This window comes from Streptomyces sp. NPDC096136, from assembly GCF_044763325.1.
Lineage (GTDB): Bacteria > Actinomycetota > Actinomycetes > Streptomycetales > Streptomycetaceae > Streptomyces.
The window spans coordinates 56,186-111,904 of sequence record NZ_JBIWFZ010000016.1 but is presented as its reverse complement, the minus strand read 5'-3'; the positions used below and the strand labels follow the sequence as shown (position 1 = coordinate 111,904).

Here is a 55,719-nt window from a genome sequence, read left to right as displayed (position 1 = left end):
CGAAGACCACCGCGGCGATGCCCAGCGCGATCGCGAAGAAGCTGGTGATGCAGCCGGCGACCGCGAGGATGCCGAGGACCAGCGCGGTGACGCCGAAGCCGTTGCTGGGGCCCAGGCCGTACGGCTGGTAGCCGGTGTGGCCCGGGTAGCCGGGCGCGGGCGGGTAGCCGGGGTATCCCGGGGGGCCCTGGAGGCCCGGGCCCGGGTAGCCGTACACGGGCTGCGGGGGCTGGGGCGCGGCCGGGCCGGGCTGTCCGTAGCCGCCCGGGGCCGGGTAGCCGTACGCGGCGCCGGGCGCGGGAGCCGCCGGAGGCGCGGGCGTCGGTGCGGGACCGCCGGGTATCGGCGGGTGCGCGGCCACCGGCGGCGTCCCGTCGGGTCCCGGCATCCCCACGAACGTCGGCTGGTCGTGCACGGACGGCGCGCCCGGGGTACCGGGGGCCGGCTTCGGGCCGCCGCCCACCGGGGCCGCCGGCCTTTCGGGCGGCGCCCACGGGTCCCTCGGCTCAGGGCTCTGGTCGGTCATACGGCACCCCCCTCTCGTACAGCCATGCTAAGCGCTGCCACCGACAGCGCCGGGCCTGCCTACGATGAAGCAGACCTGCCCGCACCAGCGTCCCACCGGAGGCCCCCATGCCCGACCTGCACCCCTTCATCGCGGGGCTGCCCAAGGCCGAACTCCACGTCCACCACGTCGGTTCGGCGTCCCCCCGCATCGTGGCCGAACTCGCCTCCCGCCACCCGGACTCGAAGGTCCCCACCGACCCCGAGGCGCTGGCCGACTACTTCACCTTCACCGACTTCGCCCACTTCATCGAGGTCTACCTGTCGGTCGTCGACCTGGTCCGCACCCCCGACGACGTGCGCACGCTGACCTTCGAGGTCGCCCGCGACATGGCCCGGCAGAACATCCGCTACGCCGAACTGACCATCACCCCCTACTCGTCCACCCGCCGCGGCATCGACGAGCACGCCTTCATGGAGGCCATCGAGGAGGCCCGCAAGGCCGCCGAGTCCGAGCTCGGCGTCATCCTGCGCTGGTGCTTCGACATCCCGGGCGAGGCCGGCCTGGAGGCCGCCGCCGAGACCGCCCGCCTCGCCGTCGACCTGCGCCCCGAGGGACTGGTCTCCTTCGGTCTGGGCGGCCCGGAGATCGGCGTGCCGCGCCCGCAGTTCAAGCCGTACTTCGACCGGGCCCGGGCGGCCGGCCTGCACAGCGTGCCGCACGCGGGCGAGACGACGGGCCCGGAGACCGTCTGGGACGCCATCCGCGAACTGGGCGCCGAGCGCATCGGCCACGGCACCAGCTCCACGCAGGACCCTGAGCTGCTGGCCTACCTGGCCGAGCACCGCATCGCCCTGGAGGTCTGCCCGACCTCCAACATCGCGACCCGCGCCGTGACCGACCTCGACCGGCACCCGGTCAAGGAGATGGTGCGGGCGGGCGTGCTCGTCACCATCAACAGCGACGACCCGCCGATGTTCGGCTCCGACCTCAACAACGAGTACGCGGTGGCCGCCCGGCTCCTCGACCTCGACGAGCGCGGACTCGCGCAGCTGGCGAAGAACGCCGTCGAGGCCTCCTTCCTCGACCCGGCCGGCAAGGCGCGGCTGACCGAGGAGATCGACGCGTACACCGCCGAATGGCTCGCCCGCTGACTCCCCTTGATCGCTCCGGCCCCCGAGAATGGGGGCATGAGCACCCTGACTGCCGTCGGCCACCGCGGCGATCCCTACCGAATCCGTGAGAACACCCTCCCCTCCGTCGGCTCCGCGTTCGCGCGCGGGGCCGACGCGGTGGAGATCGACGTGCGGCTGACCCGCGACGGAGTGCCGGTCCTGCTCCACGACGAGACACTGGAGCGGCTGTGGGGCCACGACGTGCGCCTCGACGCCGTCACGGCACCGCAGTTGAAGGAGCTCTGCGGGGGCGGGGTCCCCACCCTGCGCGAGGCGCTGGCGGAGCCCGGGGACGGCCGGCTGATGATCGACCTGCCGGGGGCGGCTGCGGAGGCCGTACGGACCGTGGTCGACCTGGTGCGCGAGTGCGGGGCCCGCGACCGCACGTACTACTGCGGGGGCCCGAACACCATGCTGGCGGTCCGCGCCGCCGACCCGGGCGCCGAGATCGCGCTGACCTGGACCACGCTGTCGCCGCCGCGCCGGGTGCTGGTCGACGCGGTCTCGCCGCGCTGGCTGAACTACCGCTTCGGGCTGGTCACCCGGGAACTCACCGACGCCCTGCACCGGGACGGGCTGATGGTGTCCGCCTGGACGGCGGACACCAAGCGGTCGATGCGCGCCCTGCTGCGGGCCGGGGCGGACTCCGTCACCACGAACAGGCTGGACGCGCTGGCCGCCGTACGGGCCGAGCTCGGGCGGTGACGGGCGGGCTCGGCGAGCGGCTGCGCGGGCTCGTCCTGCGGGCGGGCCCGCGCCTGCAGGACGCGGGGCTGACGCTGCTGGTGCAGGTGGCGACGACGATCCCCTTCGTGGTGCCCCGGGACCCGGCGGACTCGCCGGCCACCTGGACGGCGTACCTGATGACGACGCTCGGCAACGTGCCGCTGGTGTGGCGGCGCCGGGCGCCCGTCACGGCGCTCCTCGGGGTGGTCGCGGCCGGTTCGGTGTACCAGCTGGGGCTGGACGGTCCCGGACAGCCGCTGCCGTACGCGGGGCTGGTCTGCGTCTACTCGATCGCCCTGCTGCGGCCGCAGCGGGTGCGGCTGGCCGTGGCGGCGGCCCTGGTCGTGGTGATCGCGGTGTCGGTCGGGCTCAACACCGGTACGGCCAGGGAGCTGCTGTTCGCGCTGTTCGTGTTCGCGGCGGCCTTCGTGCTCGGACGGCTCCAGGCCACGCGGCTGGCGTACACGGCGGCGGCCCTGGACCGGGCGGCGCAGCTGGAGCGGGCCAACCGGATCGAGGCGGAGCAGGCGGCGGCGCGCGAACGGGCGCGCATCGCACGGGAGATGCACGACATCCTCTCGCACGCCGTCAGCATCATGGTCGTCCAGGCGGAGGCCGGTCCGGTGGCGGTGCGCCGGGCCCCGGAGCGGGCGGAGGCGGCCTTCGAGGCGATCGCCGAGACGGGGCGGGACGCGATGGCGCAGCTGCGCACGATGCTGGGCGTGCTGCGGGAGCAGGAGCCGGCTCCGCGCGCTCCGCAGCCGGGGATCGGCGGACTGCCCGCGCTGGTGGACCGGGTGCGGGCGAGCGGGCTGGCGGTGTCGTACGCGCGGACGGGCGAGGTGCGCGAGCTGCCGGCCGCGCTGGAGGCGACGGTGCACCGGGTGGTGCAGGAGGCGCTGACCAACGTGGTGAAGCACGCGGGGGCCTCGGCGGTGGACGTCCGGCTGGAGTACGGGGCCCGGGAGCTGGCGGTACGGGTCACGGACGACGGCCGGGGGCCGTCCGGCGGCGCCGCGGGCGGGCACGGGCTGATCGGGATCCGGGAGCGGGCCGCGGCGCACGGCGGGACGGCGTGGACCGGTCCGGGTGCGGACGGGCGCGGCTTCACCGTGCTTGTAACCTCGCCGCTGGAGGTGGGGACGTGACGATCCGTGTGGTGGTGGCCGACGACCAGGAGCTGGTGCGCAGCGGGTTCGCGATGATCCTGGACGTCCAGGAGGACATCGAGGTCGTGGCCGAGGTCGGGGACGGTGCGGCGGCGGTGTCGGCGGTGGAGCGGCTCTCCCCGGACGTGGCGCTGCTGGACGTGCGGATGCCGGTGCTGGACGGGATCGAGGCCTGCCGGGCGATCTCGGCGCGCAGTGCGTGCCGGACGGTGATGCTGACGACCTTCGACTCGGACGAGTACGTGTACGAGGCGCTGCACGCGGGGGCGAGCGGGTTCCTGTTGAAGGACGTGCGGCGGGACGACCTGGTGCACGCGGTGCGGGTGGTGGCGGCGGGCGAGTCGCTGCTGGCGCCCTCGGTGGCGCGGCGGCTGATCGCGGAGTACACGGCGGCGACGGCCCGGCCGGCGTCCCCTCCCGCCCTGGCGGCCGAGCGGCTGGAGGTGCTGACGGCCCGGGAGCGGGAGACCCTGCTGCACCTGGGGCGGGGGCTGTCGAACGCGGAGATCGCGGCGGCGCTGGTGGTGAGCGAGCACACGGTGAAGTCGCACGTGGGGAACGTGCTCGCGAAGCTGGGGCTGCGGGACCGGATCCAGGCGGTGATCTGCGCGTACGAGACGGGGCTGATCGCGGCCGGCTCGGCGGACCCCTCTCGGGTACCTCCCTCCGGGGAGTGAGGGGGTGGGGGGTCGACTCCCCCGCGCGGGCGAGTTGTCGTACTGCTGAAGACCCCTCTCGATGGTGATCCGCGAGGACCCCTGCGACCTGCAGCATTGAGGTCATCGGGGGGCAGTCGGCCGCTCGGCTCGTACACAGGGGGAACCGTCATGAAGGCACGCACGCGCACGCTCGTCGCCGCCGCCGTGGTCCTGGGCATCGCCGCCGGTCCGGTGGCCGCCGCCCAGGCCGCTCCGGCGCAGGCGCCGGTTTCGGCGCGGGTCGCGGCGCCCGTCTTCACCACCGCGCCGGACGCGGCGGCGCTGCGGAAGGCGATCGAGGGGGTCGGACCGCAGAACAAGGACGCGACGGCCGCGCTGGTCCGGGTGGGCGGTACGAGCGGCAGCTGGCGCGGCAGCGCCGGTGTCGCGGACGTCCGCAGCGGGCGGGCGGCGATGGAGGACGCCCGCTTCCGGGCCGGGTCGGTGACCAAGACCTTCACGGCGGCGGTGGTGCTCCAGCTGGCCGCCGAGGGCCGGGTGGACCTGGAGCGGCCGGTGCAGGACTACCTGCCGGGGCTGCTGCCCGGCTTCGAGCCGGTGAAGGTGCGGCAGCTGCTGGACTACACGAGCGGCCTGCAGTCGGCCGACGGCCCGGGCGACGCCTTCGAGGACGAGTACGCCCACCGCTTCGACCTGGTCGACCCGCACGCGCTCATCGCCAACGCGGTGGCCAAGGGGCCGGAGTTCAGGCCCGGGGAGAAGCAGCGGTACAGCAACATCCACTACACGGTGCTGGGCGTGCTGATCGAGAAGCTGACGGGGACGACGTACGAGAAGGCCGTCGGGGACCGGATCGTCAAGCCGCTGGGCCTGCGCCACACCTCGTTCCCGTCCCGCACCCAGAACCGCATACCGGGCCCGTACAACCACGGCTACCAGGCGGTGCGGCAGCCGGACGGCAGCCGTTCGCTGGTCGACGTGTCGGACTGGAACTCCTCGTCCAACTGGGCGGCGGGGGACCTGCTGTCGACGACGGCGGACCTGGAGCGGTTCACGACGGCGCTGTTCGGCGGCCGGGTGGTGCCGAGGGCGCAGCTGGAGGAGATGTTCACCGTCCCCGACGTGCCGGACGCCGAGAGCACGACCGGCGGGCGCGCGGTTCAGACGGCCGGCCTGAAGGAGTTCGTCCTCCCGGACGGCACGAAGCTCTACGGCAAGACCGGTTCCCGCTACGGCTACAGCACGGTCATCGGCGGCACCCGCGATCTGTCGCGCACCCTGGTCTACTCGGTGAACTCCACCGACGCCAAGGGCCGGGACATGAACGCGGTGGCCTACGGGATCATCGGCGCGGCCTTCGCCAAGTAGCCAGGCCCGTCCGCTTCCTGGAGGGCCTCCAGCCGCTTGATCAGGCGGCGCAGCACGAGGAGGGGGAGGATCCCGAAGACGCCGAACGACATGTCGATCAGCGTCCACCCGAAGGGCAGTCCTCGGATCGGCCCGCAGATCAGGGCCAGCGGGAGGATGCCGGCACAGGCGACCATCCCGGCTTCGACGATCCAGAGGTTGCGGACCGGGTCGCGGTGGACCCCGTAGAAGAACACCGCGATCACCAGGTGGGCGAAGGCGAGCCAGTCGTTGCCGTAGAGGAGGAAGGGGTACTCGGCGTCGGCCCGGTCCAGACCGGCTCCCACCCGGCGCAGCCAGCCGTCGGACACCAGCGCGTTGAGCCAGTGGAGTTCGGTGACCAGGGGGAAGGCGGTGAGTCCGCTGAGGACCAGGCAGACCAGGAACAGCGCAAGCCAGGCACGGATCCGCCGCCGGAGGGCGTTTCTCTCGCTCATGGCAGGGAGCCTACCCGCAGAACTGAACACGTTCAGCAGATTTTCTGAACATGTTCAGCCCTGTCGCGAGATCGTGGTCACAGTCCGACGATGGAGTTCCAGCGCTGGGCGAAGGTGCGGCGTTCGGCCGAGGAGATGTCGCGGGCCACGACCAGGCGCTTGCGCATCCCCTCATCCGGGAAGATCAGCGGGTTCTCGGCCAGTTCGGCAGTGGCCTTGTCCGGGGAGGCGGCCAGGACCTCGCGGGCGGCGGGGACCGGGCAGACGTAGTTGACCGCCGCGGCCAGCTCCGCCGCCACCGCCGGGTCGTAGTAGTAGTCGACCAGCGCCTCCGCATTGGCCTTGTGGCGCGCGAGGTTGGGGATGAGCAGGCTCTCCGCCCACAGCTCGGCCCCCTCCTCGGGGACGACGAACTCGATGTCGGGGTTGTCGGCCTTCAGCTGGATGGCGTCGCCCGAGTAGGCCTGGCAGGCCAGGACGTCGCCCTTGCCGAGGTCGGAGGTGTAGTCGTTGCCGGTGAAGCGGCGGATGTGCTTCTTCTTCACCATGCTCTCGACCTGGTCGCACATCCGGTGGAAGTCGGATTCGGTCCAGCGGGTGGTGTCGGTGCCGTTGCCCTGCATCAGCAGCGCGAAGGACTCGTCGAGGCCGGAGAAGAGGGTGACCTTGCCCGCGAGGTCCGGGTGCCACAGGTCCTTCACGGACTTGATCTCCCGGCCCAGGGCCTTGCGGTTGTAGGCGATGCCGGTGATCCCGGACTGCCAGGGGACGGTGTGCAGCCGGCCCCGGTCGAAGGCGGGGGAACGCAGCTGCGGGTCGAGGTGCCGGGCCACGTTGGCCTGCGCCGGGCGGTCCATCTTCTGGGCCCAGCCCAGGTGGACGAAGCGGGCGGCCATCCAGTCGCTGACCACCACGAGGTCGTGGCCGGTCGCCTGGCGGTTCATCAGGGCCGGGCTGACCTTGCCGAAGAACTCGTCGTTGTCGTTGATCTCCTCGGTGTACCGGACCTCGATGCCGGTCTTCTTCGAGAAGGCCTCCAGCGTCGGCCGGCTCTCCTCGTCCTGGTCGTCGGTGTCGATGTACATCGGCCAGTTGGAGAAGGCGAGGCTCCGCTCCCGTTCCGAGAGGTCCTGGCCCTGCCTGCGGTCCTCCGGGACGTAGGCGGCGGGAACACCGCAGCCGGTGAGGGCGGCGAGCAGGCCCGCGGCGCCGAGGCCGCGCAGCGCCGCGCGGCGGGAGAAGGGGAGTTCTGGCATGGGCCCAGCCTCGGCCAACGCGGAAGGGGCGGGCAATAGACAACTTGTCTACCACCCGCCCCTTCGTTGGCCTGCGGTGATCAGTGCGCGGTGGAACCGCGTGCGCCGGTCAGCGGGCCGCCGGGCCGGTTCAGCCGTCGAGCGAGGTCATCACGTGCTTGATGCGGGTGTAGTCCTCGAAGCCGTAGGCGGAGAGGTCCTTGCCGTAGCCGGACTTCTTGAAGCCGCCGTGGGGCATCTCGGCGACGAGCGGGATGTGGGTGTTGATCCACACGCAGCCGAAGTCGAGGTTCTTGGACATCCGCATCGCGCGGCCGTGGTCCTTGGTCCACACGGAGGAGGCGAGGGCGAACTCGACGCCGTTCGCGTACTCCAGCGCCTGGGACTCGTCCGAGAAGGACTGGACGGTGATGACGGGGCCGAAGACCTCGTTCTGGATGATCTCGTCGTCCTGCTTCAGGCCCGAGACCACGGTCGGGGCGTAGAAGTAGCCCTTCTCGCCGACCTGGTGGCCGCCCGCCTCGACCTTGGCGTGGGCGGGGAGGCGCTCGATGAAGCCCGCGACCTGCTTGAGCTGGTTCGGGTTGTTGAGCGGGCCGTAGAGCACGTCCTCGTCGTCCGGCCGGCCGGTCTTGGTCTCCGCGGCGGCCTTGGCGAGCGCGGCCACGAACTCGTCGTGGATCGACTCGTGCACGAGCACGCGGGTGGCGGCGGTGCAGTCCTGGCCGGCGTTGAAGTAGCCGGCGACGGCGATGTCCTCGACGGCCTTGGCCAGGTCGGCGTCCTCGAATACCACGACCGGCGCCTTGCCGCCGAGCTCCAGGTGGACGCGCTTGACGTCCTTCGAGGCGCTCTCGGCGACCTGCATGCCGGCGCGCACCGAGCCGGTGATGGAGGCCATCGCCGGGGTGGAGTGCTCGACCATGGCCTTGCCGGTCTCGCGGTCGCCGCAGACGACGTTGAAGACGCCCTTGGGCAGGATCGAGTCGATGATCTCCGCCATCAGCACCGTGGAGGCCGGGGTGGTGTCGGAGGGCTTCAGGACGACCGTGTTGCCCGCGGCGATCGCCGGGGCGAACTTCCACACGGCCATCATCATCGGGTAGTTCCACGGCGCGACCTGGGCGCACACGCCGACCGGCTCACGGCGGATGATCGAGGTCATCCCGTCCATGTACTCGCCGGCCGAGCGGCCCTCGAGCAGGCGCGCGGCACCCGCGAAGAAGCGGATCTGGTCCACCATCGGGGGCAGCTCCTCGCTGGCCGTCAGGGCCAGGGGCTTGCCGGTGTTCTCCGACTCGGCGGCGACCAGCTCCTCCGCGCGCGCCTCGAAGGCGTCCGCGATCTTGAGGAGGGCCTTCTGACGCTCGGAGGGGGTGGTGTCGCGCCAGCCGGGGAAGGCGGCAGCGGCGGCGGCCATGGCGGCGTCCACATCGGCCTGGCCGGACAGCGGGGCGGTCGCGTAGACCTCGCCGGTGGCCGGGTTGACCACCTCGGTGGTGCGCCCGTCGGCGGCGTCCTTGAACTCCCCGCCGATGTAGTTGCGCAGACGACGCAGTTCGGTGGTCACTACAGCCACTCTCCTGATCACATGTCCAACGGTTGAGACAAGTCCCAAGAGTAGCCCCTCGGGCAACGCTTTCGACAGAGCCAGACCCGGCCAACTACGAAATCCGTTTCTTGGAAGACCTTCCACAACGGATTTCATCGATTACGGGTTGCGGAACGGACGACTCCTCGTGCACAGTGGCGTCGTGGTCAGTCGAAGCGCAGATTCCAGGAACAGACAACCGTCCCCTTCGGTCGATGCTGTGTCCCTGGCGATCATCGAGCAACTGCAGGAAGACGGCCGGCGCCCCTACGCGTCGATCGGCAAGGCCGTCGGCCTCTCCGAGGCGGCTGTGCGCCAACGCGTGCAGAAGCTGCTCGACCAGGGCGTCATGCAGATCGTCGCCGTCACCGACCCGCTCACCGTGGGTCTGCGGCGCCAGGCCATGGTCGGCATCAACGTCGAGGGAGACCTCGATCCGGTGGCCGACGCCCTGACCGCCATGGCCGAGTGCGAATACGTCGTGATGACCGCCGGGTCGTTCGACCTGATGGTGGAGATCGTCTGCGAGGACGACGACCACCTGCTCGAAACGATCAACAAGAAGATCCGCACGCTCCCCGGCGTGCGATCAACCGAGAGCTTCGTTTACCTGAAGCTCAAGAAGCAGACCTACATGTGGGGAACTCGATAGCCCGTGAGCCAGGACCTCTCCAAAACCGCGTACGACCACCTGTGGATGCACTTCACCCGCATGTCGTCGTACGAGAACGCGCCCGTCCCCACCATCGTGCGGGGTGAGGGCACCTACATCTTCGACGACAAGGGCAAGCGCTACCTGGACGGTCTCGCCGGACTGTTCGTGGTCAACGCCGGTCACGGCCGCAAGGAACTGGCCGAGGTCGCCTACAAGCAGGCCCAGGAGCTCGCGTTCTTCCCCGTGTGGTCGTACGCGCACCCCAAGGCCGTGGAGCTCGCCGAGCGCCTCGCCGGCTACGCCCCCGGCGACCTGAACAAGGTCTTCTTCACCACCGGCGGCGGCGAGGCGGTCGAGACCGCCTGGAAGCTCGCCAAGCAGTACTACAAGCTGCAGGGCAAGCACACCAAGTACAAGGTCATCTCGCGTGCGGTCGCCTACCACGGCACCCCGCAGGGCGCCCTGTCCATCACCGGCCTGCCGGCCCTGAAGGCCCCCTTCGAGCCGCTGGTCCCCGGCGCGCACAAGGTGCCGAACACCAACATCTACCGCGCCCCGATCCACGGCGACGACCCCGAGGCCTTCGGCCGCTGGTGCGCCGACCAGATCGAGCAGCAGATCCTCTTCGAGGGCCCCGACACCGTCGCGGCCGTCTTCCTGGAGCCCGTGCAGAACGCCGGCGGCTGCTTCCCGCCCCCGCCCGGGTACTTCCAGCGGGTGCGCGAGATCTGCGACACCTACGACGTGCTGCTCGTCTCCGACGAGACGATCTGCGCCTTCGGCCGCCTCGGCACGATGTTCGCCTGTGACAAGTTCGGCTACGTGCCGGACATGATCACCTGCGCCAAGGGCATGACCTCGGGCTACTCCCCGATCGGCGCCTGCATCGTCTCGGACCGCATCGCGGAGCCCTTCTACAAGGGCGACAACACCTTCCTGCACGGCTACACCTTCGGCGGACACCCCGTGTCCTCCGCGGTGGCCCTCGCCAACCTCGACATCTTCGACAAGGAAGGCCTGAACCAGCACGTGCTGGACCAGGAGGGCAACTTCTTCAGCACCCTGCAGAAGCTGCACGACCTCCCGATCGTCGGCGACGTGCGCGGCAACGGCTTCTTCTACGGCATCGAGCTCGTCAAGGACAAGGTCACCAAGGAGTCCTTCACGGACGAGGAGACCGAGCGCGTGCTCTACGGCTTCCTCTCCAAGGCGCTCTTCGACAACGGCCTGTACTGCCGGGCCGACGACCGCGGCGACCCGGTCATCCAGCTGGCGCCGCCGCTGATCGCGGACCAGGGCACCTTCGACGAGATCGAGGGCATCCTGCGCAACGTGCTCACCGAGGCCTGGACCAAGCTGTAACCAGGCAGGTGCCGCGCTAGTCCGAACCACACGGCCCGGATCCCCTGTTCGAGTGAGAACACGGGGGTCCGGGCCGTGTGCTGTCGCCGTCCGGGGGGTTCGTCACCTTCCATCTCAGTGCGGGCCAGTGACCGAAGCGGCTCCGCTTCGTTCCCCCGGACGGAGGTGTACGCCATGGTGGCTCCACCGGACAGTGCCCCGCCAGACGACGACGTCCTCTGGGCGCGGTCCCTTCACTACTCCCACAGCGGGTCCCCCGGCCTGATCGGCGTCGGCGCCGGAGTCCGGCGGGGCGAGATCGTCGCCGTGACCGGCCCGCGCGGCAGCGGCAAGACGACCCTGCTGCGCTGTCTGGCCGGACGGCTGGTGCCCGACCAGGGCGAGGTCTGGTTCGACGGCGCCCCCGTGCACACCCTCGGCGCCCCGGCCCGGGAACGGCTGTTCCGCGCCCGGTTCGCCTGGATCGGGCCGGAGCCGCAGCTGCTGCCCGAGCTCAAGGTCTGGGAGAACGCGGCCCTGCCCCTGCTGATCACCGGCGCCCCGCACCGGGCCGCCCGGGCCGCCGCCCACGAATGGCTGGAGCGCCTCGACATCGGCGCCTTCGCCGGCAAGCGCCCCGGCGCCCTCAACCGCGCCGAGTCCCAGCGGGTCGCCCTCGCCCGCGCGCTGGTCGGGGAGCCCGACGTGCTCTTCGCCGACGAGCCGACGGCCCCGCTGCACCTCGCCGAGCGCGCGCAGCTGCTGCGTACGCTCACCACCGCCGCGCGCTCGCACGCGATCACGGTGGTGCTCGCCACCCACGACGAGGAGTCCGCGGCCGCGGCCGACCGGGGCCTGGCCCTGGTCGACGGCCGCCCGGCCGCCGCAGCCGCGGCCGCCGCCTCCCCCGGGACCACGGAGGACCAGGCCGCGTGCTCTCTCTCCGCCTAGCCCGCGGCTCCCGGCCCCTGGTCCAGCTGCGCAGGCTGCTGGTCGCGGCCGCCTGCGCCGCCAGCGGCTTCCTGCTGCTGTACGTCCTCGCGGACGCCGAGGCCCGGGCCGAGGGTTCGCTGCCCCGGCTGCTGTGGGCGCTGGTGCCGCTGGCCGCCACCGTCCAGTTCGCCGTCGCCGTGGCCCGGACCGACCCGGCCACCCGGCCCCGCGAGGGGCTCGACGCCGTCGGGCTGGGACCCGTACGGCTGGCGCTGGCCGCCGCCGTCTCCACCGCCCTCGCCTGCTCCCTGGGCGGCGCCCTCGCCCTCGCCGCGTTCCTGCACCTGCGGGGCGACCTCACCGGGCTGCCCTTCGACGGGGCCGGGGCCCGGCTGCTGCACGCCGGCCGGCCGCTGCCGGTGGCCGCCGCGCTCACCCTGCTGGCCCTGCTCCCCCTGACGGCCTCCGCCGCGACCGCCCTGGCCCTGCGCCCCCGGCGCTCCGGGCCGGCCCCCCAGTCGGGCGTGCCCTGGGGGGTGGCGCTCGCCGCGTGCGGGCTCGCGCTCCTGGCGTACGCCCGTCCGGACGGCCCGGCGACCCCGGCCGCCGCGGCGCTGATCGCGCTCGGCCTCGCCCTGGCCGGACCCGGCCTGGCCTACGCCTGCGGGACCCTGGTCCAGGCCGTCCGCCCGGGCGCGCTGCGGCTGCTCGCCGGACGGACCCTCCAGGAGGAGGCCTCCCGGCTGGGCCGGCCGCTCGGGGTGCTGTGCGCCGTCGGCGCGGCCGCCCTCACCTTCCTCGCCCCGAACCGTCCCGGCGCGGCCGCGCCCCCGCTGGGGCCGCTGACCGTCCCGGCCGCCGTGCTCGTCGCCCTGTGCGCGGCCGCCTCGCTGCTCACCGCCGCGGTCGAGTCCCGGCAGGCCCGCGGTGCGGCACGGGCGGCGCTGCTCGACCTGGGCACCCCGGGCACGGTGCTCCGTACGGCCGTCGGCCTGCGGGCCGCCGCGCTGCTCGCCGGGTGCGTACCGCTCGTCTGGGGCGTGGCGCAGCTGACGTCGCTGGCCCTGGCCCGCTGAGGGGGTCCGGGGCGGCCCCGTCGCCCCGGACCGCCGGGCACGGGCACGGGCAAAGAACCGGTCAACGAACTCTCTTGCACAGGCAACTCCGCGGCCCGTTCCGACGTCTGGCAGAGGTACCGCCTTACCTGCCAGACGTTGAACGGAGCCCTCTGTGCTCATAGGCCTGCTGACCGCTGTCGCGGCGTCCATCTGCTACGGGACGGGCTCCGTCCTGCAAGCCGTCGGCTCGCGCCGTGCCGCGCGGACGTCGCCGGCCGCCGCCGGGGTGACCGCGCGCGGCGGACCGAACCTGACCTCCACCGCCAAGGCGGCGATGACCTGGGAGTTCATCGTCGGCACGATCCTGGACTTCGTGGGCTTCGGACTGGGCGCGCTGGCGGCCCGCCTGCTGCCCCTGTTCCTGTCGCAGACGGTGATCAGCGCCAACCTGGTGATCACCGCCGTGCTGAGCGTGAAGATGCTGGGGATCCGCCTCTCCCGCAAGGAGTGGACCTCGATCGGGGTCGTCTGCGCGGCGCTGGTGCTGCTCGCGACCGCCGCGGGCCACGAGGGCGACCACCACGCGCCGACGGCCACCCACTGGTGGCTGCTGGCGGTGACCCTGCTGATCATCGTCGGCGGCACGGCGGCCGTCCGGTTCCTGGGCGCGCGGGCCGCGATCCTGGCGGGCCTGCTGTCGGGCCTGGCCTTCGGCGCGCTGGGCGTGGGCGTGCGCATCCTGGACGGCGTCGACCCCTTCGACCTGGGCGCGCTGCTCACCGACCCCGCGCTGTACGCGATCCTCGTGGCCGGCGTCGGCGGCATGTACCTGCACACCGTCGCCCTCCAGATCGGCTCGGTGAACGGCGCCACCGCCGCCCTGGTCGTCGGCGAGACGGTGCTGCCGGGCGCGATCGGCGTCCTGTGGCTCGGTGACGCCTCCCGGCCGGGGCTGGCCTGGCTGGCCGTCGCCGGCTTCGTGCTGGCGGTGGCCGGCGCGGTCGCGGTGGCCTGGTACGGCAACCACGACGGGGCCGCGGCGCCGGAGGAGGAGCCGGTCCCCGAGCCCGTCGGCTGAGCCGGCCCGGCCGCGGCGCCGGTTCACCCCCACGGGTCCCCGGGGTGGCGGCGCCCCGGCGGCCGGTGCCTGCTGAAGGCATGGACTCCCCCACCACGCGGATGCGCACGCCCCGCGCCGCCGGGACGGCCGGTGTCGTCTTCTCCCTGCTGCTCGGGGCCGCGATCGTGCTCATGCGGATCGCCATCCCCTCGGGGAACCCGGCCGAGGCCGCGGTCGCCCCGGACCTGCGCTGGGCGGTCCGCCTGGCGCTGGAGATCGTCCCGTTCGCCGGGATCTTCTTCCTGTGGTTCATGGGGGCGCTGCGCGCGCACGCCGGCGAGGGCGAGGACCGGTTCGTCGCCACCGTCTTCCTGGGCAGCGGGTACGTCTTCATCGCCACGCTCTTCGTGGCCGCCGCGGCCGCCGGGACCGTGCTCCAGGAAGCCGGGTCGCCGACCGCCTTCGGCCGGCCCTTCGCGTACACCGTGCTGAGCACCTACGCGATGCGCATGGCGGCCGTGTTCGCCTTCTCGACCTCGACCATCGCCCGCCGGCTCGGGGTCTTCCCCCGCCCGCTGGTCCTGCTCGGCTTCGCCGCCGGGCTGGTCCTGCTGGTCACCGGGTCGGGGCTGCCGTGGATCGAGCTGGTCTTCCCGCTCTGGGTGCTGGCCGTCAGCCTCCACGTCCTCCGCGTCAACCTCCGCCGACCGCACTGACCTGCCCGTTCGCCGCCGCTGCGGTCCGGCAGGCGGCGGAGGCGTTCCTCACGCATGCTGGAGGGGTGGCGGGGGCCTCGGGGGAGTGGGGGTCATCAGGGCACGGAAAGGCTGATGCCTCATGAGGCTCGTCGTCGACCTGAACCGCTGTCAGGGGTACGCGCAGTGCGCGTTCCTCGCGCCCGACGTCTTCGCCATGCACGGCGACGAGGCGCTGCTCTACAACCCGCAGGCCCCCGACGACCAGCACGACAACGTCGTGCGCGCCGCCCACGCCTGCCCGGTCCGGGCCATCCTCCTGGACGCGGTCAACGGATCCCTCAACACTCCGGAGGCCGACGGTGAACGGTGACGGAGGCCTGGAGCAGCTCAAGCGCGAGGGCCGCATCGTGGTCGTGGGCGCTTCCCTGGCCGGCCTGCGGGCCGCCGAGACCATGCGCGAGAAGGGCTTCGCCGGTTCGCTGACGATGATCGGCGACGAGCCCCACGAGCCGTACGACCGCCCTCCCCTGTCCAAGCAGGTCCTGCTGGGCATGGCCACCGCCGACGGGACGGCCCTGCCCCGCCGCCGGGACATCGACGCGAAGTGGCGCCTCGGGGTGCCCGCCGCCGGCCTGGACATGGCGGCCCAACGGGTCCGGCTGGCCGACGGGGACGAGGTGGAGTACGACCGGCTGCTGATCGCCACCGGTGTGCGGGCCCGGCCCTGGCCCAAGCCCGACGAGGCCGCCCTCGACGGGGTCTTCGTCCTGCGCACCCGGGGCGACGCGGCCGCCCTGGAGCGCGCCCTCGCGGCCGGGCCGGGCCGGGTGCTGGTGATCGGGGCCGGGTTCACGGGCTCCGAGATCGCCTCCGCGTGCCGGGAGCGCGGGCTCGCCGTCACCGTGGCCGAACGCGGCGACGCGCCACTGGTCGGCGCGCTCGGCGGGGTGGTCGGAGCGGTCGCGGCCGACATGCACCGCGAGAACGGCGTCGACCTGCGCACCGGGATCATGGTCACGGGCCTGGAGGGCGACTCCTCCGGCCGGGTCCGGTCCGCACACCTCTCCGACGGCACCACGCTGGAGGCGGAGGTGGTGGTCGTCTCCCTCGGCGCCCAGCGCAACACCGAGTGGCTCGCCGGGTCCGGACTCGGCGCGGGTCCGCGCGGCATCGCCTGCGACGCGGGCTGCCGGGCCTTCGACGTCCGGGGCATCGTCACCGACGACATCTACGTGGCCGGCGACGTCGCCCGCTCCCCGCACGCCCTCTTCGGCTACCAGTTCCTGTCGCTGGAGCACTGGGGCAACGCCGTGGCCCAGGCGGAGACCGCCGCGCACAACATGCTCAGCAGGAGCGCCGACCGCCGGCCCCACATGTGGGTCCCGGCGTTCTGGTCCTCCCAGTTCGGCGTCAGCATCAAGTCGGTCGGGGTCCCCTCGATGGGGACCGAGATCGTGATCACCCAGGGATCGCGCGCCGAGCGCCGCTTCGTCGGCGTCTACGGGTACCAGGGCCGCGTCATCGGGGCCGTCACCTTCGACCAGTGCCGCTGGCTGGACTTCTACGAGCAGCAGATCGAACAGACCGCGCCGTTCCCGCCGCCCTTCCCGACGGTGGACCGCAGGCCCGAGGGCGAACGTCCCATCCCCGCGGACTTCCCCGACCCCTCGGTGCCCACGCACGGCCCGACCATCACCCTGAGCGGCTACTCCCCGGCCGACCGGCGCATGACCTTCACACCGGCGCACAACTGAGCACGAGGACCTCTCATGACCCAAGGCATCCTGCGGCAGATCCTCGACTACTCCAGCCGTGCCAACCCGTACCCGCTGTACGAGGAGCTCCGCAAGAACCCGGTGTTCCACGACGGGGAAGGCCCGTACGTCGTCAGCACCTACCACGAGATCAAGGGCCTCCTGCACGACCCGCGGATCAGCTCCGACGCCCGCAACCTGGCGACGACGGCCGGCGACCCGCTGAACGAGGCCGACGAGGACGAGGGAGGGGTGCTGCCGCCGTCCTTCCTGAAGCTGGACCCGCCCGACCACGACCGGCTGCGCCGGATGACCAACCGCCCCTTCGGACCGCCGCACTCCCCGCGCCGGGTCGAGCAGATGCGCGGCGAGCTGGGCGGCATCGTGACCGGGCTGATCGACACGATCGCCGAGAAGGGCGACCCGGGCCGGATCGACCTGGTCGAGGAGTTCTCCTACCCCTTCCCCGTGACGGTGATCTGCCGGCTGCTGGGCGTGCCGCCCGAGGACGAGGCCCGCTTCCACGTCTGGGCCGACACCCTCGCCGCGAGCCTGGACCCCGATCCGGACGCGGACCCCGCCGAACGGATGAAGAAGACGCAGGACTCCCGGATGGAGCTCGGCATGTACCTGGCCGGGCTGATCGAGGAGCGGCGCAAGAACCCGACCGGGGACATGCTCTCGGAGCTGGCGACCGGGCAGGGACCGGACGGCACCATGAGCACGATGGAGGTGCTCAGCACGGCGGCCCTGCTGCTGATCGCCGGGCACGAGACCACCGTCAACCTGATCACGAACGGGATGCTCACCCTCCTGCGCCAGCCGGAGCACCTGGACCGGCTGCGCTCCGAACCGAACCTGGCCGTGCCGATGGTGGAGGAGCTGCTGCGCTACGAGCCCCCGGTGCAGCTGCTGCCGCAGCGCAGCACGCTGGCCGACATCGAGGTGGCGGGGGTGACCATCCCCAAGGGCTCCTCGCTCTGGCTGGTCCTCGCCTCGGGGAACCGCGACCCGAAGCGGTTCGAGGACCCGGACCGCTTCGACCCCGACCGCAAGGACGTCCAGCACCTGGGCCTGGGCAGCGGCATCCACAGCTGCTTCGGGGCGCCGCTGGCCCGGCTGGAGGCCGCGCTGGCCCTGAGCGAGCTGGCCCGCAGGCTGGAGAACCCGCGGCTGCTGGAGGACCCCCCGCCCTACCGGCAGAACGCGGTCCTGCGCGGCCCGCGCCACCTGCCGATCGCCTGCGACGGCATCCGCGCCGCCTAGGCCTCCCCGCGCGGGGGCGTCCCTAGGCCGAGGGGAGGACGACCACCTCGGAGGGCGTGAAGGCCACCGCGACCCGGTCCCCCGCGGCCGGCGCGGTGGCGAGGGCGCACTCCGCCTCCAGTGCGGGGCCCGACGCGGGCCGGAGCAGCAGCGCCACGTGCGTGCCCCGGAAGGTACGGGACTCCACCACGCAGTCCAGCCCGGCCGCGGCCGGCACCACCCCGGCCGGCCGGACCAGCAGCCGGTGCTCGCCCTCGGGCGAGCCGGCCGGTACGGGGACCTTCCCCCACGGGGTCGCGGCCGCGCCCCCGCAGACGGTGGCCGGGACCACGTTCTCGAAGCCGAGGAACCGTGCCACGAACTCCGAGGCCGGCCGCTGCCACACCTCCAGCGGGGTGCCCGCCTGGGCGATCCGGCCGTCCCGCATCACCACCACCCGGTCGGCCAGCGCGAAGGCCTCGCCCTGGTCGTGGGTGACGGCCAGCACGGTGGTCCCCAGCCGGGAGAACAGCCCCTGGAGCTCCACCACCAGCCGCTCGCGCAGCCCCCGGTCGAGCTGGCCCAGCGGCTCGTCCAGCATGAGCAGCCTCGGCGAGGGGGCCAGCGCCCGGGCCAGGGCCACGCGCTGCTGCTCACCGCCCGACAGCGAGGCCACGGCCCGGCCCTGGGCCCCGGGGAGCCCGACCAGGTCCAGCAGCCGCGCGACCCGCTCGCCCCGCTCCGCCCTCGCGGAGCCCCGCACGCGCAGGCCGAAGGCGACGTTCGCGCCGACGTCCCGGTGCGGGAAGAGCTGGTGGTCCTGGAACATCAGGCCGACCCCCCTCCGGTGCACCGGCACCCCGGCCTGGTCGGCGCCGTCGAGCAGCACGCGCCCGGCGGAGGGCGGCTGGAGCCCGGCCACCACCCGCAGCAGGGTGGACTTGCCGCTGCCGCTGGGCCCGAGCACGCAGACGGTCTCGTGCTCGGCGACCTCCAGGTCCACCGCGTCCACGACCGCGCGGTCGCCGAAGCGCACCGTCACCCCTTCGAGGCGCAGCAGGGTCATCAGAACTCTCCCGAGGTCTTGTCGGGTCGCAGTCGCTCCAGCACCAGCAGGGACACCGCGCACACCAGCATCAGAATCGTGCTCAGGGCCATGGCCTGCCCGTAGTTCATCCCGCCGGCCCGCCCCAGCAGCCGGGCCACGGCCACCGGCAGCGTCGGACGGTCCGGCCGGGCGATGAACACCGTCGCGCCGAACTCGCCCAGCGAGACCGCGAAGGCGAAGCCCGCCGCGATCAGGACCGCCCGCCGCACCAGCGGCAGGTCCACCTCGCGCCACACCCGCAGCGGCGACGCTCCGAGCACGGCCGCCGCCTCCCGCAGCCTGCCGTCGACCGCGCGCAGCACCGGCAGCATGGTCCGCACGACGAACGGCACCCCGACCAGGGCCTGGGCCAGCGGCACCAGGATCCAGGAGGTGCGCAGGTCCAGCGGCGGCTCGTCCAGGGTGATCAGGAACCCGAAGCCCACCGTCACGGCGGACACGCCGAGGGGCAGCATCAGCAGCGCGTCGAAGCCCCGGACGAAGCGGCCGGCACGCCGGGCCAGCGCCGCGGCCGCGAGACCGCCGACGGCCAGGGCGATGGCCGTGGCGGCGAGCGCGTACTGGAGGGAGTTCCAGATGGCCTCCAGCGGCGGCACCAGAAACGTTCCGCCCCCGGAACCGCTCTCCTGGAGCGCCCGGTAGAACCCGAACCCGTACCCGCCGGGCGCGTCCAGGGACCGCTCCACCAGCACGGCGAGCGGGGCCACGATCAGCAGCGCCACCGTCAGCAGCACCCCGCCCAGCAGCCCGCGCTGCGCCCAGCCGCGCGGCGGGTGCGCGGTGCGCGACGGGTCGACGAGCCGCAGCGCCGTCTCCCGCCGGCGCACGGTCCAGGCGTGCACGCCGAGGATGATCCCGACGGCGGCGAACTGGACCAGCGTCAGCACCGCGGCCGTCGACAGGTCCAGCAGCTGCGCCGTCTGCCGGTAGACCTCGACCTCCAGCGTGGCGTACGAGGGGCCGCCCAGGATCTGGACGACGCCGAAGGAGCTGAAGGTGAACAGGAACACCATCAGCGCGGCGGCGGCCACCGACGGCGCGAGCGCGGGCAGGGTCACCCGCCGCCAGGCCGTGAACCGCCCGGCGCCCAGCACCCGGGCGGCCTCCTCCTGGCGCGGGTCCAGCTGGGCCCACAGCCCGCCGACCGTCCGGACGACGACGGCGTAGTTGAAGAAGACGTGCGCGAGCAGGATCGCCCAGACGGTGGTGTCCAGCCGGACGCCCCACATCTCGTCGAGCAGCCCGTTGCGACCGACCAGTGCCAGGAAGGCCGTGCCGACGACCACGGTCGGCAGCACGAAGGGGACCGTGACCAGGGCGCGCAGCAGCTGTTTGCCGGGGAAGGAGAAGCGTGCGAACACGTACGCGCCCGGGAGCGCGACGAGCAGGGTGAGCACGGTCGAGGCGAGCGCCTGCCAGGTGGTGAACCAGAGCACGCCGGCGATGTCGGGCTGGGAGAGCACCTCGCCGATCCGGCCGAACTCCCAGCCCGCGTCCGTCCTGAACCCGCGGCCGACGATCGCGGCGACGGGGTACGCGAAGAACAGCCCGAAGAAGGCGAGCGGCACGGCCATCAGGGCCAGCCTGACGGCGGTGGCCCGCCCGCCCTCCTTCGGGGAGCCGTCGCGGACTACTTCACGACGATCGAGGACCATGCCTTGACCCACTGGTCACGGTTCTTCGCGATGGTCTCGGGGGCCACGTTCTCCGGCTTCTCGACCACCACGCCGTGCTTGGTGAACACCTCCGGCAGCTTCGCGTCCTTGACCACCGGGTTCACGAACATCTGGAGCGGCATGTCCTCCTGGAACTTCTTGCCGATCAGGAAGTCGATGAGGGCCTTGCCGCCCTCCTCGTTCTTCGCGCCCTTCAACAGGCCCGCGAACTCGACCTGGCGGAAGCAGGTGCCGGTGGCCACGCCCGTGGGGGCCTCGGCCGGCTGGGGGTCGCCGTAGAGGACCTCGACCGGCGGGCTGGAGGCGTAGGAGACGACCAGCGGGCGGTCGCCCTTGGCCTTCTTGCCGCCCGCGGAGCCGGAGAACCGCTCGTTGTAGGCCTGCTCCCAGCCGTCGACGACCTCGACGCCGTTGGCCTTGAGCTTGCTCCAGTAGTCCTTCCAGCCGTCCTCGCCGTACTTGCCGACGGAGGCGAGCAGGAAGCCGAGGCCGGGCGAGGAGGTCGCGGCGTTCTCGGTGACGAGCAGGTTCTTGTACTCCGGCTTGAGCAGGTCGTCCAGCGTCTGCGGCGGGGCGATCTTCTTGTCGGCGAAGTAGGCCTTGTCGTAGTTGACGCAGATGTCGCCGGAGTCGACCGGCGTGACCCGGTGCTGCGGGTCGAGGAGGTACTCGGGCTTGACCCCGGCCAGGCCCTTGGCCTCGTACGGGGTGAAGATCCCGTTGTCGAGGGCGCGGGAGAGGAGCGTGTTGTCGACGCCGAAGAAGACGTCGCCGCGCGGGGAGCCCTTGGTGAGGATCTCCTGGTTGAGGGCGGCGCCGGCGTCACCGGACTTCAGCACCTTGACGGTGTAGCCGCTCTGCTGCTCGAACTCCTTGAGGACCGGTTCGGACACGACGAAGGAGTCGTGGGAGACGAGCGTGATCGTCTTGGACTTCGGGGCCCCGCTCGCGGCGGCCCCCTCCTCGTTCTTGGCGCCCCCGCCGCACGCGGCGAGCGTGCCGACACCGAGGGCCGCGGCCAGCGCCGCACCCGCGATCTTCTTGGTGGTGCTCACGGTTCATTCCTCCTGGGTATGACCAGGAGAAGACGCGGCCCCGCCCGGGCGCTCGGATGGAGCGGGCGCCCGGGCAGGGCGCAACAGCTTGAGGTGGTGACCGAACTTCCTACCCAGAATGACCTGGGCGAGGTTCAGAGGGTCTGCGGCCACGGTGCTCGATCCGAAAACGTGTTGCCGCACTCTCAGCGCTGTGGCGCTCCCCTGTCGGAATATGCAGATGTACGCGGGCCAGACTACCGCTCGCTCGCCGCGAGCTGCCCGCACGCTCCGTCGATCTCCTGGCCACGGGTGTCCCGGACGGTCACGGGCACGCCGTGGCGGGCGATGGCCTCGACGAAGGCCTTCTCGTCCTCGGGGCGCGAGGCGGTCCACTTCGAGCCGGGCGTCGGGTTCAGCGGGATCAGGTTGACGTGCACGCGCTTGCCCTTGAGCAGGCGGCCGAGGAGGTCGCCGCGCCAGGCCTGGTCGTTGATGTCGCGGATCAGGGCGTACTCGATGGAGACCCGGCGGCCGGACTTCTCGGCGTACTCCCAGGCCGCGTCGAGGACCTCGCGGACCTTCCAGCGGGTGTTCACGGGGACGAGGGTGTCGCGCAGCTCGTCGTCCGGGGCGTGCAGGGAGACCGCGAGGCGGCACTTGAAGCCCTCGTCGGCGAACCGCAGCATGGCCGGGACCAGGCCGACGGTGGAGACGGTGATGCCGCGCTGCGACAGGCCCAGGCCGTCGGGCTCCGGGTCGGTGAGGCGGCGGATGGCGCCGACGACGCGGTTGTAGTTGGCGAGCGGCTCGCCCATGCCCATGAAGACGATGTTGGACAGGCGGGCGGGGCCGCCGGGGACCTCGCCGTCGCGCAGGGCGCGCATGCCGTCGACGATCTGGTGCACGATCTCGGCGGTGGACAGGTTGCGGTCGAGGCCGGCCTGGCCGGTGGCGCAGAACGGGCAGTTCATGCCGCAGCCCGCCTGCGAGGAGATGCACATGGTGACCCGGTCGGGGTAGCGCATCAGGACGGACTCGACGAGGGTGCCGTCGTGCAGCTTCCACAGGGTCTTGCGGGTGGTGTCGTCGTCGCAGCTGATGTGCCGGATGACGTTCATCAGCTCGGGCAGCAGCTCCTGCTGGAGCTTCTCGCGCGAGGCCGCCGGGATGTCGGTCCACTCCGCCGGGTCGTGGGCGTAGCGGGCGAAGTAGTGCTGGGAGAGCTGCTTGGCCCGGAACGGCTTCTCGCCGATCGCGGCCACCGCCTCGCGGCGCTCGGCCGGGGTGAGGTCGGCGAGGTGCCGGGGCGGCTTCTTGGCCCCTCGCGGGGCGACGAAGGTGAGCTCACCCGGAGCGGGACGGGGGGCCATGCGGTACTCCTCGGTACGACGGGGTGGGGGTCACCCCGCGCATGCAGGGCCGGTCCGCGGCGTCGGCCGCCGGACGGAAAGGGCGCGCCGCGTGGAACACGGCGCGCCCTCCAGGATAACCCGGCCCGGAACCGTCAGCCGGTGCCGACGAAGGCGGCCAGCAGCAGCCAGACGACCGGGGCCGTCGGCAGCAGGGAGTCGAGGCGGTCCATGATGCCCCCGTGGCCCGGGAGCAGCGTGCCCATGTCCTTGATCCCCAGGTCGCGCTTGATCATCGACTCGCCGAGGTCGCCCAGGGTCGCGCTGACGGCGACGGCCAGGCCCAGGAGCAGGCCCTGCCACCAGGAGCCCCCGTCGATCAGGAACTCCATGCACAGCGCGCCGGCCACCATGGCGAAGGCCACCGCTCCGAGGAGTCCCTCGCGGGTCTTCCCGGGGCTGATGCGCGGCGCGAGCTTGTGCTTGCCGAAGCGCCAGCCGACGGCGTACGCCCCGGTGTCGCTGACGACGGTCAGCAGCAGGAAGGTCACCACCCGCTGCGGGCCGTCCTCGGCCGTGAGCAGCATCGCGACGAACGTCGCCAGGAAGGGCACGTAGAACGCCGCGAAGACGCCCGCGGTGACGTCCTTGAGGTAGTCCTCGGGCGGTTCCGTCATCCGCCAGACGAGCACCGCCAGCGCGGTCAGCGCCATGGCGACCCAGGCGCCCTCGGCCCCGCGGACGTAGCCGGCGATGACCATCGCCGCGCCGCCGACCGCGAGCGGGACCAGCGGCGCCTTGATGCCCTTCTTCTCCTGGAGCCGGGAGGTGAGCTCCCACAGGCCGACCACGACCGCGACGACGACCACGCCGACGAAGACGGCCTTGACGATGAACAGCGAAGCGAAGATCACCGCGCCGAGGCCGACGCCGACCCCTATCGCGGCACGCAGATCCCGCCCGGCACGCTTCTTCTGCGGCGGGGGCGAGGCGTCCTGCGGTGCCTGGGAAGGCGGTGGCGGGGGGCTGGGCATGGGCTCCTGCAACGGCATCTCGGTACGGAGCGGGGGGCCGCCGGCGAAGGCGGCCCCCCGATCGCGTGCTTCCCGGTCGTCGAACGCACGGCCGGCGGCATCGGGCACGATGGGCATGGGCGCAGTCTGCGGGCCCACCAGCGCATCGTATGCGGGACCCGCCGGTACCGGCTCAGCGGCCCAGGGAGAGTCGTTCATCAGACCTCGAGGAGCTCGGCTTCCTTGTGCTTGAGGAGCTCGTCCACCTGCGCGACGTACTTCGCGGTGGTGTCGTCGAGCTCCTTCTCGGCGCGGCGCACCTCGTCCTCGCCGGCCTCCTTGTCCTTGACCAGCTTGTCGAGGGCGTCCTTGGCCTTGCGGCGCACGGCGCGGATGGAGACGCGGGAGTCCTCGGCCTTGTTCTTGGCGACCTTGATGTACTCCTTGCGGCGGTCCTGCGTCAGCTCGGGGAAGGTCACCCGGATGATATTGCCGTCGTTGCTGGGGTTGACGCCCAGGTCGGAGTCGCGGATCGCCTGCTCGATGTTGCGCAGGGCGCTCTTGTCGAAGGGGGTCACGACGGCCATGCGCGGCTCGGGCACCGAGAAGGAGGCGAGCTGGTTGATGGGCGTGATGGCGCCGTAGTAGTCCGCCACGATCTTGTTGAACATCGCCGGGTGCGCACGGCCCGTGCGAATCGCGGCGAAGTCCTCCTTGGCGACGACGACGGCCTTCTCCATCTTCTCCTCGGCCTCGAGGAGGATTTCTTCGATCACCACGTGCTCCTGCATGTCTTGAATGGATGGTTCGGGCGGGCGGGGCGGTACGGGCCGCCCGGACCGGGCCCGTGAAGGGCCCGGTGCGACGGGCTCAAGCCCGGGTGCCCTGGTCGCTCACGAGCGTGCCGATCTTCTCACCCTTGACGGCACGGGCGATATTGCCTTCGGCGAGCAGTTCGAAGACGAGGATCGGCAGCTGGTTGTCGCGGCACAGCGTGATGGCCGTGGCGTCGGCGACCTTGAGGTCCCGGGACAGCACCTCGTTGTACTCCAGCGCGTCGAACTTCACCGCGTCCGGGTTGGTCTTCGGGTCGGAGTCGTAGACCCCGTCGACGCCGTTCTTGCCCATGAGGAGGGCCTCGGCGTCGATCTCCAGGGCGCGCTGGGCGGCCGTGGTGTCGGTGGAGAAGTACGGCATGCCCATGCCGGCGCCGAAGATGACGACGCGGCCCTTCTCCAGGTGCCGGACGGCGCGCAGCGGGATGTACGGCTCCGCGACCTGGCCCATGGTGATGGCGGTCTGGACGCGGCTGTCGATGCCCTCCTTCTCCAGGAAGTCCTGGAGGGCGAGGCAGTTCATGACGGTGCCGAGCATGCCCATGTAGTCGGACCGGGCCCGGTCCATGCCGCGCTGCTGAAGCTCCGCGCCGCGGAAGAAGTTGCCGCCGCCGATGACGACCGCGATCTCGGCGCCGTCTCGGACCACGGCCGCGATCTCGCGGGCGATGGCGTGCACGACGTCAGGGTCGACACCCAGCCCGCCGCCGCCGGAGAAGGCTTCGCCGGACAGCTTCAGCATGAAGCGGCGACCCTTCTTCTCGTGGTCGCTCTTGTCGTGGGATGCGGTGTGGGGGTCCACGCCCTGGTTCATGGAGATCTCCTCGTGCACATACGAAGAAGGCCATTGCCGTTGGGTCCTCTCGGTTCCCTCTGCGGCAATGGCCTCCTCGTCAGATCTGCGGTCGTCCGGCGCAAGCGCGGACGACTGCCTCAGACCCTATCGGGGTCCGGTGTCCGTCGCGTACGGACGGACTCAGATGCCGACCTTGATGCGGGCGAAGCGCTTCAGGGTGACACCGGCCTCGTCCAGAACCTTCTGGACGGACTTCTTGTTGTCCAGCGCGTACGGCTGGCCGAGCAGCGTGGCGTCCTTGAAGAAGCCGTTCACGCGACCCTCGACGATCTTGGCGATCGCGGCCTCGGGCTTGCCCTCGGCGCGGGTGGTCTCCTCGGCGACGCGGCGCTCGGACTCGACGATCTCGGCCGGGACGTCCTCGGCGGTGAGGTACTTCGGCGCGAAGGCGGCGATGTGCTGGGCGATGCCCTTGGCCAGGTCGGCGTCGGCCTTGTCCAGCTCGACCAGGACACCGATCTGCGGGGGCAGGTCGGGCATGGTGCGGTGCATGTAGGAGGCCACGAAGGCACCCTCGTACGCCGCGAAGCGGTCCAGGACGATCTTCTCGCCGAGGTTGGCGTTGGCCTCGTCCACGAACGCCTGGACGGTCTTGCCGGCCTCGATCTCGGACGCGAGCAGCGCCTCGATGTCGGCGGGCTTGGTGGCGGCCACGTGGGCGGCGAGCTGGTCGGCGACGGCCAGGAACTTCGGGCTCTTGGCCACGAAGTCGGTCTCGCACTTGAGCTCGACGAGCACACCGGAGGTGGCGTCGCCGGAGATCAGGGAGGTGACGGCACCGTTCTCGGCAGAACGGCCCTCGCGCTTGGCGACACCCTTCAGGCCCTTGACGCGCAGGATCTCGTTGGCCTTGGTGACGTCGCCGTCGGCCTCGACGAGCGCGTTCTTGCAGTCCAGCATGCCGGCGCCGGTGAGCTCGCGGAGCTTCTTGACGTCAGCGGCGGTGTAGTTCGCCATGAGTCTGTGATTCTCTCTCGAAGTCGTAGATCTACGGGTGAACGGCGGAGGAGCGCGCTCGTGGCGCGGCTCCCCCGCCGTCATCGTCCGTGCTGCGAGTGCCCGGCGGATGAACGCCGGGCGCTCTCAGTGGGTCAGGCCTGCTCGGCGGCCGGAGCCTCGGCAGCCGGAGCCTCGGCAGCCGGGGCCTCAGCCGCGGGGGCCTCGGCGTCAGCCTTCTTCTCGCCCTCGAGCAGGTCGCGCTCCCACTCGGCGAGCGGCTCGGCGGCGGCCTTCTCGCCCGGCTTCGAGTCGCCGGTCGCAGCGCCGGAGCGGGCGATGAGGCCCTCGGCGACGGCGTCGGCGATCACGCGGGTGAGCAGGGTGACGGAGCGGATGGCGTCGTCGTTGCCCGGGATCTTGTAGTCGACCTCGTCGGGGTCGCAGTTGGTGTCGAGGATCGCGACGACCGGGATGTGCAGCTTGCGCGCCTCACCGACGGCGATGTGCTCCTTCTTGGTGTCGACGATCCAGACGGCGCTGGGAACCTTCGACATCTCGCGGATACCACCGAGGGTCTTCTCCAGCTTGGCCTTCTCGCGGGAGAGGACCAGGAGCTCCTTCTTGGTGAGACCCGAGGCGGCGACGTCCTCGAAGTCGATCGCCTCAAGCTCCTTCAGACGCTGAAGGCGCTTGTAGACGGTGGAGAAGTTGGTGAGCATGCCACCCAGCCAGCGCTGGTTGACGTACGGCATGCCGACGCGGGTCGCCTGCTCGGCGATGGCCTCCTGCGCCTGCTTCTTCGTACCGACGAACATGATGGAACCGCCGTGCGCGACGGTCTCCTTCACGAACTCGTAGGCGCGGTCGATGTACGACAGCGACTGGAGCAGGTCGATGATGTAGATGCCGTTGCGCTCGGTGAAGATGAAGCGCTTCATCTTCGGGTTCCAGCGACGGGTCTGGTGACCGAAGTGGACGCCGCTCTCCAGCAGCTCCCGCATCGTTACGACGGCCATGGCCATCTCCTTGGTTTCTCGGTTTTTGGTTCCTGACGCCCCGCCGCGCCCTGCCCCTGGAGGGACCGAGAGACGCTTTCATCCGACCGGAACCGGTCGGCGCTGGGGCGTGCGAAGTCGACCCGGTGACCCGGATCGCCACAAGAAGTGTACGGGACCCGGCGGTATGCCGGGTGACGCCCTTGTCCACACCCTTTCGGCCGTCCACAGGCACGGGCGGGCCGGGGCGCCCGCGCGGGACGCTGGGCGCATGACGACGACCCTGCTGCTCAGCCTGCTGTTCGCCCTGTCCCGGGCCCTGGTGCCGGGCCCCGCGGCCGCCCCCGCCGAGGGGGCCTTCACGGCGGTCCGGCCCCTGCCGGCGCCGCTCGCCGTGGCCCGGTGGTGGGACCCGCCCCCGACCCCGTACGCGGCGGGGCACCGCGGGGTGGACCTGTCGGCCCCGGCGGGGGCGGAGGTACGGGCCGTCGGGCCGGGACGGGTCCACTACGCGGGGCCGGTCGCGGGGAGGGGCGTGCTGTCGCTCACCCTCCCGGGCGGGCTGCGGACCACGTACGAGCCGGTGCGGCCGCTGGTCGCGCAAGGGGAGGCGGTCGCGGCGGGCCAGGTGGTGGCGGTGCTCACGGAGGGCGCCCACTGCCCGGGACCCTGCCTGCACTGGGGCCTCCTGGCGGGCGAGGACGCCTACCTCGACCCGCTGGCACTGCTCCCCGCGCCCACGCCCCGGCTGCTGCCCTCCGCCCCGGACCCGGACCGGCCGGGCTGAGCCCGCCCCCTGCGGATCAGGCCGGGCCGTTGATGCCGTGCAGGGCCATGCCGACGGCGGTGGCGGTGATCACGGCCGGGTCCTCGGCGGCGCCGAGCTCGATCCGGCGGGCCGCCGCGTCCACGACCCCCTGGAGCAGCAGGGCGGCCAGGCGGGGCTCCGGCTGCCCGAGGGCCTCCAGCGCCTCGCCGATCATCGCGACCAGGCCGCCGTGCGCGGCGCGGATCTTCTCCCGCGCGCCCGCGTCCAGCTCGCCGGCGGAGATGGCCACCACCGCCCGGTGGCGCCGGTCGCCCACCAGGTCCAGCTGGCTGCGCACGTACGCCTCGATCTTGGCCGCGGGAGTCGGCGCGGCCTCCATCGCCGCCTCGATCTCGGCGGCCCAGACGGGGAAGTCGACCGCGCACAGCTCTTCGACGACGGCCGCGCGCGACTTGAAGTACTCGTACACGGAGGACCGGGCGAGGCCGGTCCGCTCCGCGAGGGCGGGGAAGGTCAGGGCCTCGGTCCCGCCTTCCGACAGCAGGGAGCGCGCCGCGTCCAACAGGGCGCCGCGCTGCATCGACCGGTGCTCGGCCACGGAGGCCGCTCGAATCCTGGGCACGTCACCACTGTACGGAGCGTGCGCAAGCTCCACCGGCCGCTGCCGCGGGAGGGGGGTCAGCGGCCGACGTCCGCGAGTTTGGCGCGCAGCTGGAGCACGGACTTGGTGTGGATCTGGCTGACCCGGCTCTCGGTGACGCCCAGGACGTTGCCGATCTCGGCGAGGGTGAGGCCCTCGTAGTAGTACAGGGTCACGACGGTCTTCTCCCGCTCCGGGAGGGTGTTGATGGCCCGGGCGAGCAGCCGGCGCAGCTCCCGGTCCTCGGCCACCTCCACCGGGTCGTCGGCGGCGGTGTCCTCCAGGGTGTCCATCAGGGACAGGCGGTCGCCGCCCTCGCCGCCGACGTGCAGCAGCTCCTCCAGGGCGACCACGTTGGCCAGGGACAACTGGCTGAAGACGGTGTGGAGTTCCTCGACCCCGATGCCCATCTCCCCCGCGACCTCGCCCTCGGTCGGGGTGCGCCGCAGCTGCGCCTCCAGGGTGGCGTAGGCGCGCTCCACGGCGCGGGCCTTCTGGCGGACGGAGCGCGGGATCCAGTCCAGCGCCCGCAGCTCGTCGATCATCGCGCCGCGGATCCGGGTGATCGCGTACGTCTCGAACTTGATGGACCGCTCGATGTCGAACTTCTCGATCGCGTCGATCAGCCCGAAGACCCCCGAGGAGACGAAGTCGGCCTGCTCCACGTTGGGCGGGAGGCCGACGCTGACCCGGCCCGCCACGTACTTGACCAGCGGCGAGTAGTGCAGGATCAGCTGCTCCCGCAGCCTCTCGTCACCCGAGTCCTTGTATGAGCGCCAGAGCAGCTCCAGGGACGAGGGCTCGGCGGACCGCACGCTGCCACGGGCAGCGGGTGGCACCGAAGCGCGGTCGGACCCTGAGGTGTGCTGGGGCATGCTTCGCCTTTGCCGGAGCGGGATTCCTTGGGAGCGTAGCGTGACGGAAGTGTCGCGGTGCGCGAAGAGTACGGGATGGCGCAGGGCCGCAGGGGCGCCCGGACTCGCGCGGGCGGCCCGGTACCGGCGCCTCGCGCACGGCCCGGGCGGCCGCCTCGGGGAAGACCGCGTCTCTCATCGCCTTCACTCTTTCACCGGAACGCCCCAGGTCAACGACCGCCTCGCCGGGCGGCTCCGGATTCCCCCTCCCCCTCGGGCCGGCGGCGGGTCAACCGCCAGGCGTCGCCCTGCCGTTCGACGAACCCCAGAGAGTGAAGTTCGTACAGTCTGCCGATGACTTCATCGGTACCGGTGCCCGCGGCGAGGGAGATCTCGTCCACGTCGGCGGGCCGGGCGGCGGGGAGCGCTTCGAGGATCCGGGCGGCCCCCGGGTCCAGCAGGTCGCGCGGGAGGACGGGTCCGCGCCGGGCGGGCGCCAGCTCGCCCATGGCGCCGACCAGCTCGACGACCTCGGCGGCGTCGGTGACCAGGAACGCCTCGCCCCGCAGCAGCTCGTGCACCCCGGCGGAGAGGCCGCTGGTGGCGGGGCCGGGGACGCCCATGGTGAGGCGGCCCAGCTGCTGGGCCCGGCGGGCGGTGACGAGGGAGCCGCTGCGCTGCGCGGCCTCCACGACGACGGTGCCCCGGGTGAGGGCGGCGATGACCCGGTTGCGCAGGACGAACCGGCTGGGCGTGGGATGGCTGCCGGGCGGGAGTTCGCCCAGCACCAGTCCCTGGCGGGTGATCCGGCCGAGCAGTCCGGCGTGGCCGCGCGGGTAGGCCGTGTCCACCCCGCAGGCCAGGACCGCGGCCGTGGCGCCGCCGGAGGCGAGGGCCCCGCGGTGCGCGGCGCCGTCGATCCCGTACGCCGCCCCGGAGACCACCACCCAGCCCCGCTCGGCGAGCCCGGCGGCCAGGGTCTGCGCCATGTGGGCCCCGTACGGGGTGCAGGCGCGGGCGCCGACGACGGCGACGGAGCGCAGGGCCCAGGTCCGCAGGTTCGGCCGGCCGCGCAGCCAGAGCCCGACGGGCCGGGCGTCGCCGAGGTCGTCGAGCTGGGTCGGCCACTCGGCCGATCCCGGGCAGACGAACCGGACGTCCTCCGCGGCCGCCCGGTCCAGGTCCTGCCGGGGCTCCGCCAGCGCCGCCCGTCGGCGGTACCCGGCGAGCCGCTCGGGGCCCACCCCCGTCAGCGGGCCGGCCTCCGCGTCGGCGGCCCCGGTCAGGAGCCGCATCAGCGCGACGGGGCCGAACTCCCGCAGCCAGCGCCCGCCGTGCTCGTCCCCGGGCTCCAGGACCCGCGTGAGTGCCGCCCGGGCCAGGAACTCCGGATCCGGCCGCGCGTCGGCGCTCACGACCCGGCCCCCAGGGCCGACGCCGCCCCGCGGGCGATCCCGGTGCGCAGTTCCAGCGCGACGGCCGCGTCCAGCGCCTCGGGGCGGTCGCGGCCGCGCAGGTCGGCCACGGTCCAGGCGACCCGCAGCACCCGGTCCAGCCCCCGGGCCGTGAGCAGCCCGCGCTCCATCTCCCGCTCGGCCTGTGCCAGGGCTCCGGGGCCGGCCGGCCACCGGGTGCGCAGCTCATGGCCGGGCACCTCGGCGTTGAGCCGCCAGGGGGTGCCCGCGTACCGGGCGGCGGCCCTCTCCCGGGCTTCCCGCACCCGGTCGGCGACGGCCCGCGTGGTCTCTCCGCGGCCGCCCCGGCCGAGCAGGTCGGAACGGGTGACCGGTTCCACCTCCACCCTCAGGTCGACCCGGTCGAGCAGCGGGCCCGACAGCCGGGCCTGGTAGCGCCGGATCACCGGGGAGGGGCATTCGCATCCGGACCCGGTCAGGGTGTGCCGTCCGCAGGGGCAGGGGTTGGCCGCGAGGACCATCAGGAAGCGGGCGGGCAGCCGTACCACTCCGGCGGCCCGGGCGATGACCACGTGTCCGGCTTCCAGGGGCTGGCGCAGGGCGTCCAGCACCTTCCCGCTGAACTCCGCGGCCTCGTCCAGGAAGAGCACGCCCTTGTGAGCCAGGGAGACCGCCCCGGGCCTGGGGACCCCGGCCCCGCCGCCCACCAGTGACTGCATGGTCGCCGAGTGGTGCGGGGCGCAGTACGGGGGCCGGGAGACCAGCGGTTCGCCGGGCGGGAGGATTCCCGCGACCGAGTGGACGGCCGTCACCTCCAGGGAGTCCTGTCGGGTGAGGGGCGGCAGGATCCAGGGCAGCCGCTCGGCGAGCATGGTCTTGCCGGCGCCCGGGGGCCCGTTGAGGAAGAGGTGGTGGCCCCCGGAGGCGGCCACCTCCAGGGCCCGGCGGGCGCCGTGCTGCCCGGCGACGTCGGCGAGGTCGGGGACCTCCGGGGCCTCCTCCCCGCCCCGGGCCAGGCCCGTACCGAGTCCGGCGCCCGGCAGGAGCAGTCCGGCCAGCATCGCGTCCGGGCGCCCCTCCCCGTCCGGCGGATCCTCCTCGGGGACCGGGGCGTCGGTCAGGACGGCGATCAGCTGCCGCAGGCTGCGCACGCCGAGCACCGCCACGTCCGGGACCAGGGAGGCCTCGGCGGCGCACTGCTGCGGCACCACCACCTGCCGGTACCCCGCCTCGGCGGCGGCGAGCACGGCCGGCAGGATCCCGCGGACCGGGCGCACCCGGCCGTCCAGCCCCAGCTCCCCGATGAGCACCAGGTCGGCGATCGCCCCGGGGTCGACGACCTCGGCGGCCCCCAGGACGGCCGCCGCGACGGCCAGGTCGAAATGGGCGCCGGACTTCGGCACGGAGGCCGGGCTGAGTCCGACCGTGAGCTTCTTCTGCGGCCAGGGGGCGCCGGAGTTCACCACCGCCGCCCGTACCCGGTCCCGGCTCTCGACCAGGGTCTTGTCGGGGAGGCCCACCAGGGTGAAGGCCGCCACCCCCGGCTCCAGGTCGGCCTGGACCTCCACCACGACGCCCTCGACGCCCACCAGGGCCACCGAGCAGGCCCGCGCGAACCCCATCACGCCACCCCCCGGACGTGCTCGACGAGGGGCGCGCCGCGCCGGGGCAGCAGGACCCCGACCAGGTCGATCCGCACCCCGCCCGGGGGCGGTCCCCCGTGGTCGGCGAGCCAGCGCCCGGCCAGCCGGCGCAGCCGGTCGGCCTTCGCGGCCCGGACCGCGGCCATGGGGTGTTCGAAGTCCCCCGTGCGGCGCGTCTTGACCTCGCACACGACGAGGGCGTCCCCGTCCCGCGCGACGATGTCGATCTCCCCGCCCCGGCACCGCCAGTTCCGGGCGATCACCGTCATCCCCGACTCGGTGAGCCGCCGCACGGCGAGCCCCTCGCCGTACCGGCCCAGCGCCTGTCGTGCCACGCCCTTCGCGTCCATCCGGCACCACCTCCGGCACCGACGATCCCGCGCGCCGGCCCATCGAGTGGATCTTGGTGGACAACCCGGGCGCTGTGGACAGCCGCCTCACCCGTGCGGGTGAGGCGGGGAGCCGGGGCGCGTACCCGGGGGAGCTCGGCCGGATCAGCCGCCCGGGAGTTCGAGGTCGCTCTTGTTGAGCTCCTCGATGTTCACGTCCTTGAAGGTCAGCACCCGCACCTGCTTGACGAAGCGGGCGGGCCGGTACATGTCCCAGACCCAGGCGTCGGCCATCGTGACCTCGAAGAACACCTCCCCCTGGACCGAGTGCACCTGCATCTCGTAGTCGTTGGTGAGGTAGAAACGGCGTTCGGTCTCGATCACGTACTTGAACAGCCCGACGACGTCGCGGTACTCCCGATAGAGCTTCAGCTCCATCTCGGTCTCGTACTTCTCGAGGTCCTCGGCGCTCATGGCATGTTCCCCTTCAGCCGTGCGTCCCCCTATTGTGCGCCAGCGCCGTGCGCCCCTAAACGATTTCCGGGGGCAGGACCACCGGAGCGTCCGGGGGACCGTTGTCGAGCAGCGTCCTCAGCAGCCCTGCGAGCTTGGTCGGGTACACCGTCTCACGGGCCGCGAGCAGTTCCTCGGAGGTCCACCATCTCGCCCCCGTGACGCTGCGCCGCTCCAGCGGGGTCAGCCCGTCCATCGCGGTCTCGGTCTGCGTGGTCCGGGCCAGGAAGTACCACTCGTCCTGCTCCCAGCGCAGGCCGTCGAAGGGGAAGGAGCAGTAGCGGTGCCACAGCACCGGCCCCAGCTCCACCTCGGTGATGCCCGTCTCCTCCGCGAGTTCCCGCAGCGCGGCCTGTGCGCGGGTCTCGTCGCCCTCCAGCCCGCCGCCGGGGGTGAACCACCAGTGGTCGGCGGGGTCGTCCGGCTCGAAGCCGTGCAGCAGCAGGATCCGGTCCGCCGGGTCCAGCAGGACCACCCGGGACACCTTCCGGGGCCGTGGCGCGCGCGGTTCCCCGGCCCGCCGCTCAGCGTCCACCGGTGCGCCCCCGCGCCCGTCCGCGCCCCAGGACACGGGCGACCGGCCCGTAGGCGGCCCCCAGCACGACCAGGGCGGCTCCGCCCAGCACCGCGGCCACCTGGAGCCGCAGCGGCCCGGGCTGCGAGATCCCGCCGGGGAGGGCCGCGAACACCCGGGGGCGCTCCAGCATCCCCGTGTTCGGCCAGGCCAGCGCGTCGACGCGGGCCACGACGGCCGAGCGCGGGACCGTGCCCTGGCCGGCGTCCTGGAGGTGCGCCCGCGAGTCGAGGGAGCCGGAGCGGCGGTCGCCCATGAGGAAGAGGTTGCCCTCGGGGACGGTCACCTCGAAGGAGGTCGTCCCCGCGGCCAGCGCGTCGCGCCCGGCCTGGTCCACGTAGGGCTCTTCGAGCGGTTTCCCGTTCACGGTCAGCCTTCCGCCCTGGCCGCAGCAGGCGACGGTGTCGCCGCCGACGGCCACGACGCGCTTGACCATGGGCGAGTCGCTCCACTGGGCGTCCTTGAAGACGACCACGTCGCCGCGCCGCACCTCGGCGCCGCCGATCCGCTGCGCCAGCACCCGGTCGCCCGGCTGCACGGTGGGGACCATGGAGTTGGTCGGCACCGTGTAGGGCTGGTACACCAGCGCCCCCCAGACGAAGCCGCCGAGGAAGAGCGCGAAGCCGATGGCCACGGCGATGCCCGACAACGTGTTGCCGAGGCCGCCGCGGCCATCTCTCGCGCTCGCGCGTATTGCCTGTGTTCCGCCCATCGGTGCGCCCCCATACCCGGAGATGGCCGCCACCCGGCGGTGTCCGGCCTGGGCGGCACCCTACCGGGCGGTACGCCCCTTGGTCAGCCTCCGCCGGCGCCACAGGACGAGGGGCACGGCGCCCACGAGCCCCAGGGCCGCCGAGTTGACGTCGGCCACGCCGGGACCGGCGGCCTGCGGCGAGTGCAGGGGCGCCGGGAGCTGCTTGTCGATGCCCTTCTGGTCGAAGGTGTCCGGGACCGGCAGGGTGGCCCAGCGGGTGATCGGCCAGGCGACGACCACGGCGCGTCCGACGACGTCGCTGACCGGCACGAAGCCCTGGGTGGAGTCCTGCATGTGGTAGCGGGAGTCCTGGGAGTTCTGGCGGTGGTCGCCCATCACCCAGATCTTGCCCTTGGGCACGGTGATCGGCCCGAACGGCGCGTCGTCGCAGGGGGTGTTGCCGGGGTAGATGTACGGCTCGTCCAGCGCCTTGCCGTTGACGACGACCGGGCCGCCCCGCTTGCACTCCACGGTGTCCCCGCCGATGGCGATGGTCCGCTTGATCAGGTCCTTCTCCTCGGCGGACGGCATCAGGCCGATCCAGCTGAGGACCTTCTGCACGACGTTGGGCTCGGGGGTGGGCTCCCCCTCCAGCCAGTGCGCCGGGTCGTGGAACACGACGACCTCGCCGCGCTCGGGCTCCGAGCCGAACCACGGGGTCAGCTTGTCCACGAGCACCCGGTCACCGCGCTGCAGGGTGTTCTGCATCGAGTCGGAGGGGATCGAGAACGCCTGGACCAGGAAGGTCTTGATCAGCAGGGCGAGCACCAGGGCGATGCCGATGAGGAGCGGGAGCTCCTTCCAGAAGGAGCGGGGCTGCTTCGCCTCCGCACCCGCCTCGTCGGTCTCGTGCGTGACGGCATCGTCCGGCCGCTCCTCGCCCTCATCGCGTCCGGATCGAGCGCCTACCGCCACATCCCCCACATCCACTCCTCACTCGGAAACCACCGCCCGCACCGGAACAGGAGCGGGCCCTCCCCTCCCTTAACGAGCGGGAGTTCCCTAAGGCGCGGGAGACCGGGAACACACTATGCGAACGCGGTGCCCCGACGGCGCCCGCCGGGCCGTCGGCGCCGACCGGCACGGACCGGATCCGGAACGTCGAGGAAGGTCGCGGGCTGCTCCAGCCGGCGCCAGTGGTCGAACGGCCAGGCGATCACCACGGCCTGTCCCACCACGCCCTTCTCGTCGATGGTGCCGTCGAACGCCTCGTCGAGGTGGTAGCGGGAATCGGCCGAGTTGGCGCGGTGGTCGCCCATCACGAAGAGCCGCCCGGCGGGTACGTGCACCTCGAAGGGGATGTCGGAAGGGGAGTTCCCGGGTGACACGTAGGGCTCATCGAGCGGCCTGCCGTTGACGGTCACCCGTCCCCGGTTGTCGCAGCACGCCACGGTGTCGCCGCCGATGCCGATGACCCGCTTGATCAGATCCTGCTCGTCGGCCGAGGGCAGCAGGCCGATGAAGGTCAGGGTCTGCTTGATCTGCTTCAGGCCGGCCGGGTCCTGGGCCGGCCGGGCCGCCTCGCCCTTGAGCCAGCCTCCGGGGTCCTTGAAGACGACGACGTCCCCCCGCTCGACCTTGGAGCCGAACCAGGGGGTCAGCTTGTCCACCAGCACCCGGTCGCCGATCCGGATCGTCTGCTCCATCGAACCGGACGGGATGAAGAACGCCTGGACGAGGAAGGTCTTGAGGACCAGGGCTATGCACAGGGCCACCGCCACCAGCAGCGGCAGCTCGCCCACCCGCCGGGTGCGCCGGCGCCTGCGCACCTTGCGCGCCATCCGGCGCCGCTGGGCCCGCCCGCCGCCCTCGGCCGGATCCGCCGCCGGCTCGGCCCCGGCCGGGGAACCGGGCGCGGGACCGGGATCGGGCCGGGCACCCGGATCGGGCCGGGCACCTGCACCGGACCGGGAACCCGGCTGCGGGCGCGCCGCCGCCCCGGACCCGCGCGCGGGCCCCGGCTCAGGGCGCTGCTCCCGCTCCCGGCCGCCCCGCGGCCGCCCCCGGCTACCCATGCGGGCCGCCGGCCGGCGCCGCCGCGTGCAGGCCGTCCCAGCGGGACGGCGGCCAGCCGATCCAGTCGGCCCGCCCGATCACCTTCTCCACCGGCACCATCCCCCCGCCCGGCTCCCCCAGGTGGTCCCGCGAGTCCCGGGACTGGGAGCGGTGGTCGCCCATGACCCACAGGGTCCCCAGCGGGACGACGATCCGGAAGGGCACCTTCGAGGGAGTGTCGCCGGGGTACAGGTACGGCTCGTCCACGGCGACCCCGTTGACCCGGATCCGGCCGCCCGCGTCACAGCACACCACGTCGTCCCCTCCGACGCCCACGACCCGCTTCACGAAGTCGGTGTCCGAGGGCTCCGCCAGCCCCAGCGCCGAGACCACGCCGTGCACGGCGTCGCCGACCGGGTTGCCGCGGGCGGGCTCCCGCACGAAGGACCCGGTGCCGTCGAAGACCACCACGTCCCCCCGCTTCGGCGTCGAGCCGAAACGGTACGCCAGCTTGTTCACCAGGAGCCGGTCGCCGACCCGCAGGGTCGGCTCCATGGACCGGCTGGGGATCAGGAAGGGCTGGACCACGAAATTGCTGACCAGCAGCAGGAAGACCGTGCAGACCACGCCCAGCACCCCGGCCCGCCGCCAGGGGCCGGAGGCGCCGCGCGTTCTGAAAAACGCGAAGCGCGGCCGCCCCTCCCCCTGCTCGGGGGAGGAGTGGCCGCGCTGTGTGAGCTCTGCTTCGGTGTCCATCGGGGGCGAGCCTATCCGGCCGTCCCCGGGACCCGGAGAGGAGATCAGCGGTCGCGCTTCTCCTTGATCTTCGCGGCCTTGCCGCGGAGCTCACGGAGGAAGTACAGCTTGGCGCGACGCACGTCACCGCGGGTGACGAGCTCGATCTTCTCGAAGATCGGGGAGTGGACCGGGAAGGTACGCTCCACGCCGACGCTGAAGGAGACCTTGCGGACCGTGAAGGTCTCCGAGACGCCGGAGCCCTGGCGGCGGATGACAACACCCTTGAACTGCTGGATACGGGAGCGGTTGCCCTCGATCACGCGGACGTGCACGTTGATCGTGTCACCCGGGCGGAAGGCCGGGACGTCCGTACGCAGGGAGGCGGCGTTGACGCCATCGAGCAGGTGAGACATGAGTTCGTCTGCTTTCTTCGCACGACGCCACAGGTCGCCGGTGCGGGTTTCCGTAGAGAATTCGAGAGCCGTGTCACCCGTCGGACGACGATCCCCCTGTGGCAGGGGCGCACGCGAGCACACAGCAGCCGCCTATTCTTCCACGGCCTCCGGCCTGCGCCAAAATCGGCCGTCTTCGGAAGGTTTCCAGCCCAGGATGCTCAGGATCTCCCGGTCCTTCTTGTCGAAGGCGGAGGCCTCGCAGCGCTCGATCAGGTCGGGGCGGTTCCGCGCGGTGCGGCGGAAGGCCTCGTCCCGGCGCCAGCGGGCGATCTTCCCGTGGTGGCCGCTGAGCAGCACCTCGGGGATCTCCCGCCCGCGCCACTGCGGGGGCTTGGTGTAGACGGGGCCCTCCAGCAGGTTGGCCATCTCGCCGGGGGCGAAGGAGTCGTCGCGGTGCGATTCGGCGTTGCCGAGCACCCCGGGCAGCAGCCGGGCGACGGCCTCGGTGACGACCAGGACGGCGGCCTCGCCGCCTGCCAGCACGTAGTCGCCGATGGAGACCTCGTACACCGGCATGCGCGTGGCGTACTCGTCCATGACGCGGCGGTCGATGCCCTCGTACCGGGCGGGGGTGAAGACCAGCCACGGGCGCTCGGAGAGCTCGACGGCCAGTTCCTGGGTGAAGGGCCGGCCGCTGGGGGTGGGCACGACCATGACCGGGCCGTGCGCGCCGGACTCGTAGCCGTCCGCCAGGGCCGCGTCCAGGGCCTCGCCCCACGGCTCGGTCTTCATCACCATGCCGGGGCCGCCGCCGTACGGGGTGTCGTCGACCGTGTTGTGCCGGTCGTACGTCCACTCCCGCAGGTCGTGCACGTGGACGTCGAGCTGCCCGCGGGCCCGCGCCTTGCCGACGAGGGAGACGTTCAGGGGCTCCAGGTACTCGGGGAAGATCGTGACGACGTCGAGCCGCATCAGGCGTCGTCCCCGGACTGCGCGGCCTCGGCGGACTCCGCGGCCCCGGCGGCCCCGGCGTCGCGGGCGGAGGCGATCTCGGCGCGGTCGTCGATCAGCCCCGGCGGCGGGGTGATGACGCAGCGCTGCTCCTCCAGGTCGATCTCGGCGACGATCTCCTCGACGAAGGGGATCATCACCTCGGAGCCGTCCGGCCGCTCGACGATGAACAGGTCCTGGGAGGGGAGGTGGGAGATCTCGGTGATCCGGCCGATCTCGGTGCCGTCCTCCAGCACCACGTCCAGGTCCATCAGCTGGTGGTCGTAGTACTCGTCCTCCTCCTCCGGCAGCTCCGCGGGGTCCACGTCCGCGATGAGGAGGGTGTTGCGCAGCGCCTCGGCGGCGGTGCGGTCCTTGACCCCCGCGAAGCGCAGCAGGAGCCGGCCGCTGTGCACCCGGCCCGCCTCGATGGTCAGCGGGCCCGCCGATGCCGGGTCGGTGCGGAGCACGGCACCGGGGCTGAGCCGCAGCTCGGGCTCGTCCGTGCGCACCTCGACGGTGATCTCACCCTTGATGCCGTGGGCGCGGCCGATCCGCGCGACTACCAGCTCCACTGTGTTTGTGCCTCTCCTGTTCAGACGACGACGGGCCGGGGCGGGCACGTATGCCCTCCCCGGCCCGTGCCGGTGATTCAACTGCTCAGCGGACCTGGTCCACGTCGACGAGGTCGACGCGGATCCCCCGCCCGCCGATGGCGCCCACGACGGTACGCAGCGCACGTGCGGTGCGGCCGTTGCGGCCGATCACCTTCCCGAGGTCCTCGGGGTGCACCCGGACCTCGAGCACCTGCCCGCGGCGCAGGTTGCGCGAGGCGACCTGCACGTCGTCGGGGTTGTCCACAATGCCCTTTACGAGGTGCTCAAGAGCCTCCTCGAGCATGATCAGGCCTCGGTCGACTCGGCGGCGGCCTCAGCCTCGTCCGCCTTCTTGTCGGCCTTCTTCTTCTGCGTGATGGCCTCGCCCTTGGCCTCGCCGATGCCCTCGAGGGCCTTGGCGAACTCGTCGAAGGAGCGACGCTTGTCTTCCTTCGTCGCCGGCTGCAGCAGCGGCGCGGGGGCCGGGAGGCCCTTGTGCGCCTGCCAGTCACCGGTGAGCTTCAGGATGGCGAGAACGGCGTCGGTGGGCTGGGCGCCCACGGAGAGCCAGTACTGCGCGCGCTCGGCGTTGACCTCGATGCGCGAGGGGTTGTACGTCGGCTGGTAGATGCCGATCTCCTCGATCGCGCGGCCGTCCCGGCGGGTGCGGGCGTCGGCGACGACGATGCGGTAGTGCGGGGAGCGGATCTTACCGAGGCGCTTGAGCTTGATCTTGACTGCCACTGGAGTGGTGTCTCCTGAACTTGACGTGGTTGGGCACTTGAGATGCCACGTGGGGTTGCGGTACTCGGGTGCCCGATGGACGCGTCAGCCGGAGGAGAGAGGGGTCCTGTGCGGCTGTCGAGTACAGCTGCCCATTGTGCCACATGCCCGCGGCGCCTCCGAGCGGGGAGGATCACCACACCGCCCGCCGGGGGCGCCGCGTCAGGACGCCGCCGCGGTGGCGACCTCGGGGATCCGGAACGGCTTCATGCAGCCGCCGCACACGATCGGCGCCTGGGCCAGCACGGAGGGGACGACCCGCACGTTGCGCCCGCAGTCGCAGACCGCCTTGACCCGCACGCCGCCGCCCGAGGAGCCGTGCCGGGCGGCCGGACCGCGGAAGCTGCGCTTGGTGTCGGCGGCCGTGGCGACCGTGTGCGCCTTGAGGGCGCGCTGGAGGCGCTCGATCGTGGGCCGGTAGCGCTTCTTGGCCTCGGGATTGAGGAAGACCAGGGAGAAACCGCTGCTGGCGTGCGGCTCCTCGGAGTGGTCCAGCCCCATCTCCTCGGCGATCGCGAGGAATCTGCGGTTGTGGTAGCGGCCGGCTCGCGAGGTGTCACGGACCCCGCGGGCGGCCGCGATGCCGTGGACTGCCTCGTGCAGCAGTCGCTCGAAGGAGAGTTCGGCGCCGCAGGCGGACGAAGACTCTCCGATCAGGGACTCGGGCGCGGCAAGGTCAGGCAGCTCGGGGTGGTACCGCTGAATGTCGGCCCACGCCTGCGCCAGCTCTGCGGCGAGAACAGGTGGTGTCGTGCTCACGTCGTGACAACGAGCCGGGGTGCCCCGGTGTTCCGATTCCGGGCCATTCCAAATTTTTTGCACGTACCAGTCAGTTCAGTCTCATGCGTCCCGACGAGGACGGGTGCGCCGATCCCAGGAGGAGTCGGTACGTAACGCCGACCAAAAAAACCAGCCCCCGGCGTGCGGCCGAAGCCGCGCGCCGGGGGCGTGGAAGCTGGGGCTCAGTACGAGCGCGCGACGATCGCGAGGGTACCGGGGGCGTCGTCCGCCTCCGGAACCGACCCGTCCTCGGCCACCAGGCAGCGGACGGTCACGGCCTGCTCGCCGAGCTTGGCCTCGCCCTCCGGGCCCAGGACGCTCCACGGGATCCGCGCCCAGCCGCCGGCGAGGGCGGCCTCGGCGGCCTCCTCGATGGTGGCGACGTCGGTCGTGCGGGACACCCGGCGCTCGCGGGACTCGCGCAGCAGCTGGGCCTGGTCCTCGTCGAGCACCTTGGGCAGCAGGTCGGCCAGCGCGTCGATCTGCACCGGCTCCTTCCCGCCGGGGATCCGGCGGGCCAGCATCGCGGTGCCGTTCTCCAGGTCGCGGGGGCCGATCTCGATGCGGACCGGTACGCCCTTGAGCTCCCAGTCCACGGCGCGGCGGCCGAACGGGGTGTCGACGCGGTCGTCGACGTGCACGCGCAGGCCCGCGGCCTTCAGCTGCGCACCGAGCTCGCGGACCTTGGCCACGGCCTCGTCGCCCTTGATCGCCATGACGACGACCTGGACGTGCGCCAGCCGCGGCGGGACGCGCAGGCCGTTGTCGTCGCCGTGGGACATGATCAGGCCGCCGACCATGCGGGTCGAGACGCCCCACGAGGTCTGCCAGACCAGCTCCTGCTGCCCCTCCTTGGAGAGGTAGGAGGTGTTGAAGGCCTTGGCGAAGTTGGTGCCGAGCTCGTGGCTCGTGCCCATCTGCAGGGCCTTGCCGTCGCCCATCATGCCCTCGAGGGTGAGGGTGTTGATGGCGCCGGCGAAGCGCTCCTTGGGGGTCTTGCGGCCGAGCACGACGTCGATGCCGAGCACGTTGGTCATGAAGTCGCCGTACACGTTCCGGTGGATGTGCGCGGCGTAGTCGCGGGCGTCCTCGTACGTGGCGTGGGCGGTGTGGCCCTCCTGCCAGAGGAACTCGCTCGTCCGGAGGAACACGCGGGGGCGCATCTCCCAGCGGACCACGTTGGCCCACTGGTTGATCAGCAGGGGCAGGTCCCGGTAGCTCTGGACCCACTTGGAGAAGTAGTCGTTGATGATCGTCTCGGAGGTGGGCCGGACGACGACCGGCTCGTCGAGCTCCTTGCCGCCGCCGTGGGTGACGACCGCGAGCTCGGGGGCGAAGCCCTCGACGTGCTCCGCTTCCCGGGTCAGGTACGACTGGGGGATGAACAGCGGGAAGTAGGCGTTCTGGGCACCGGCTTCCTTGATGCGGGCGTCCATCTCCTGCTGCATCCGCTCCCACAGGCCGTAGCCGTACGGTCGGATGACCATGGTGCCGCGGACCGGACCGTTGTCGGCCAGCTCGGCCTTGTTGATCAGATCCTGGTACCAGCGGGGGAAATCCTCCGCCTGCGGGGTGAGAACGGGTGCCTTTGCCATGGCGCGAATGGTACGGCGCCGGGCACCGGATGCGTGAATCGGGTGGCGCACTCCTCTGGACGCGGGGGCCGATGGGGAGTTCCCTGGCAACGGGGGCAAGGGGGCGAGACGGAATCAGGAGCGCTCTTTCGATGACACCGACGCCGACGGCGACGCTCGTCGCCCGTGACTGGGCGGAGATCCAGGAACGGATGCTGGTACCGCTGTACGAGGCGGTCTACGACCGGCTGGAGGTCGGGCCCGGAACCCGGCTGCTGGGGCTCGACTGCGGGGCCGGGCTGGCCCTGCTGCTGGCCGCCGGACGGGGCGCCGCCGCCACGGGCGTGGAGGCGGACCCGGCCCGGCGGGCGCTGGCCCGCGAGCGGCTGCTGGAGGTGGTGGCCGCTCCCCCGGTGCCCGCGGCCCGCCCCTACGACGTGCTGCTGGCCTTCTCGCCCGCTGCGGGCGCCCTGGAGGCGGCCCTGCCCGCGGTCCGGCGGGGCGGGGCGGTGGTGCTGGCCGGCTGGGGTCCGGCCGAGCGGTGCACGGTGCCGGCGGTGCTGGGCGGCGGGCCGGTGGTCCGGGACCTGGACGCGGTGGTGGAGGGCGCCGGGCTGGTGCCGGACGGGTCGGGGCGGGTGTTCTGCCCCTTCGGGTACGCCGACGCGGACAGCGCCGTGCGCGGGCTGCTGTCGACCGGGATGTACCCCGTCGCGGGGACCGGGTCCGGGCCCTGCCCGGCGGCGGACCCGGCCCTGGCGGAGAAGGAGCTGGCGGAGGCCCTTCACCCGTACGAGCGGTCCGACGGCGCGGTGTGGCTGCCGAACATCCTGCGGTACGTCATCGCCCGGGTGGCGTAGCGCTCACCGCGTGCCGTGGTCCTTGGAGGTCCGGGGGATGCCGGCCGCCTCGTACGCGGCGTGCTCGTCGAGGGTCTCGGCCGCCAGCAGGGCCTCCGCCAGGGCGTCGAGCCTGGGGCGGTGCTCGGCCAGCAGGCGGCAGGCCTCCGCGTAGCACTCGTCCACGATCCGCCGCATCTCGTGGTCCACGGCGTCGAGGGTGGCGGGGGCGGCGGTCAGGCCGTACGGGCCCTGGCCGTCGGACGGGATCGCGGTCAGGCGGCCGACGCGCTCGCTCATGCCCCAGCGGCCGACCATGCCGCGGGCGATGTTGGTGACCTGTTCGAGGTCGCTCTCGGCGCCCGTGGTGATGACGTCGTAGACCACGTGCTCGGCGGCCATGCCCCCGAGCGCGCCGATGATCCGGCCCCGCAGGTAGGGCTCGGTGTACGCGTAGCGGTCGGCGTCGGGGGTGGAGAAGGTGACGCCGAGCGCGCGGCCGCGCGGCACGATGGTGATCTTGCGTACGGGGTCGGCGCCCGGCTGGAGCATGCCGAGCAAGGCGTGGCCGCTCTCGTGGTAGGCCGTGCGGCGGCGTTCCTCCTCCGGCATCACGAGGGGGCGCTCGGCGCCCAGCTGGACCTTCTCCAGGGCGTCGGAGAGGTCGGCCTGGGTGACCGCGTCCTGCCGGCGCCTGACGGCCAGCAGGGCGGCCTCGTTGGCGAGGTTGGCGAGCTCGGCGCCGGTCATGCCGGGGGTGGTGCGGGCCACCTGGGCCAGGTCGACGCCGGCCGCGAGGGGGATCTCGCGGGTGTGGATGCGCAGGATCGCCTCGCGGCCGGCCTTGTCGGGCGGGGCGACGACGACCGTGCGGTCGAAGCGGCCGGGGCGGGTCAGGGCGGGGTCGAGGACGTCGGCGCGGTTGGTGGCGGCCACCACGACCACGCCCTCGGAGCCGGAGAAGCCGTCCATCTCGGTGAGGATCTGGTTGAGGGTCTGCTCGCGCTCGTCGTGGCCGCCCATGGCGGCGGAGCCGCCGCGGACCCGCCCGATGGTGTCGATCTCGTCGATGAAGATGATCGCCGGGGCCACCTTGCGGGCCTCGGCGAAGAGCTCGCGCACCCGGGAGGCGCCGACGCCGACGATCATCTCGATGAACTCGGAGGCGGACGCGGAGAAGAACGGCACCCCGGCCTCGCCCGCGACGGCGCGGGCCAGCAGGGTCTTGCCGGTGCCGGGCGGGCCGGCCAGCAGCACGCCGCCGGGCATGCGGGCGCCCAGCCGGCGGTACTGCGCGGGGTTCTTCAGGAAGTCCACGACCTCGCTGAGCTCGCCCTTGACCTCGTCGATGCCGGCCACGTCCTCGAAGGTGGTGCGTCGGGCGCCCTCCAGTTCGACGGGCCTGGGCGGCGCCTTGCGGCCGAAGCCGCCGGGCCCGCCGAGGGCGGAGCCCATCCGGCGGGCGATGAGCAGCCACAGGGCCACCAGGATCAGCATCGGGGCGAGGGAGAACAGCAGGTTGGCCAGGAAGCTGCGCTGCTCGACCACCGGGGAGGCGGTGACGGTGACCCCCTTGGAGGTGAGGCCGGCCCACAGCTGGTCGTCGGCGAAGGCGGGGCGCTGGGTGACGAACTTGGTGTAGTCGCCCTCGCCGCCGGGGACGGGCTGCTTGGTCTTCAGCTCGCCCTGGATGGCGTCGCCCTTGGAGTAGATCTTCTCGACGTTGCCGTCGGCGACCTGCTTGCTGAACTCGGTGTACGAGATCGTCGGCCCGTCGCCCTCGTTGAAGAAGGACAGCACGACGTTGGCGATCAGGTAGACGATCAGGGCGGCGAGGATCAGCCCGCGCCAGCCGCCGGGCGGCCTCCTGCGGGGCGGCGGGCCGGGCGGGGCGCCCTCCGAGCGCCAGGGGGTGTCGGCCCGGTCGCGCGGCGGTACGGGGGTGGGGCTGGGCACGGGGGCGCCTCCTTATGCCGTCCTCCCGGCCGACCCTAAGCGAAGCGGCACCCCCGTGCCCGCCCAGCGGAAGGGCAAGGGGAAGGGCCCCGCGGTGCGTGCACCACGGGGCCCTTCGCCGTACGGACCGCTACTTCATGAACTTCTTGAACTCGTCCGGCAGGTCGAAGTCCTGGCCGGGCTGCCCGCCGCCCGCCGGGAGCCCGAACGGGTTGCCGCCGGCGGCGGGGAGGGCGGGCTGGGCGCCGCCCTGCTCGCGCCGGGCCGCAGCCGCGGCCTCCTCTTCCCTGCGCTTCATCGGGTTGCCGCTCTTGCGCTTGCCCTTGGCCTGCTTGACCTGCTTCTTCTGCCGGCCGGGGCCTCCGCCCATCCCGGGGATGCCGGGCATGCCCGGCATGCCGCCGCCTTGGGCCATGCGGGACATCATCTTGCGGGCGTCGAAGAAGCGCTCGACGAGGTTCTTGACGGCGCTGACCTCGACGCCGGAGCCCTTGGCGATACGGGCGCGGCGCGAGCCGTTGATGATCGTCGGGTCCTGGCGCTCGGCCGGGGTCATCGACTTGATGATCGCGGCGGTGCGGTCCACGTCGCGCTCGTCGATGTTGTTGATCTGTTCCTTGATCTGCCCCATGCCCGGCAGCATGCCGAGGAGCTTGGAGATGGAGCCCATCTTGCGGACCTGCTCCATCTGGGCCAGGAAGTCGTCGAGCGTGAACTCCTTGGGGCCCTTGGCGAGCTTGGCCGCCATCTTCTCGGCCTCGGCCTGCGAGAAGGTCTTCTCGGCCTGCTCGATGAGGGTGAGCATGTCACCCATGTCGAGGATCCGGCCCGCCATGCGGTCCGGGTGGAAGGCGTCGAAGTCGTCGAGCTTCTCGCCGTTCGAGGCGAACATGATCTGCTTGCCGGTGACGTGCGCGATGGAGAGCGCGGCACCGCCGCGGGCGTCGCCGTCGAGCTTGGAGAGCACGACGCCGTCGAAGCCGACGCCGTCGCGGAAGGCCTCGGCGGTGTTGACCGCGTCCTGGCCGATCATGGCGTCGACGACGAAGAGGATCTCGTCGGGGCTGACGGCGTCGCGGATGTCCGCGGCCTGCTGCATCAGCTCGGCGTCGATGCCGAGGCGGCCGGCGGTGTCGACGATGACGATGTCGTACTGCTTGGTGCGCGCGTACTCGATCGAGTCCTTGGCGACCTGGACCGGGTCGCCGACGCCGTTGCCGGGGGCGGGGGCGTAGACGGCCACGCCGGCCCGCTCGGCGACGACGCTGAGCTGGTTGACGGCGTTGGGGCGCTGGAGGTCGCAGGCGACGAGGAGCGGGGAGTGGCCCTGCCCCTTGAGCCAGAGGCCGAGCTTTCCGGCGAGGGTGGTCTTACCGGCACCCTGGAGACCGGCCAGCATGATCACGGTGGGCGCGGTCTTGGCGAACCGCAGGCGGCGGGTCTCTCCACCGAGGATGGAGACCAGCTCGTCGTTGACGATCTTGAGGACCTGCTGGCCGGGGTTCAGCGCCTTGCTGACCTCCTCGCCGCGGGCCCTTTCCTTGACGTTCGCGATGAAGGAGCGGACGACCGGGAGCGCGACGTCGGCCTCGAGGAGGGCGATACGGATTTCCCGCGCCGCAGCGTCGATGTCCTGCTCGGAGAGGCGGCCTTTGCCCCGGAGGGACTTGAAGGTCGCGCTGAGGCGGTCGGAAAGCGTATCGAACACGGTGGTCGCGATTCCTCGGGTCGGGGGCGTGGTGGTCGTCCCCCAGGGTATCCGGCCCCGCCACCCCCCGGGGGCGGGGCCGGGGTCCCGCTGCGCGCAGCGGCTACGACAGGGCCGACTGGATCCGGTCGGCCAGGGCTGCCGCCTCCGCCGGCGGGAGGGGCTTGCCGTCCGGGTCGACCACGTAGACGGTGTCCACGGCGTTCGCGCCCAGCGTGGAGACGTGGGCGCTGCGCACCCGGACGCCCCCCTCCTCCAGGGCGCGGCCGACGCGGTGCAGCAGGCCCACGGCGTCGGGGGCGCGGACCTCCAGGACGGTGGCCAGGGGGGAGGCGTCCGGCACCACGGTGACGCGGGGCGGCGGGGGGACCACCCCGCGCCGGCGCGGGTAGGCCGCCTCGCGGGCGGCCAGCTTGGCCGGGACGTCCAGCGAGCCGTCCAGCGCCCGTACCAGGTCGGTCCGCAGCCGGGGCGCCTGCGGCAGCGTCCCGTACTCCGCCGCCACCCGCCAGCGCAGCACCAGCACCTCGCCCAGGTGGTCGGGCAGCTCCAGGAAGCGCAGGTCCGCCGCCCGCACCGTCAGCCGGTGCAGCGCCAGCACCCCGGACACGGCCGGGAGCACGCCGGGCCGGTCCGGGACCGCCACGGCCAGCTCGACCCCGACGGCGTCGTCCTCCTCCTGCCGGGCGTGCAGGGTGAGCACCGGCTCCCCGGTGCGCAGCGCCTCCAGGGCCAGGCGCTCCTGCTCCGCGGTGGGCCGCTCCGGCTGCGGGTCTGCCGCCGGGGCCCCGCTCAGCACGGCGGCGACCCGGCGCACCAGGTCGGCCACCAGGGAGCCGCGCCAGGTGCTCCAGGCGGCCGGGCCGGTCGCCAGGGCGTCGGCCTCGGTCAGGGCGTGCAGGACCTCCAGGGTGGCGGTCGAGCCGACGGCGCGCGCCACCGCGGTGACGGTGGCGGGGTCGTCGAGGTCCCGCCGGGTGGCGGTGTCCACCAGCAGCAGGTGGTGGCGTACGAGCGTGCCCAGGACGGCGGTGTCCTCGGCGTCGAAGCCGACCCGTGCGGCCGTGTCGCGGGCGATGGTCTCGCCGACGACGGAGTGGTCGCCGGGCCAGCCCTTGCCGATGTCGTGCAGGAGGGCCGCCATGAGCAGCAGGTCGGGCCGGCCGACCCGGCGGGTCAGCGCCGAGGCCCGGACGGCCGTCTCGATCAGGTGCCGGTCCACCGTCCAGGTGTGCACGGGGTTGTGCTGGGGGCGGCAGCGCACCCGCTCCCAGTCCGGCAGCAGGCGGCTGATCAGGCCCTCGGCCTCCAGCGCCTCCCACACCCCCACCATCGGCTCTCCCGCGCCCAGCAGGGTCAGCAGCTGCTCCCGCGCCTCGGCGGGCCAGGGCACGGGCAGCGGCCGGGCCTGGGCCGCGAGACGGCGGACGGCGTGCAGCGAGACGGGCAGCCCGGCCTGGGCGGCGGCCGCGCCGAACCGCAGGGGCAGGACGGGGTCCCGTTCGGGCCGGGCGGCGAGCGCCAGGACGGCCTCCCCGTCGGACTCCACGACCCCGTCGGCCAGCGGCGCCCGTTCGGCGGCGGCCGCCGCGCCCCGGGTGCCCAGCAGCCCGCGCAGGCGGGGCCGGGCGGCCCGGGCCCGCAGGACCCGTCCGACCTCCCGCCAGGTGACGTCGCCCGCGTAGGCGACGACCCGGGCGGCCTCGTACACCTCGCGCAGCAGGGCGTCCGCGTCGAGGAGCCCCAGCCGGGCGGCGACCTGGGGCTGTTCCTGGAGGGCGAGCCGGTCGGTGGCGCGGCCGGTGACCAGGTGCAGGGCGTCCCGCGCGTCCAGCAGCCGGCGCCGGGCCCCGTCGAGCCCCTCGCGGGGGGCGTCGGCCAGCCAGGACGCGGCGACGGCCCGCAGGGCGGTGGCGTCCCGGATCCCGCCGCGCGCCTCCTTGAGGTCGGGCTCCAGCAGGAACCGCAGCTCCCCGGCCCGTTCGGCGCGCTCCCGGCACAGGGCGTGCAGCTGGGGCAGCCGCCGGGGGGCCTGGTTGCGCCAGTCGGCGAGCACCGAGGTGCGCAGTCCGGCGAGGAGTCCGGCGTCGCCCGCGACGAGCCGGGCGTCGAGCAGCCCGAGGTGGGCCTTGAGGTCCTCGGCGGCGACCTTGCGGGCCTCGGCGGGGGTCCGTACGGAGTGGTCGAGGGCCAGCCCGAGGTCCCAGACGGGGTACCAGAGGCGGTCGGCGAGGGCGGCCAGCGCCCGCGGGCGGGCCTTGCCGTCGTGGAGCAGGAGGAGGTCGAGGTCGCTGCGCGGGGAGAGTTCCCCGCGGCCGTAGCCGCCGACGGCGACCAGGGCCGCGCCCCGTACGCCGGCCTCCTGCGCGGCGGTCGTGAACCCGTCCCCGAGCCACTGGTCGGTCAGGGCGGAGAGGGCGGAGCGCCGTGACGGCCCGGACCGCGACTCCTCCCCGAGGAGTCGCAGCCGGGCCGCGGCGTATCCGCCGGGTCCCGAGCCGGTGGGGTCCTGCGTGGTCGCTTCGGCGCTCGTCACCCGGGGGCTCCCGTCCGCTAGAGGGCGTCGGCGCCGCGCTCGCCGGTGCGGACCCGGACGACCGAGTCCACGGGGACGCTCCACACCTTGCCGTCGCCGATCTTCTCGGTGCGTGCGGCGCTGACGATGACGTTGATGAGCTCCTCGGCCTCGTCGTCGTCGGCGAGGACCTCGATGCGGATCTTCGGTACGAGGTCCACGGTGTACTCGGCGCCGCGGTAGACCTCGGTGTGGCCGCGCTGGCGGCCGTACCCGCTGGCCTCCGAGACGGTCAGGCCCTGGATGCCGAAGGCGTGGAGGGCCTCCTTGATGTCGTCGAGCTTGTAGGGCTTGACGATCGCGGTGATCAGCTTCATGCGTCGACCTTCTTGCTGGCTGCGGCCACGGGGGCGGGGGAGGCGGTGCTGCGTGCGGAGATCCCGCCGCCGGCGCCGCTGAAGTCGTAGGCGGTCTCGGCGTGCTCGGCCTGGTCGATGCCGGAGACCTCGACGTCCTCGGCGACCCGCATCCCGATGGTCTTGTCGAGGAGGAAGGCCATGATCGCCGATACGACGAGGGAGTAGGCGAGGACGGAGAAGACGCCGACGGCCTGCTTGCCGAGCTGCTCGAAGCCGCCGCCGTAGAAGAGGCCCTTGGCGTCGGACTGGACGCCGCCGGTGGCGAAGAGGCCGACGAGGAGGGAGCCCGCGACGCCGCCCACGAGGTGGACGCCGACGACGTCGAGGGAGTCGTCGTAGCCGAACCTGTACTTGAGGCCGACGGCCATGGCGCACAGCACGCCGGCGATGGCGCCGACGGCGATCGCGCCGAGCGGGCTGACGCAGCCGCCGGCGGGGGTGATGGCGACGAGGCCGGCGACCGCGCCGGAGGCGGCGCCGAGGGTGGTGAAGGAGCCGTGGCGCAGCTTCTCGTAGCCGAGCCAGGCGAGCATGGCGGCGGCGGTGGCGACCTGGGTGTTGACGAACATGACGGCGCCGACGCCGTCGTCGTTGCCGAGCCAGGATCCGGCGTTGAAGCCGAACCAGCCGAACCAGAGCAGGCCGGCGCCGAGCATCACGAGGGGGAGGCTGTGCGGGCGCATCGGGTCCTTCTTGAAGCCGACGCGCTTGCCGATGACCAGGATGACGCCGAAGGCGGCGGCGCCGGCGTTGATGTGGACGGCGGTGCCGCCGGCGAAGTCGATGACGCCGAGCTCGAAGAGCCAGCCGCCGGCGCCCCACACCCAGTGGGCGACGGGGAAGTAGACGACGGTGACCCACAGGGCGGTGAAGAGCACCCAGGCGCTGAACTTGACGCGGTCGGCGAGGGCGCCGCTGATCAGGGCGGGGGTGATGACCGCGAACATCAGCTGGAAGACGGCGAAGACGTAGACGGGGATGGTGTAGCCGTCCCAGAGCTCGGTGATGCCGATGCCGCTGAGGCCGACGTAGTCGGAGTTCCAGCCGATGACGGAGCCGGAGTCGGTGCCGAAGGCGAGGCTGAAGCCGAAGAGCACCCACAGGATCGTGACGATCCCGAGGCTGACGAAGCTCATCATCAGCATGTTGAGGCTGCTCTTGACGCGGACCATGCCTCCGTAGAAGAAGGCGAGTCCCGGGGTCATCAGCATGACCAGGGCGGAGCAGATGAGCATGAACCCGGTGTTCGCGGCAGACAGGGTCGGGGCGTCTGCTGCGAGGGTCGTGATGGCTGGTGCCATCGGCGTCTCCTCGTCGTCGGTACGGTCGCGTGCGGGCGATCGTGGGGTACCTGAGCGGCGGCGCAGGGTCTGGCCGGTTATTGGCCCTGAGGTTCGCGCAGGCCGGTTTCCGGCGGCGCCGCTCGGTGTTTCGCTCCGATGACGAAGAGGTCGGGCGTGTTACGCGTGAATGAACCGGTGAGGTAAGGGTCCGGTCCGTGTCATGTGAGGGTCAGGCGGGGCTTCGGCGCGCGTCGGGCGCGCGCCCGGGCCGCGGGGGCGGCTCAGACGGCCTCGGCGGCCTCGGGGAGGCGGGAGGCGAGGAGGTCGGTCAGCCGGACCACCTCGGCGACGTCGCCGTATTCACGGGCGGCGGTGTCCACGGTCTTGCGGAGCCGGGTGTTCACCCGTTCGGAGCGCACCTTTCGCGCCACGTCCAGGGCCTGGTCGACGAGGACGGTCGCCTGCTCGGGTTCGCGCTGGAGCAGGTGGACGGTGGCCATGCCGATGAGGTTGAGGGCGTAGGAGCGCTGGTGGACCTCGTCCTTGGCGAAGAGCTCGACGGCCTTCTCCATCACGGGTTCGGCGAGGGAGGCGTAGGTGGGGCTGCGTCCGGCGACGTAGGCCAGGTCCCGGTAGGAGTGGGAGTTCTCGCCGTTGAGTTCGGCCTCGGAGAAGAAGCCGATCCAGTCGGGTTCCGGTTCGCCGCCGAGCCCGACGTCGCCGAAGGTGTCCTCGGCCATGCGCACGGCCCTCTTGCAGCGGCTGGGCTGGCCCATGTTGGCGTAGGCGCGGGCCTCCATCGCGTAGAGCATGGCCTGGGTGCGCGGCCCGGCGCAGTCGCGGCTGCCGTACTGGGCGAGGTGGATGAGCTCCAGGGCGTCCTCGGGGCGGCCGAGGTGGATCATCTGGCGGCTCATGTTGGAGAGGATGTACGAGCCCAGCGGCTTGTCCCCGGCCTCCTTCGCGGCGTGCAGCGCGAGGACGAAGTACTTCTGGGCGGTGGGGTGCAGACCGATGTCGTAGCTCATCCAGCCGGCGAGTTCCGCGAGTTCGGCGGCGACCTTGAAGAGCCGCTTCATGACGGGGGCAGGGTGGTTCTCCTGGAGCAGGTCGGTGACCTCGTGCAGCTGCCCGACGACGGCCTTGCGGCGCAGTCCGCCGCCGCACTGGGCGTCCCACTGGCGGAACATCACGGTGGTGGCCTCGAGGAGGTCGAGCTCGGGTTCGGAGAGGCGGGGCGGCCGGTGGCCGGACGGGGCTCCCCCGTCGCGCGGCACGGGGTCGGCGGCCGGCATCGGGACGAGCCAGCGCTGCATGGGCTCGATGAGCGCGGGGCCGGCGGAGAGGGCGAGGGAGGTCCCGAGGAAGCCGCGGCGGGCCAGCATCAGGTCGCTGCGGGAGAACTCGCTGAGCAGCTCCACGGTCTGGGGGCCCGCCCAGGGCAGGTCGACGCCGGAGACGGAGGGGGTCTGGTGGGCGCTGCGCAGGCCGAGCTGCTCGATGGCGACGACGGCGCCGAAGCGCTCGGAGAAGAGCTCCGAGAGGATGCGCGGCACGGGTTCGCGGGGCTGCTCGCCGTCGAGCCAGCGGCGCACGCGGGAGGTGTCGGTGCTGATGTGGTGCGCGCCCATCTGGCGGGCCCGGCGGTTGACCTGACGGGCGAGCTCGCCCTTGGACCAGCCGCTGCGGACGAACCACGAGGTCAGCTGTTCGTTGCGGCCGGCCGCCTCGCCACTCGTTCCGCTTGCGCCGCTGCCGCCCACTGGAACGCCCCCATCCGGATCGCCTCTTCACACGAAACCCTGGCCGGGGCGGCCCCTGCCGCCTGGGACCTTCACAGGTCCTCCACACATTGCCTCCGGCATACCCACGGATGGGCCCGCCTCCGGGGTTCGTGAACCGAAAGTAATCCTACGATCACCCCGTCGGCGAGGTCGATTCCAGAAACGCCACCATTCGCCACCCCTTCGAATGAACTCGCCACCGGCCAGGCGCGATTCACTTGACAGGAAGGCGAAACGGAACGGTTGGACGGGAGCGCACCGGGGGCGCGCGCGGCGAGGAGTGCGCCGGGCAGCCCCGGTGGACAGTGCGCTCCGCCCGACCCCCGACAGGTCTCGCCGACGTCGTAACCACCGGCGCGTCCAACCCGTTGGAGGGGGCATGGGCATGGGCTTCACGATCGGCGGCAGCCGCGGCACCAAGGAATTCCGTTCCGGCGTCCGGCGCCGCGGCCGTACCTCGGAGTGCACGACGGTGGCGGAGTACACCGGCCTCTGGGGCTGGGACGCGGTCCCCGGCGCCCGCGCCGCGGCTCCGGCCCGCGCCTGCTCCTGCGGCCGCGCGGACTGCCCCGCCCCGGGGGCGCATCCGCTGGACTTCGCCCCGACCGTCCCGGGCGGGGCCACCCTGGACGAGGTCGCCGGGATCTGGGGCGAGTACCCGGGCGCGGCGATCCTGCTCCCGGTCGGCCGCGCCTTCGACGTGATCGAGGTCTCCGCCGAGGCCGGGCGGCGCGCCCTGGTCCGCATGGAGCGGATGGGCCTGCCGCTGGGGCCGGTGACGGCGACCCCGGACGGCCGGGCGCAGTTCTTCGTGGCCCCCGGCGCGGCGGCCGAGCTGCCCGAGCTGCTGTACCGGATGGGCTGGGACGACGCGGACCTGGACCTGCGCGCCCTGGGCCACGGCACCTTCCTGACGGCCCCGCCCTGCGACCACGCGGGCCTCGGCCCGGCCGTCTGGCTGCGCCCGCCCGCCCTGGACTGCGCGGGCGGGCCCCCGCAGGCGCGGCTGCTGCTGGGCACCCTCGCGTACACGTGCCACCGCTTCCGCCGCTGACCCCGCGCCCGCGCCCCCGCGGCCCGCGCCGCCTCAGCCCGCGCCCCCGCACAGAGCAGTGCCCCCGCGCCCGGAACACCGGGGCGCGGGGGCACTCGTCTGCGGGGCGGGCCGGGCCGCTCAGTCGCCGATCAGGGCGTCCACGAACGCCTCGGGCTCGAAGGGGGCCAGGTCGTCCGCGCCCTCGCCGAGGCCGACGAGCTTGACCGGGACGCCCAGCTCGCGCTGGACGGCGACGACGATGCCGCCCTTGGCGGTGCCGTCGAGCTTGGTCAGCACGATGCCGGTGATGTCCACGACCTCGGCGAACACGCGCGCCTGGGTCAGGCCGTTCTGGCCGGTGGTGGCGTCGAGGACCAGCAGGACCTCGTCCAGCGGGCCGTGCTTCTCCACGACGCGCTTGACCTTGCCGAGCTCGTCCATGAGGCCGGTCTTGGTGTGCAGGCGGCCGGCGGTGTCGATGAGCACGACGTCCGCGCCCTCTGCGATGCCCTCCTTGACCGCGTCGAAGGCGATCGAGGCGGGGTCGCCGCCCTCGGGGCCGCGCACGGTACGGGCGCCGACGCGCTCGCCCCAGGTCTGGAGCTGGTCGGCGGCGGCGGCGCGGAAGGTGTCGGCGGCGCCGAGGACCACGCTGCGGCCGTCGGCGACGAGCACCCGGGCCAGCTTGCCGGTGGTGGTGGTCTTGCCGGTGCCGTTGACGCCGACGACCATCACGACCGCCGGGGTGTCGACGCCGCTCTCGGTCTTCACGGCACGGTCGAAGTCGGTGCCGACGAGGGCGACCAGCTCCTCCTTCAGCAGGGCGCGCAGCTCGGCGGGGGTCCGGGTGCCCAGCACCTTGACCCGCTCGCGCAGCCGCTCCACCAGCTCCTGGGTGGGCGCGACGCCGACGTCGGCGATGAGGAGGGTCTCCTCGATCTCCTCCCAGGTGTCCTCGTCGAGGTGCTCGCGCGAGAGCAGCGTGAGCAGGCCCTTGCCGAGGGAGTTCTGCGAACGGGCGAGCCGGGCGCGCAGCCGGACCAGGCGGCCGGCCGTCGGCTCGGGCACCTCGATCTCGGGCGCGGCCGGGGCCTCGGGCTCCGCAGCCGGCGCCTCGACCGGAGCCTCGGCCCCCGCCTCCGGGAGCACGACCTCCTCGATGGTGCGGCGCGGCTCTTCCGCCGTCTCTACGGCGTCCTCCCCCACCTGCGGTTCGGCAGGCGGGGCAGTGATGGTCGGCGTGCTCGGCGGCGCCGTGGGGGGCAGCTGCTTCTTCTTGCGGCTGCTGACCACGAGCCCGCTGATCACGCCGACCGCGACCAGGGCGATGACTACAGCAAGGATCAGGATTTCCATAAC

55 protein-coding genes and 1 riboswitch (1 of these 56 running past the window's edge) are annotated in these 55,719 nt (G+C 72.8%); of the genes, 17 read left to right on the top strand and 38 right to left on the bottom strand.

Going from position 1 to position 55,719, the window contains the following annotated elements:
* A protein-coding gene (locus tag ACIRBY_RS28020) for a DUF4190 domain-containing protein (protein WP_403905458.1) crosses the window boundary here: on the bottom strand, positions 1-388 show its 5' portion. 203 nt of this gene lie to the left of the window's left edge; the window shows 388 of its 591 coding nt (coding positions 1-388); the start codon lies at positions 386-388; the stop codon falls past the left edge of the window.
* 245 nt (positions 389-633) lie between these two features.
* Between ACIRBY_RS28020 and ACIRBY_RS28015 the strand changes: the two genes are divergently transcribed.
* The 5 genes from ACIRBY_RS28015 (at position 634) to ACIRBY_RS27995 (ending at position 5,602) form a co-directional block, all read left to right on the top strand.
* Entirely contained in the window at positions 634-1,659 is a 1,026-nt protein-coding gene (locus tag ACIRBY_RS28015; RefSeq protein ID WP_403905455.1) for an adenosine deaminase, read from the top strand.
* Positions 1,660-1,695: 36 nt separating this feature from the next.
* Entirely contained in the window at positions 1,696-2,385 is a 690-nt protein-coding gene (locus tag ACIRBY_RS28010) for a glycerophosphodiester phosphodiesterase (protein WP_403905453.1), read from the top strand.
* Positions 2,382-3,554, top strand: a complete 1,173-nt coding sequence (locus ACIRBY_RS28005) for a sensor histidine kinase (protein ID WP_403905449.1) — start codon at positions 2,382-2,384, stop codon at positions 3,552-3,554. The genes ACIRBY_RS28010 and ACIRBY_RS28005 overlap by 4 nt, the downstream gene beginning before the upstream one ends.
* On the top strand, positions 3,551-4,252 hold the full coding sequence (locus tag ACIRBY_RS28000; protein ID WP_403905446.1) for a response regulator: 702 nt from the start codon (positions 3,551-3,553) through the stop codon (positions 4,250-4,252). Before ACIRBY_RS28005 ends, ACIRBY_RS28000 begins: the two co-directional genes overlap by 4 nt.
* 150 nt (positions 4,253-4,402) lie before the next feature.
* A complete protein-coding gene (locus ACIRBY_RS27995) occupies positions 4,403-5,602 on the top strand; it encodes a serine hydrolase domain-containing protein (protein WP_403905443.1) in 1,200 nt (399 codons plus the stop codon).
* On the opposite strand, the gene ACIRBY_RS27990 is transcribed toward ACIRBY_RS27995, so the two are convergent.
* From ACIRBY_RS27990 to ACIRBY_RS27980, 3 genes are all read right to left on the bottom strand, one after another.
* Complete coding sequence (locus ACIRBY_RS27990) at positions 5,569-6,078, bottom strand: hypothetical protein (RefSeq protein WP_403905440.1); 510 nt, start codon at positions 6,076-6,078, stop codon at positions 5,569-5,571. The two genes, ACIRBY_RS27995 and ACIRBY_RS27990, sit on opposite strands and share 34 nt — an antisense overlap.
* Before the next feature lie 77 nt (positions 6,079-6,155).
* Complete coding sequence (locus tag ACIRBY_RS27985; RefSeq protein WP_403905438.1) at positions 6,156-7,334, bottom strand: spermidine/putrescine ABC transporter substrate-binding protein; 1,179 nt, start codon at positions 7,332-7,334, stop codon at positions 6,156-6,158.
* 130 nt (positions 7,335-7,464) lie between these two features.
* The gene (locus tag ACIRBY_RS27980) at positions 7,465-8,904 is read right to left on the bottom strand and encodes a gamma-aminobutyraldehyde dehydrogenase (protein ID WP_403905435.1); all 1,440 of its coding nucleotides are present in this window, start codon (positions 8,902-8,904) and stop codon (positions 7,465-7,467) included.
* A gap of 169 nt (positions 8,905-9,073) precedes the next feature.
* Here ACIRBY_RS27980 and ACIRBY_RS27975 point away from each other — a divergent pair, with 169 nt between their 5' ends.
* The 9 genes from ACIRBY_RS27975 to ACIRBY_RS27935 all read left to right on the top strand — a co-directional run bounded on the left by ACIRBY_RS27975 (position 9,074) and on the right by ACIRBY_RS27935 (position 17,690).
* The gene (locus ACIRBY_RS27975; RefSeq protein WP_042814156.1) at positions 9,074-9,577 is read left to right on the top strand and encodes an Lrp/AsnC family transcriptional regulator; all 504 of its coding nucleotides are present in this window, start codon (positions 9,074-9,076) and stop codon (positions 9,575-9,577) included.
* A 3-nt stretch (positions 9,578-9,580) separates the two neighbouring features.
* Positions 9,581-10,942, top strand: coding sequence for an aspartate aminotransferase family protein (locus ACIRBY_RS27970; RefSeq protein WP_390688972.1), 1,362 nt, complete (start codon positions 9,581-9,583; stop codon positions 10,940-10,942).
* A 174-nt stretch (positions 10,943-11,116) separates the two neighbouring features.
* Positions 11,117-11,872 carry an ABC transporter ATP-binding protein gene (locus ACIRBY_RS27965; protein WP_403905431.1) on the top strand — a complete coding sequence of 252 codons (756 nt, stop codon included), beginning with the start codon at positions 11,117-11,119 and terminating at the stop codon, positions 11,870-11,872.
* On the top strand, positions 11,854-12,930 hold the full coding sequence (locus ACIRBY_RS27960; RefSeq protein WP_403905428.1) for a hypothetical protein: 1,077 nt from the start codon (positions 11,854-11,856) through the stop codon (positions 12,928-12,930). The genes ACIRBY_RS27965 and ACIRBY_RS27960 overlap by 19 nt, the downstream gene beginning before the upstream one ends.
* A gap of 154 nt (positions 12,931-13,084) precedes the next feature.
* Positions 13,085-13,990, top strand: coding sequence for a hypothetical protein (locus ACIRBY_RS27955; protein WP_403905425.1), 906 nt, complete (start codon positions 13,085-13,087; stop codon positions 13,988-13,990).
* A gap of 80 nt (positions 13,991-14,070) precedes the next feature.
* Positions 14,071-14,688 (top strand): hypothetical protein, encoded by a 618-nt coding sequence (locus ACIRBY_RS27950; protein ID WP_403905422.1) that lies wholly within the window; start codon positions 14,071-14,073, stop codon positions 14,686-14,688.
* A gap of 121 nt (positions 14,689-14,809) precedes the next feature.
* Positions 14,810-15,040, top strand: coding sequence for a ferredoxin (locus ACIRBY_RS27945; protein ID WP_042813422.1), 231 nt, complete (start codon positions 14,810-14,812; stop codon positions 15,038-15,040).
* Entirely contained in the window at positions 15,030-16,424 is a 1,395-nt protein-coding gene (locus ACIRBY_RS27940; protein ID WP_403905419.1) for an NAD(P)/FAD-dependent oxidoreductase, read from the top strand. The genes ACIRBY_RS27945 and ACIRBY_RS27940 overlap by 11 nt, the downstream gene beginning before the upstream one ends.
* Positions 16,425-16,439: 15 nt before the next feature.
* On the top strand, positions 16,440-17,690 hold the full coding sequence (locus ACIRBY_RS27935; protein WP_403905416.1) for a cytochrome P450: 1,251 nt from the start codon (positions 16,440-16,442) through the stop codon (positions 17,688-17,690).
* Positions 17,691-17,712: 22 nt separating this feature from the next.
* Here ACIRBY_RS27935 and ACIRBY_RS27930 read toward each other — a convergent pair whose 3' ends face one another.
* The 9 genes from ACIRBY_RS27930 to rpsB form a co-directional block, all read right to left on the bottom strand.
* Positions 17,713-18,735, bottom strand: coding sequence for an ABC transporter ATP-binding protein (locus ACIRBY_RS27930; protein WP_403905413.1), 1,023 nt, complete (start codon positions 18,733-18,735; stop codon positions 17,713-17,715).
* Positions 18,735-20,432 (bottom strand): ABC transporter permease, encoded by a 1,698-nt coding sequence (locus ACIRBY_RS27925; RefSeq protein ID WP_403905410.1) that lies wholly within the window; start codon positions 20,430-20,432, stop codon positions 18,735-18,737. The genes ACIRBY_RS27930 and ACIRBY_RS27925 overlap by 1 nt, the downstream gene beginning before the upstream one ends.
* The gene (locus tag ACIRBY_RS27920; RefSeq protein ID WP_403905407.1) at positions 20,408-21,508 is read right to left on the bottom strand and encodes a thiamine ABC transporter substrate binding subunit; all 1,101 of its coding nucleotides are present in this window, start codon (positions 21,506-21,508) and stop codon (positions 20,408-20,410) included. The genes ACIRBY_RS27925 and ACIRBY_RS27920 overlap by 25 nt, the downstream gene beginning before the upstream one ends.
* 88 nt (positions 21,509-21,596) lie before the next feature.
* A riboswitch (TPP riboswitch) is annotated at positions 21,597-21,724 on the bottom strand.
* 20 nt (positions 21,725-21,744) lie between these two features.
* Positions 21,745-22,860 carry a 23S rRNA (adenine(2503)-C(2))-methyltransferase RlmN gene (gene rlmN / locus ACIRBY_RS27915; protein ID WP_042813428.1) on the bottom strand — a complete coding sequence of 372 codons (1,116 nt, stop codon included), beginning with the start codon at positions 22,858-22,860 and terminating at the stop codon, positions 21,745-21,747.
* Positions 22,861-22,994: 134 nt separating this feature from the next.
* Positions 22,995-24,071, bottom strand: a complete 1,077-nt coding sequence (locus ACIRBY_RS27910; RefSeq protein ID WP_403905403.1) for a phosphatidate cytidylyltransferase — start codon at positions 24,069-24,071, stop codon at positions 22,995-22,997.
* Positions 24,071-24,628 (bottom strand): ribosome recycling factor, encoded by a 558-nt coding sequence (gene frr, locus ACIRBY_RS27905; protein ID WP_042813431.1) that lies wholly within the window; start codon positions 24,626-24,628, stop codon positions 24,071-24,073. Before frr ends, ACIRBY_RS27910 begins: the two co-directional genes overlap by 1 nt.
* Positions 24,629-24,722: 94 nt before the next feature.
* Positions 24,723-25,502, bottom strand: a complete 780-nt coding sequence (gene pyrH, locus ACIRBY_RS27900; protein ID WP_042813440.1) for a UMP kinase — start codon at positions 25,500-25,502, stop codon at positions 24,723-24,725.
* Positions 25,503-25,664: 162 nt separating this feature from the next.
* Positions 25,665-26,501: a translation elongation factor Ts gene (gene tsf, locus ACIRBY_RS27895; RefSeq protein ID WP_365156616.1), complete on the bottom strand. Its 837-nt coding sequence runs from the start codon at positions 26,499-26,501 to the stop codon at positions 25,665-25,667.
* 134 nt (positions 26,502-26,635) lie between these two features.
* The gene (rpsB, locus tag ACIRBY_RS27890; RefSeq protein WP_042813433.1) at positions 26,636-27,499 is read right to left on the bottom strand and encodes a 30S ribosomal protein S2; all 864 of its coding nucleotides are present in this window, start codon (positions 27,497-27,499) and stop codon (positions 26,636-26,638) included.
* A gap of 250 nt (positions 27,500-27,749) precedes the next feature.
* Here rpsB and ACIRBY_RS27885 point away from each other — a divergent pair, with 250 nt between their 5' ends.
* Positions 27,750-28,265, top strand: a complete 516-nt coding sequence (locus ACIRBY_RS27885; RefSeq protein ID WP_403905398.1) for a M23 family metallopeptidase — start codon at positions 27,750-27,752, stop codon at positions 28,263-28,265.
* A gap of 16 nt (positions 28,266-28,281) precedes the next feature.
* Here ACIRBY_RS27885 and ACIRBY_RS27880 read toward each other — a convergent pair whose 3' ends face one another.
* From ACIRBY_RS27880 to proS, 18 genes are all read right to left on the bottom strand, one after another.
* Positions 28,282-28,845 carry a TetR/AcrR family transcriptional regulator gene (locus ACIRBY_RS27880; RefSeq protein WP_403905581.1) on the bottom strand — a complete coding sequence of 188 codons (564 nt, stop codon included), beginning with the start codon at positions 28,843-28,845 and terminating at the stop codon, positions 28,282-28,284.
* An 80-nt stretch (positions 28,846-28,925) separates the two neighbouring features.
* Positions 28,926-29,762: an RNA polymerase sigma factor WhiG gene (whiG, locus tag ACIRBY_RS27875; RefSeq protein ID WP_403905396.1), complete on the bottom strand. Its 837-nt coding sequence runs from the start codon at positions 29,760-29,762 to the stop codon at positions 28,926-28,928.
* 209 nt (positions 29,763-29,971) lie between these two features.
* The gene (gene dprA / locus ACIRBY_RS27870) at positions 29,972-31,156 is read right to left on the bottom strand and encodes a DNA-processing protein DprA (RefSeq protein ID WP_403905394.1); all 1,185 of its coding nucleotides are present in this window, start codon (positions 31,154-31,156) and stop codon (positions 29,972-29,974) included.
* Positions 31,153-32,778 (bottom strand): YifB family Mg chelatase-like AAA ATPase, encoded by a 1,626-nt coding sequence (locus tag ACIRBY_RS27865; RefSeq protein ID WP_403905392.1) that lies wholly within the window; start codon positions 32,776-32,778, stop codon positions 31,153-31,155. The genes dprA and ACIRBY_RS27865 overlap by 4 nt, the downstream gene beginning before the upstream one ends.
* Entirely contained in the window at positions 32,778-33,149 is a 372-nt protein-coding gene (locus tag ACIRBY_RS27860) for a YraN family protein (protein ID WP_403905389.1), read from the bottom strand. Before ACIRBY_RS27860 ends, ACIRBY_RS27865 begins: the two co-directional genes overlap by 1 nt.
* A 144-nt stretch (positions 33,150-33,293) precedes the next feature.
* Positions 33,294-33,602: a DUF2469 domain-containing protein gene (locus tag ACIRBY_RS27855; protein WP_014675276.1), complete on the bottom strand. Its 309-nt coding sequence runs from the start codon at positions 33,600-33,602 to the stop codon at positions 33,294-33,296.
* A gap of 55 nt (positions 33,603-33,657) precedes the next feature.
* Positions 33,658-34,176 (bottom strand): NUDIX hydrolase, encoded by a 519-nt coding sequence (locus tag ACIRBY_RS27850; RefSeq protein ID WP_403905386.1) that lies wholly within the window; start codon positions 34,174-34,176, stop codon positions 33,658-33,660.
* Positions 34,166-34,927, bottom strand: a complete 762-nt coding sequence (gene lepB / locus ACIRBY_RS27845; RefSeq protein WP_403905384.1) for a signal peptidase I — start codon at positions 34,925-34,927, stop codon at positions 34,166-34,168. The genes ACIRBY_RS27850 and lepB (ACIRBY_RS27845) overlap by 11 nt, the downstream gene beginning before the upstream one ends.
* Before the next feature lie 60 nt (positions 34,928-34,987).
* Entirely contained in the window at positions 34,988-35,884 is an 897-nt protein-coding gene (gene lepB / locus ACIRBY_RS27840; protein ID WP_403905381.1) for a signal peptidase I, read from the bottom strand.
* 113 nt (positions 35,885-35,997) lie between these two features.
* Positions 35,998-36,750, bottom strand: coding sequence for a signal peptidase I (gene lepB / locus ACIRBY_RS27835; RefSeq protein ID WP_403905378.1), 753 nt, complete (start codon positions 36,748-36,750; stop codon positions 35,998-36,000).
* Positions 36,751-36,976: 226 nt separating this feature from the next.
* A complete protein-coding gene (gene lepB / locus ACIRBY_RS27830; RefSeq protein WP_403905375.1) occupies positions 36,977-37,720 on the bottom strand; it encodes a signal peptidase I in 744 nt (247 codons plus the stop codon).
* Positions 37,721-37,764: 44 nt separating this feature from the next.
* Positions 37,765-38,115 carry a 50S ribosomal protein L19 gene (gene rplS / locus ACIRBY_RS27825; protein WP_030227407.1) on the bottom strand — a complete coding sequence of 117 codons (351 nt, stop codon included), beginning with the start codon at positions 38,113-38,115 and terminating at the stop codon, positions 37,765-37,767.
* A gap of 132 nt (positions 38,116-38,247) precedes the next feature.
* Positions 38,248-39,069, bottom strand: a complete 822-nt coding sequence (gene trmD, locus ACIRBY_RS27820; protein ID WP_403905372.1) for a tRNA (guanosine(37)-N1)-methyltransferase TrmD — start codon at positions 39,067-39,069, stop codon at positions 38,248-38,250.
* Positions 39,069-39,662 (bottom strand): ribosome maturation factor RimM, encoded by a 594-nt coding sequence (rimM, locus tag ACIRBY_RS27815; protein WP_403905369.1) that lies wholly within the window; start codon positions 39,660-39,662, stop codon positions 39,069-39,071. Before rimM ends, trmD begins: the two co-directional genes overlap by 1 nt.
* An 85-nt stretch (positions 39,663-39,747) precedes the next feature.
* The gene (locus ACIRBY_RS27810) at positions 39,748-39,987 is read right to left on the bottom strand and encodes an RNA-binding protein (protein WP_042810017.1); all 240 of its coding nucleotides are present in this window, start codon (positions 39,985-39,987) and stop codon (positions 39,748-39,750) included.
* 2 nt (positions 39,988-39,989) lie between these two features.
* Positions 39,990-40,427 carry a 30S ribosomal protein S16 gene (gene rpsP / locus ACIRBY_RS27805; RefSeq protein WP_365155469.1) on the bottom strand — a complete coding sequence of 146 codons (438 nt, stop codon included), beginning with the start codon at positions 40,425-40,427 and terminating at the stop codon, positions 39,990-39,992.
* Between the two features lie 201 nt (positions 40,428-40,628).
* A complete protein-coding gene (locus tag ACIRBY_RS27800) occupies positions 40,629-41,225 on the bottom strand; it encodes a hypothetical protein (protein ID WP_344170497.1) in 597 nt (198 codons plus the stop codon).
* Positions 41,226-41,428: 203 nt separating this feature from the next.
* The gene (gene proS / locus ACIRBY_RS27795; protein ID WP_403905366.1) at positions 41,429-42,841 is read right to left on the bottom strand and encodes a proline--tRNA ligase; all 1,413 of its coding nucleotides are present in this window, start codon (positions 42,839-42,841) and stop codon (positions 41,429-41,431) included.
* 131 nt (positions 42,842-42,972) lie between these two features.
* Between proS and ACIRBY_RS27790 the strand changes: the two genes are divergently transcribed.
* On the top strand, positions 42,973-43,680 hold the full coding sequence (locus ACIRBY_RS27790) for a methyltransferase type 11 (protein ID WP_403905364.1): 708 nt from the start codon (positions 42,973-42,975) through the stop codon (positions 43,678-43,680).
* Between the two features lie 3 nt (positions 43,681-43,683).
* Here ACIRBY_RS27790 and ftsH read toward each other — a convergent pair whose 3' ends face one another.
* From ftsH to ACIRBY_RS27760, 6 genes are all read right to left on the bottom strand, one after another.
* Complete coding sequence (gene ftsH / locus ACIRBY_RS27785) at positions 43,684-45,615, bottom strand: ATP-dependent zinc metalloprotease FtsH (protein ID WP_403905362.1); 1,932 nt, start codon at positions 45,613-45,615, stop codon at positions 43,684-43,686.
* Between the two features lie 130 nt (positions 45,616-45,745).
* On the bottom strand, positions 45,746-47,323 hold the full coding sequence (ffh, locus tag ACIRBY_RS27780; RefSeq protein ID WP_403905359.1) for a signal recognition particle protein: 1,578 nt from the start codon (positions 47,321-47,323) through the stop codon (positions 45,746-45,748).
* Positions 47,324-47,426: 103 nt separating this feature from the next.
* Positions 47,427-49,859 (bottom strand): [protein-PII] uridylyltransferase, encoded by a 2,433-nt coding sequence (locus tag ACIRBY_RS27775; protein ID WP_403905356.1) that lies wholly within the window; start codon positions 49,857-49,859, stop codon positions 47,427-47,429.
* 17 nt (positions 49,860-49,876) lie between these two features.
* Entirely contained in the window at positions 49,877-50,215 is a 339-nt protein-coding gene (locus ACIRBY_RS27770) for a P-II family nitrogen regulator (RefSeq protein WP_042811392.1), read from the bottom strand.
* Positions 50,212-51,558 carry an ammonium transporter gene (locus ACIRBY_RS27765; protein ID WP_403905353.1) on the bottom strand — a complete coding sequence of 449 codons (1,347 nt, stop codon included), beginning with the start codon at positions 51,556-51,558 and terminating at the stop codon, positions 50,212-50,214. Before ACIRBY_RS27765 ends, ACIRBY_RS27770 begins: the two co-directional genes overlap by 4 nt.
* 263 nt (positions 51,559-51,821) lie before the next feature.
* Positions 51,822-53,303: a hypothetical protein gene (locus tag ACIRBY_RS27760; RefSeq protein ID WP_403905351.1), complete on the bottom strand. Its 1,482-nt coding sequence runs from the start codon at positions 53,301-53,303 to the stop codon at positions 51,822-51,824.
* Positions 53,304-53,709: 406 nt separating this feature from the next.
* On the opposite strand from ACIRBY_RS27760, the gene ACIRBY_RS27755 reads away from it, so the two are divergent.
* A complete protein-coding gene (locus tag ACIRBY_RS27755) occupies positions 53,710-54,378 on the top strand; it encodes a bifunctional DNA primase/polymerase (RefSeq protein WP_403905578.1) in 669 nt (222 codons plus the stop codon).
* Positions 54,379-54,498: 120 nt separating this feature from the next.
* Here ACIRBY_RS27755 and ftsY read toward each other — a convergent pair whose 3' ends face one another.
* Positions 54,499-55,716 (bottom strand): signal recognition particle-docking protein FtsY, encoded by a 1,218-nt coding sequence (ftsY, locus tag ACIRBY_RS27750; RefSeq protein WP_403905348.1) that lies wholly within the window; start codon positions 55,714-55,716, stop codon positions 54,499-54,501.
* Positions 55,717-55,719 lie beyond the last annotated feature (3 nt).

Excerpts from the sequence above, each read along its gene's own strand:
- ACIRBY_RS28015 (WP_403905455.1), top strand. The coding sequence starts at position 634 with ATGCCCGACCTGCACCCCTTCATCGCGGGGCTGCCCAAGGCCGAACTC.
- ACIRBY_RS28010 (WP_403905453.1), top strand. The coding sequence starts at position 1,696 with ATGAGCACCCTGACTGCCGTCGGCCACCGCGGCGATCCCTACCGAATC.
- ACIRBY_RS27995 (WP_403905443.1), top strand. The coding sequence starts at position 4,403 with ATGAAGGCACGCACGCGCACGCTCGTCGCCGCCGCCGTGGTCCTGGGC.
- ACIRBY_RS27990 (WP_403905440.1), bottom strand. The coding sequence starts at position 6,078 with ATGAGCGAGAGAAACGCCCTCCGGCGGCGGATCCGTGCCTGGCTTGCG.
- ACIRBY_RS27985 (WP_403905438.1), bottom strand. The coding sequence starts at position 7,334 with ATGCCAGAACTCCCCTTCTCCCGCCGCGCGGCGCTGCGCGGCCTCGGC.
- ACIRBY_RS27965 (WP_403905431.1), top strand. The coding sequence starts at position 11,117 with ATGGTGGCTCCACCGGACAGTGCCCCGCCAGACGACGACGTCCTCTGG.
- ACIRBY_RS27950 (WP_403905422.1), top strand. The coding sequence starts at position 14,071 with ATGGACTCCCCCACCACGCGGATGCGCACGCCCCGCGCCGCCGGGACG.
- ACIRBY_RS27945 (WP_042813422.1), top strand. The coding sequence starts at position 14,810 with ATGAGGCTCGTCGTCGACCTGAACCGCTGTCAGGGGTACGCGCAGTGC.
- ACIRBY_RS27935 (WP_403905416.1), top strand. The coding sequence starts at position 16,440 with ATGACCCAAGGCATCCTGCGGCAGATCCTCGACTACTCCAGCCGTGCC.
- ACIRBY_RS27930 (WP_403905413.1), bottom strand. The coding sequence starts at position 18,735 with ATGACCCTGCTGCGCCTCGAAGGGGTGACGGTGCGCTTCGGCGACCGC.
- ACIRBY_RS27925 (WP_403905410.1), bottom strand. The coding sequence starts at position 20,432 with ATGGTCCTCGATCGTCGTGAAGTAGTCCGCGACGGCTCCCCGAAGGAG.
- rlmN (WP_042813428.1), bottom strand. The coding sequence starts at position 22,860 with ATGGCCCCCCGTCCCGCTCCGGGTGAGCTCACCTTCGTCGCCCCGCGA.
- ACIRBY_RS27910 (WP_403905403.1), bottom strand. The coding sequence starts at position 24,071 with ATGAACGACTCTCCCTGGGCCGCTGAGCCGGTACCGGCGGGTCCCGCA.
- pyrH (WP_042813440.1), bottom strand. The coding sequence starts at position 25,502 with ATGAACCAGGGCGTGGACCCCCACACCGCATCCCACGACAAGAGCGAC.
- tsf (WP_365156616.1), bottom strand. The coding sequence starts at position 26,501 with ATGGCGAACTACACCGCCGCTGACGTCAAGAAGCTCCGCGAGCTCACC.
- rpsB (WP_042813433.1), bottom strand. The coding sequence starts at position 27,499 with ATGGCCGTCGTAACGATGCGGGAGCTGCTGGAGAGCGGCGTCCACTTC.
- ACIRBY_RS27885 (WP_403905398.1), top strand. The coding sequence starts at position 27,750 with ATGACGACGACCCTGCTGCTCAGCCTGCTGTTCGCCCTGTCCCGGGCC.
- whiG (WP_403905396.1), bottom strand. The coding sequence starts at position 29,762 with ATGCCCCAGCACACCTCAGGGTCCGACCGCGCTTCGGTGCCACCCGCT.
- ACIRBY_RS27865 (WP_403905392.1), bottom strand. The coding sequence starts at position 32,778 with ATGGGGTTCGCGCGGGCCTGCTCGGTGGCCCTGGTGGGCGTCGAGGGC.
- ACIRBY_RS27860 (WP_403905389.1), bottom strand. The coding sequence starts at position 33,149 with ATGGACGCGAAGGGCGTGGCACGACAGGCGCTGGGCCGGTACGGCGAG.
- ACIRBY_RS27855 (WP_014675276.1), bottom strand. The coding sequence starts at position 33,602 with ATGAGCGCCGAGGACCTCGAGAAGTACGAGACCGAGATGGAGCTGAAG.
- lepB (WP_403905384.1), bottom strand. The coding sequence starts at position 34,927 with ATGGGCGGAACACAGGCAATACGCGCGAGCGCGAGAGATGGCCGCGGC.
- lepB (WP_403905378.1), bottom strand. The coding sequence starts at position 36,750 with ATGGCGCGCAAGGTGCGCAGGCGCCGGCGCACCCGGCGGGTGGGCGAG.
- lepB (WP_403905375.1), bottom strand. The coding sequence starts at position 37,720 with ATGGACACCGAAGCAGAGCTCACACAGCGCGGCCACTCCTCCCCCGAG.
- rplS (WP_030227407.1), bottom strand. The coding sequence starts at position 38,115 with ATGTCTCACCTGCTCGATGGCGTCAACGCCGCCTCCCTGCGTACGGAC.
- trmD (WP_403905372.1), bottom strand. The coding sequence starts at position 39,069 with ATGCGGCTCGACGTCGTCACGATCTTCCCCGAGTACCTGGAGCCCCTG.
- ACIRBY_RS27810 (WP_042810017.1), bottom strand. The coding sequence starts at position 39,987 with ATGCTCGAGGAGGCTCTTGAGCACCTCGTAAAGGGCATTGTGGACAAC.
- proS (WP_403905366.1), bottom strand. The coding sequence starts at position 42,841 with ATGGCAAAGGCACCCGTTCTCACCCCGCAGGCGGAGGATTTCCCCCGC.
- ACIRBY_RS27790 (WP_403905364.1), top strand. The coding sequence starts at position 42,973 with ATGACACCGACGCCGACGGCGACGCTCGTCGCCCGTGACTGGGCGGAG.
- ACIRBY_RS27770 (WP_042811392.1), bottom strand. The coding sequence starts at position 50,215 with ATGAAGCTGATCACCGCGATCGTCAAGCCCTACAAGCTCGACGACATC.
- ACIRBY_RS27765 (WP_403905353.1), bottom strand. The coding sequence starts at position 51,558 with ATGGCACCAGCCATCACGACCCTCGCAGCAGACGCCCCGACCCTGTCT.
- ACIRBY_RS27755 (WP_403905578.1), top strand. The coding sequence starts at position 53,710 with ATGGGCTTCACGATCGGCGGCAGCCGCGGCACCAAGGAATTCCGTTCC.
- ftsY (WP_403905348.1), bottom strand. The coding sequence starts at position 55,716 with ATGGAAATCCTGATCCTTGCTGTAGTCATCGCCCTGGTCGCGGTCGGC.